This window comes from Microbacterium sp. NPDC076911, assembly GCF_040687125.1.
Classification (GTDB): domain Bacteria; phylum Actinomycetota; class Actinomycetes; order Actinomycetales; family Microbacteriaceae; genus Microbacterium.
This window is the reverse complement of the sequence record NZ_JBFBMP010000004.1, coordinates 233,382-291,052: the sequence shown is the minus strand read 5'-3', so window position 1 is coordinate 291,052 and position 57,671 is coordinate 233,382. Positions and strand designations below refer to the sequence as shown.

Annotated in this window: 45 protein-coding genes, 1 tRNA gene and 1 pseudogene (2 of these 47 cut by a window edge); 17 read left to right on the top strand and 30 right to left on the bottom strand. The window is 61.9% G+C overall.

The window, feature by feature from the left end; all coding sequences use genetic code 11:
* The 7 genes in view from pknB to AB0O81_RS08200 are tightly spaced (at most 18 nt apart) and all read right to left on the bottom strand, a layout consistent with a single transcriptional unit that may run on beyond the window.
* Positions 1 to 376: the 5' portion of a Stk1 family PASTA domain-containing Ser/Thr kinase gene (gene pknB, locus AB0O81_RS08230; RefSeq protein WP_363583109.1), read on the bottom strand. 1,322 nt of this gene lie to the left of the window's left edge; the window shows 376 of its 1,698 coding nt (coding positions 1-376); it begins with the start codon at positions 374 to 376; the stop codon falls past the left edge of the window.
* A complete protein-coding gene (locus AB0O81_RS08225) occupies positions 373 to 2,118 on the bottom strand; it encodes a serine/threonine-protein kinase (RefSeq protein WP_363583107.1) in 1,746 nt (581 codons plus the stop codon). Before AB0O81_RS08225 ends, pknB begins: the two co-directional genes overlap by 4 nt.
* Positions 2,115 to 3,572 (bottom strand): penicillin-binding transpeptidase domain-containing protein, encoded by a 1,458-nt coding sequence (locus AB0O81_RS08220; protein WP_363583105.1) that lies wholly within the window; start codon positions 3,570 to 3,572, stop codon positions 2,115 to 2,117. Before AB0O81_RS08220 ends, AB0O81_RS08225 begins: the two co-directional genes overlap by 4 nt.
* The gene (locus AB0O81_RS08215; RefSeq protein ID WP_363583103.1) at positions 3,573 to 4,970 is read right to left on the bottom strand and encodes an FtsW/RodA/SpoVE family cell cycle protein; all 1,398 of its coding nucleotides are present in this window, start codon (positions 4,968 to 4,970) and stop codon (positions 3,573 to 3,575) included. It abuts the gene before it with no gap.
* Positions 4,967 to 6,205, bottom strand: coding sequence for a PP2C family serine/threonine-protein phosphatase (locus AB0O81_RS08210; protein WP_363583101.1), 1,239 nt, complete (start codon positions 6,203 to 6,205; stop codon positions 4,967 to 4,969). Before AB0O81_RS08210 ends, AB0O81_RS08215 begins: the two co-directional genes overlap by 4 nt.
* Before the next feature lie 18 nt (positions 6,206 to 6,223).
* Positions 6,224 to 6,754 carry an FHA domain-containing protein gene (locus AB0O81_RS08205; protein WP_363583099.1) on the bottom strand — a complete coding sequence of 177 codons (531 nt, stop codon included), beginning with the start codon at positions 6,752 to 6,754 and terminating at the stop codon, positions 6,224 to 6,226.
* A complete protein-coding gene (locus AB0O81_RS08200; RefSeq protein WP_363583097.1) occupies positions 6,751 to 7,494 on the bottom strand; it encodes a DUF3662 and FHA domain-containing protein in 744 nt (247 codons plus the stop codon). The genes AB0O81_RS08205 and AB0O81_RS08200 overlap by 4 nt, the downstream gene beginning before the upstream one ends.
* 169 nt (positions 7,495 to 7,663) lie before the next feature.
* On the opposite strand from AB0O81_RS08200, the gene AB0O81_RS08195 reads away from it, so the two are divergent.
* A tRNA-Leu gene (locus AB0O81_RS08195) sits at positions 7,664 to 7,747 on the top strand.
* Positions 7,748 to 8,151: 404 nt separating this feature from the next.
* Complete coding sequence (locus AB0O81_RS08190) at positions 8,152 to 8,358, top strand: cold-shock protein (RefSeq protein WP_337336708.1); 207 nt, start codon at positions 8,152 to 8,154, stop codon at positions 8,356 to 8,358.
* A gap of 106 nt (positions 8,359 to 8,464) precedes the next feature.
* Here the strand turns inward: AB0O81_RS08190 and AB0O81_RS08185 are convergent, their stop codons facing one another.
* From AB0O81_RS08185 to AB0O81_RS08165, 5 genes are read right to left on the bottom strand one after another with little or no spacing between them, the layout of a single operon-like run.
* Entirely contained in the window at positions 8,465 to 10,561 is a 2,097-nt protein-coding gene (locus tag AB0O81_RS08185; RefSeq protein ID WP_363583095.1) for a DUF2156 domain-containing protein, read from the bottom strand.
* Entirely contained in the window at positions 10,558 to 11,835 is a 1,278-nt protein-coding gene (locus AB0O81_RS08180; protein WP_363583093.1) for a hypothetical protein, read from the bottom strand. Before AB0O81_RS08180 ends, AB0O81_RS08185 begins: the two co-directional genes overlap by 4 nt.
* A 15-nt stretch (positions 11,836 to 11,850) precedes the next feature.
* Positions 11,851 to 12,534, bottom strand: coding sequence for an HAD hydrolase-like protein (locus AB0O81_RS08175; protein ID WP_363583091.1), 684 nt, complete (start codon positions 12,532 to 12,534; stop codon positions 11,851 to 11,853).
* 25 nt (positions 12,535 to 12,559) lie between these two features.
* On the bottom strand, positions 12,560 to 13,255 hold the full coding sequence (nucS, locus tag AB0O81_RS08170) for an endonuclease NucS (protein WP_363583089.1): 696 nt from the start codon (positions 13,253 to 13,255) through the stop codon (positions 12,560 to 12,562).
* Positions 13,256 to 13,273: 18 nt separating this feature from the next.
* Positions 13,274 to 14,506, bottom strand: coding sequence for an MFS transporter (locus AB0O81_RS08165; protein ID WP_363583087.1), 1,233 nt, complete (start codon positions 14,504 to 14,506; stop codon positions 13,274 to 13,276).
* Positions 14,507 to 14,586: 80 nt separating this feature from the next.
* Between AB0O81_RS08165 and AB0O81_RS08160 the strand changes: the two genes are divergently transcribed.
* The 7 genes from AB0O81_RS08160 to mnhG all read left to right on the top strand — a co-directional run bounded on the left by AB0O81_RS08160 (position 14,587) and on the right by mnhG (position 21,999).
* Positions 14,587 to 15,660: a LacI family DNA-binding transcriptional regulator gene (locus tag AB0O81_RS08160; RefSeq protein ID WP_363583085.1), complete on the top strand. Its 1,074-nt coding sequence runs from the start codon at positions 14,587 to 14,589 to the stop codon at positions 15,658 to 15,660.
* A gap of 65 nt (positions 15,661 to 15,725) precedes the next feature.
* On the top strand, positions 15,726 to 18,665 hold the full coding sequence (locus tag AB0O81_RS08155) for a Na+/H+ antiporter subunit A (protein WP_363583083.1): 2,940 nt from the start codon (positions 15,726 to 15,728) through the stop codon (positions 18,663 to 18,665).
* Complete coding sequence (locus AB0O81_RS08150) at positions 18,662 to 19,207, top strand: Na(+)/H(+) antiporter subunit C (RefSeq protein WP_363583081.1); 546 nt, start codon at positions 18,662 to 18,664, stop codon at positions 19,205 to 19,207. Before AB0O81_RS08155 ends, AB0O81_RS08150 begins: the two co-directional genes overlap by 4 nt.
* Positions 19,204 to 20,814, top strand: coding sequence for a Na+/H+ antiporter subunit D (locus AB0O81_RS08145; protein ID WP_363583079.1), 1,611 nt, complete (start codon positions 19,204 to 19,206; stop codon positions 20,812 to 20,814). Before AB0O81_RS08150 ends, AB0O81_RS08145 begins: the two co-directional genes overlap by 4 nt.
* A complete protein-coding gene (locus AB0O81_RS08140; protein ID WP_363583077.1) occupies positions 20,811 to 21,380 on the top strand; it encodes a Na+/H+ antiporter subunit E in 570 nt (189 codons plus the stop codon). The genes AB0O81_RS08145 and AB0O81_RS08140 overlap by 4 nt, the downstream gene beginning before the upstream one ends.
* A complete protein-coding gene (locus tag AB0O81_RS08135; RefSeq protein WP_337336735.1) occupies positions 21,377 to 21,640 on the top strand; it encodes a monovalent cation/H+ antiporter complex subunit F in 264 nt (87 codons plus the stop codon). Before AB0O81_RS08140 ends, AB0O81_RS08135 begins: the two co-directional genes overlap by 4 nt.
* Positions 21,637 to 21,999, top strand: a complete 363-nt coding sequence (gene mnhG, locus AB0O81_RS08130; protein ID WP_363583075.1) for a monovalent cation/H(+) antiporter subunit G — start codon at positions 21,637 to 21,639, stop codon at positions 21,997 to 21,999. The genes AB0O81_RS08135 and mnhG overlap by 4 nt, the downstream gene beginning before the upstream one ends.
* Before the next feature lie 34 nt (positions 22,000 to 22,033).
* On the opposite strand, the gene AB0O81_RS08125 is transcribed toward mnhG, so the two are convergent.
* The 5 genes from AB0O81_RS08125 to argG form a co-directional block, all read right to left on the bottom strand.
* Entirely contained in the window at positions 22,034 to 24,718 is a 2,685-nt protein-coding gene (locus AB0O81_RS08125; RefSeq protein WP_363583073.1) for a penicillin acylase family protein, read from the bottom strand.
* A 75-nt stretch (positions 24,719 to 24,793) separates the two neighbouring features.
* Positions 24,794 to 26,605 (bottom strand): YhgE/Pip domain-containing protein, encoded by a 1,812-nt coding sequence (locus AB0O81_RS08120; RefSeq protein ID WP_363583071.1) that lies wholly within the window; start codon positions 26,603 to 26,605, stop codon positions 24,794 to 24,796.
* Positions 26,602 to 27,273, bottom strand: a complete 672-nt coding sequence (locus AB0O81_RS08115; RefSeq protein WP_363583069.1) for a hypothetical protein — start codon at positions 27,271 to 27,273, stop codon at positions 26,602 to 26,604. The genes AB0O81_RS08120 and AB0O81_RS08115 overlap by 4 nt, the downstream gene beginning before the upstream one ends.
* Positions 27,270 to 27,893: a TetR/AcrR family transcriptional regulator gene (locus AB0O81_RS08110; protein ID WP_363583067.1), complete on the bottom strand. Its 624-nt coding sequence runs from the start codon at positions 27,891 to 27,893 to the stop codon at positions 27,270 to 27,272. Before AB0O81_RS08110 ends, AB0O81_RS08115 begins: the two co-directional genes overlap by 4 nt.
* Before the next feature lie 46 nt (positions 27,894 to 27,939).
* On the bottom strand, positions 27,940 to 29,382 hold the full coding sequence (argG, locus tag AB0O81_RS08105) for an argininosuccinate synthase (protein WP_363583065.1): 1,443 nt from the start codon (positions 29,380 to 29,382) through the stop codon (positions 27,940 to 27,942).
* A 114-nt stretch (positions 29,383 to 29,496) separates the two neighbouring features.
* Here argG and AB0O81_RS08100 point away from each other — a divergent pair, with 114 nt between their 5' ends.
* Positions 29,497 to 30,783, top strand: a complete 1,287-nt coding sequence (locus AB0O81_RS08100) for an adenylosuccinate synthase (protein ID WP_363583063.1) — start codon at positions 29,497 to 29,499, stop codon at positions 30,781 to 30,783.
* Entirely contained in the window at positions 30,783 to 31,988 is a 1,206-nt protein-coding gene (locus tag AB0O81_RS08095) for a beta-propeller fold lactonase family protein (RefSeq protein WP_363583061.1), read from the top strand. Before AB0O81_RS08100 ends, AB0O81_RS08095 begins: the two co-directional genes overlap by 1 nt.
* 13 nt (positions 31,989 to 32,001) lie before the next feature.
* Here the strand turns inward: AB0O81_RS08095 and AB0O81_RS08090 are convergent, their stop codons facing one another.
* Complete coding sequence (locus AB0O81_RS08090) at positions 32,002 to 33,186, bottom strand: AI-2E family transporter (RefSeq protein WP_363583059.1); 1,185 nt, start codon at positions 33,184 to 33,186, stop codon at positions 32,002 to 32,004.
* Positions 33,187 to 33,251: 65 nt separating this feature from the next.
* Between AB0O81_RS08090 and AB0O81_RS08085 the strand changes: the two genes are divergently transcribed.
* The gene (locus tag AB0O81_RS08085) at positions 33,252 to 33,545 is read left to right on the top strand and encodes a chorismate mutase (RefSeq protein WP_363583057.1); all 294 of its coding nucleotides are present in this window, start codon (positions 33,252 to 33,254) and stop codon (positions 33,543 to 33,545) included.
* A gap of 37 nt (positions 33,546 to 33,582) precedes the next feature.
* Here the strand turns inward: AB0O81_RS08085 and AB0O81_RS08080 are convergent, their stop codons facing one another.
* The 3 genes from AB0O81_RS08080 to AB0O81_RS08070 are packed head-to-tail and all read right to left on the bottom strand — an operon-like array spanning position 33,583 to position 35,593.
* Positions 33,583 to 34,278 (bottom strand): hypothetical protein, encoded by a 696-nt coding sequence (locus AB0O81_RS08080; RefSeq protein WP_363583055.1) that lies wholly within the window; start codon positions 34,276 to 34,278, stop codon positions 33,583 to 33,585.
* The gene (locus AB0O81_RS08075; protein ID WP_363583053.1) at positions 34,275 to 35,192 is read right to left on the bottom strand and encodes an ABC transporter ATP-binding protein; all 918 of its coding nucleotides are present in this window, start codon (positions 35,190 to 35,192) and stop codon (positions 34,275 to 34,277) included. The genes AB0O81_RS08080 and AB0O81_RS08075 overlap by 4 nt, the downstream gene beginning before the upstream one ends.
* Positions 35,189 to 35,593 (bottom strand): GntR family transcriptional regulator, encoded by a 405-nt coding sequence (locus tag AB0O81_RS08070; protein WP_363583051.1) that lies wholly within the window; start codon positions 35,591 to 35,593, stop codon positions 35,189 to 35,191. Before AB0O81_RS08070 ends, AB0O81_RS08075 begins: the two co-directional genes overlap by 4 nt.
* Before the next feature lie 420 nt (positions 35,594 to 36,013).
* Between AB0O81_RS08070 and AB0O81_RS08065 the strand changes: the two genes are divergently transcribed.
* The 4 genes and pseudogenes from AB0O81_RS08065 (at position 36,014) to AB0O81_RS08050 (ending at position 48,325) form a co-directional block, all read left to right on the top strand.
* Positions 36,014 to 37,333, top strand: a complete 1,320-nt coding sequence (locus AB0O81_RS08065; protein WP_363583049.1) for a glycine betaine/L-proline ABC transporter ATP-binding protein — start codon at positions 36,014 to 36,016, stop codon at positions 37,331 to 37,333.
* A pseudogene (locus tag AB0O81_RS08060) lies at positions 37,330 to 38,259 on the top strand (proline/glycine betaine ABC transporter permease). The gene AB0O81_RS08065 and the pseudogene AB0O81_RS08060 overlap by 4 nt, the downstream one beginning before the upstream one ends.
* A 195-nt stretch (positions 38,260 to 38,454) precedes the next feature.
* Positions 38,455 to 39,312, top strand: coding sequence for a glycine betaine ABC transporter substrate-binding protein (locus AB0O81_RS08055; RefSeq protein WP_363583368.1), 858 nt, complete (start codon positions 38,455 to 38,457; stop codon positions 39,310 to 39,312).
* A gap of 235 nt (positions 39,313 to 39,547) precedes the next feature.
* The gene (locus AB0O81_RS08050; RefSeq protein WP_363583047.1) at positions 39,548 to 48,325 is read left to right on the top strand and encodes an isopeptide-forming domain-containing fimbrial protein; all 8,778 of its coding nucleotides are present in this window, start codon (positions 39,548 to 39,550) and stop codon (positions 48,323 to 48,325) included.
* On the opposite strand, the gene AB0O81_RS08045 is transcribed toward AB0O81_RS08050, so the two are convergent.
* From AB0O81_RS08045 to purL, 4 genes are read right to left on the bottom strand one after another with little or no spacing between them, the layout of a single operon-like run.
* A complete protein-coding gene (locus AB0O81_RS08045; RefSeq protein WP_363583045.1) occupies positions 48,326 to 49,063 on the bottom strand; it encodes a hypothetical protein in 738 nt (245 codons plus the stop codon).
* Between the two features lie 9 nt (positions 49,064 to 49,072).
* On the bottom strand, positions 49,073 to 49,783 hold the full coding sequence (locus tag AB0O81_RS08040) for a hypothetical protein (RefSeq protein WP_363583043.1): 711 nt from the start codon (positions 49,781 to 49,783) through the stop codon (positions 49,073 to 49,075).
* A 41-nt stretch (positions 49,784 to 49,824) separates the two neighbouring features.
* A complete protein-coding gene (locus AB0O81_RS08035) occupies positions 49,825 to 49,968 on the bottom strand; it encodes a hypothetical protein (RefSeq protein WP_337336752.1) in 144 nt (47 codons plus the stop codon).
* A gap of 20 nt (positions 49,969 to 49,988) precedes the next feature.
* A complete protein-coding gene (purL, locus tag AB0O81_RS08030) occupies positions 49,989 to 52,343 on the bottom strand; it encodes a phosphoribosylformylglycinamidine synthase subunit PurL (RefSeq protein ID WP_363583041.1) in 2,355 nt (784 codons plus the stop codon).
* A gap of 98 nt (positions 52,344 to 52,441) precedes the next feature.
* Here purL and AB0O81_RS08025 point away from each other — a divergent pair, with 98 nt between their 5' ends.
* Entirely contained in the window at positions 52,442 to 53,341 is a 900-nt protein-coding gene (locus AB0O81_RS08025; RefSeq protein ID WP_363583039.1) for a TerC family protein, read from the top strand.
* A gap of 21 nt (positions 53,342 to 53,362) precedes the next feature.
* Here AB0O81_RS08025 and sufU read toward each other — a convergent pair whose 3' ends face one another.
* The 5 genes from sufU to AB0O81_RS08000 form a co-directional block, all read right to left on the bottom strand.
* Positions 53,363 to 53,821 carry a Fe-S cluster assembly sulfur transfer protein SufU gene (gene sufU / locus AB0O81_RS08020; RefSeq protein WP_363583036.1) on the bottom strand — a complete coding sequence of 153 codons (459 nt, stop codon included), beginning with the start codon at positions 53,819 to 53,821 and terminating at the stop codon, positions 53,363 to 53,365.
* On the bottom strand, positions 53,818 to 55,116 hold the full coding sequence (locus AB0O81_RS08015; RefSeq protein ID WP_363583034.1) for a SufS family cysteine desulfurase: 1,299 nt from the start codon (positions 55,114 to 55,116) through the stop codon (positions 53,818 to 53,820). Before AB0O81_RS08015 ends, sufU begins: the two co-directional genes overlap by 4 nt.
* A 64-nt stretch (positions 55,117 to 55,180) precedes the next feature.
* Positions 55,181 to 56,398, bottom strand: a complete 1,218-nt coding sequence (locus AB0O81_RS08010; protein WP_363583032.1) for an amidohydrolase — start codon at positions 56,396 to 56,398, stop codon at positions 55,181 to 55,183.
* Positions 56,399 to 56,407: 9 nt separating this feature from the next.
* Complete coding sequence (locus AB0O81_RS08005) at positions 56,408 to 57,457, bottom strand: LacI family DNA-binding transcriptional regulator (protein ID WP_363583031.1); 1,050 nt, start codon at positions 57,455 to 57,457, stop codon at positions 56,408 to 56,410.
* Positions 57,458 to 57,493: 36 nt separating this feature from the next.
* On the bottom strand, positions 57,494 to 57,671 hold the 3' end of the coding sequence (locus AB0O81_RS08000) for a glycoside hydrolase family 13 protein (protein WP_363583029.1). It continues 1,505 nt past the right edge of the window; the window shows 178 of its 1,683 coding nt (coding positions 1,506-1,683); its start codon lies beyond the right edge, outside the window; the stop codon is at positions 57,494 to 57,496.

Here is a 57,671-nt window from a genome sequence, read left to right as displayed (position 1 = left end):
CATCGATGTAACGCACTGTGTCAGCGACGGGGACCGGTCCGGCCGCGATGATGTCCTTGAGCAACCTGCCCTTGACGAGTTCCATCACAATGTACGGAACCGGGCGGGTTACGCCGTCATCACCGACGGCAGCATCTTCACCCGCGTCATAGACACGCACGATGGTGGGGTGCGCCATGCGCGACGCAGCTTGCGCTTCCAGCCGAAAACGTGTGCGAAACGCATTGTCGCTCGCGAGGTCGCGGTCAAGTATTTTGATTGCGACCTCGCGGCCCAGGGTCAGGTCTTCGCCGCGGAACACCGTCGCCATGCCGCCGCGACCGATGACTTCATCGATGCGGTAGCGGCCCGACAGCACACGTGGTTCGGTGGTCACGGTGTAGGCGTGGGCGTTGGGTCTGGTGCTGGCGCGGTGATCGTAGCTTGAGCCTGGGTGGAAGCCTCAGAATTACGGCTCGTTCCGTTGCCGGTGCACGACACTGTGTAAGTGACGAAGAGTGATTGCCCGGCTTGATTGGCAACCACGAGATCAACTGGGCGATCGGTCGGAGAGAACGATGCTTCTGACCCACCGGTGGTCGAGAACGTGCCGTTCACGGCCTTGAGGTTGTAGGCGCTCACCGTGCCAGTGCCAGACGGGCAGGTGAACGCGCTCCAATTGACCTGCACGGTGGCGCCGGCCTCCACTGATCCAGCGGCTGAGCCGCCCACCTCGATGGTGGGCGCACCGGGCGCGCCGATAGCTGTCAGCGGGCCGTAATACGTCAGAACGAGTTCACGTTCCTTCGGAACATTGCCCTGGGGTTCGAAGGAGTAGACGGTGTCGACTTGATCTTCGGATGTCGCGGCATTGCCTTCGGTGCACGTCACGGTCTCGATACCAGCATCGAGTGCGGTGGTGCGGGCATCGTCGCAACTCATGCCGTTGAGCCCGAGAGCATTGACGTCGACCGTTTCGGAGGTGGGGGTCGGTGTCGCGGTCGGGGTTTGGCTCTGAGTGGGGGTCGGTGTCGCCGTCGTCGTGCTCGCTGACGGCGTTGGCTCAGCGTCGCCGCCACCAGCGACAAGTGCCCATACCGTGCCACCAAGCACCAGCAAGAGCAATACGATCAGCGCGATGAGCGGCCAGGTCCATGGGCTGCGCTTCTTCTTCTCTGCTTCGGCGTCAGCATCGACAGGAAGATCTGTTGCGGATAGCAGCTGTGTGGTAGCGGAGGTCTGGCCCGAGGCAGTCAAGAGCTTCGTCGAGTCGTCGAGGCCCCCCGCGATTGCGGGAATCGCGACGATGGCCGCTGCGACATCGCCACGTCTGAGTGCGGCCGCACCGTTGGCCACTGCGGCCGACGACGCAGGACGATCTTCGGGCTTCTTGGCGATCATCGCCATCACGAGGTTCTGCACGGGTTCCGCGACCGTGGCCGGAAGCGGTGGTGGCTGCTCGTTGATCTGCGCCATGGCTATGGCGACTTGCGATTCTCCCGTGAACGGGCGTCTGCCCGCAAGGATCTCGTACGCGACGATTCCCAGCGAATAGGTGTCGGTAGCTGGGGACGCGGGGTGTCCAGACGCCTGTTCAGGCGACAGGTACTGCACCGTTCCCATGACCTGTCCGGTAGCCGTCAACGGCACCTGGTCGGCAATTCGCGCAATGCCGAAGTCAGTGATCTTCACTCGGCCGTCTGGCGTGATCAGAAGGTTTCCGGGCTTGATATCACGGTGCACGAGACCTGCGGCGTGGGCAGCCTGCAGGGCCGCCGCCGTCTGCGCCACAATGTCGAGCGTCTTGTCAGTCGACAATGCGCCCTCACGCTCAAGAATGGTCGACAGCGCTTCGCCAGGAACGAGTTCCATGACCAAGAATGCGCTACCCGCTTCTTCGCCGTAGTCAAAGACACTGGCGATGCCTTCGTGGTTGACGAGCGCCGCGTGACGAGCCTCGGCGCGGAAGCGCTCAAGGAAGCCTGGGTCGCCCATGTACTCGTCTTTGAGGATCTTGATGGCGACAGTGCGCCCGATCACATGATCGGTTGCTTCCCAGACCTCGCCCATACCGCCAATCGCGATTCGGGAATCAAGCTCATAGCGGCCACCGAAGGTCACACCTTGCGTTGGTCTCATTTGCTTAGCACCGCCTCCATGACCTTCTTCGCGATGGGCGATGCGATGGAGTTACCGCTGCCCGTTTGTCCCTGCCCGCCACCATCTTCGATGACAACGGCCACGGCTACCTGCGGGTCGTCAGCCGGAGCAAATCCGGTGAACCACAGAGTGTACGGATCATCCGCACCATTCTCTGACGTTCCCGTCTTACCGCCCACCTCGACCCCGTCTATTCTTGCACCCGACGCAGCGCCATCATTGACATTCGCGACCATCATCGCGACCATTTCTTCTGCAACATCAGCTTCCAATGCTTGAGCGAACTCGGTGCTTTCGAATGTCTCTTGCGAGGTGAGATCGGGCCCGATGACGCGTGAGAGCATCCTGGGCGTCATCACGACACCTTCGTTCGCGATTCCTGCTGAGACCATGGCCATTTGAATCGGAGTCGCCGTCACCTGACCTTGACCGAATCCGGTGAGCGCTGTTTGAGCGTCGTCGAGTGCTCGCGGATACACCGACGGGGTAGAAACCAGCGGAATCTCGACCGAGGAGTTGAAGCCGTACTTCTCAGCCTCTTCGCGAATGACGTCATCGCCGAGTTCGACGGCGAGCTCAGCAAAGGGAATGTTGCAACTGAGGCGAAGGGCGTCTGCGATGGTCACTTCGTCGCCATCGCCGCAGGTGCCCCGACTTGCGTTGTAGACCACGCTGGTGGACTGCGGCAAGGTGTAGGTCGAAGGATTGGGCAATGTGGATTCGGGGGTGTAATCGCCCGATGACAGCGCAGCTGATGCGACCACGAGCTTGAAGGTGGACCCGGGAGGGTTGAGGTCGCCAGCGATTGCGCGGTTGTACAACGGATTGGACGGATCAGCGATGAGGGAGTCGTAGTACTCGTTCGTGGCATCTGCATCGTGCAGCGCCAGCAGGTTGGTGTCAAACGAGGGACTCGAGACCATTGCGATCACGGCGCCAGTCTCGGGGTTCAACGCGATCACGGCGCCTTCCAAGTCGCCCAGAGCTTCGTATGCAACCTGTTGCACAGTGGCATCCAGGGTGAGCACCACGTTGGAGCCGCGCGGCGGCTGACCGGTGAAGATGCGTTCGACTCGCGAAAAGAACTGAGATCCTGCCGTGCCGCTGAGTACCTGGTTCATCGACTGCTCGATGCCGGTGGCAGACCCCAGCACCGGGTTGATCCAGCCGGTGACACTCGCCCACATTTCTGCGTCTGGGTACACGCGCTGCCAGCTGTATACGTCGTCGGTGCTGACCGAAGAGGCGATCGCCGAGCCGCTCGCGATGATTGAACCTCGTTGCACCTCGTACGAGTCGTAGAGTGCGCGCTTGTTCTCGGGATTCTCGGCGAGAGAGTCGGCATCGATGACCTGAATCCAACTCGTCGAGGCGAAAAGGGCGATCACCATGGCAAGGAGTACCAAGCTCACCCGGCGCAGTTCTTTTGTCATCTAGCCGATCACCACCCGAGGTCGACTACGTACGGCATCTGAAATGCGCAGCAAGATGGCCACGATGATCCAGTTTGCAACCAGCGACGATCCGCCCGCCGCGAGGAAGGGCGTCGTCAGACCCGTCAACGGAATCACTCGTGTCACGCCGCCCACCATGATGAATACCTGCAAGCCGATCGTGAACGACAGCCCGGTCGCGAGGAGCTTGCCGAAGTCATCTTGTCCTGCGAGTCCGATGCGAATGCCTCGACTCGTGAAGATGATGTAGAGGCACAGGATCGCGAACGCGCCGATCAAACCAAGCTCCTCCCCGAGGCTGGGAAAGATGTAGTCGCTCTCGGCAACCGGTGTGAGGTACGGGCGCCCCTGGCCCAGACCTGTGCCGAGCAGTCCGCCGTTGGCCATGCCAAAGATCCCCTGCACCAGCTGATAGCTCCCGCCCGGTGCTTCGATCACGGCCGGATCGAACGCGTGAATCCAGTTCTCAAACCGACTGCGCACATAGGGCAGTAGCTGCGTTGCGACGAAGGCTGCTGCGGCGACGAGCACAAGGCCCATCAGCACCCAGCTGGTCTTGCCGGTCGCGACGTAAAGCATGGCAACGAACATGCCGAAGATGAGCACCCCGGTGCCGAGGTCGCGTTGCAGCACGATGATGCCGAGCGAAATCAACCAGACCACCATCAGAGGGCCGAGCTCGCGGGCCCGCGGCCACGTGAGTCCGAGGAACTTAGTTCCCACTGAGGTGAGGCTCTCGCGGGTCCGCACGAGATACCCGGCGAAGAAGATCGCTAACGCGATCTTCGCGAGCTCGCCTGGCTGAAATGAGAAGACACCGACCGATATCCACACATTTGCGTTGGCATTTGTGGTGAGGAAAGGGATGAACGGCAGTAGGAGCAACGCGATTCCCACGAAGCCGAAGATGTACGTATAGCGAAAGAGAACACGATAGTTGCGCAACGCAAAAGCCACGACGAGCGCGCAACCGAGCGCGATTCCCGCCCAAACGAGCTGACGGGTAGAGAACGAATCCCACCCGTGTCGGTCCCAATAGATGTCGAGGCGATAGATCTCAGCGATGCCGAGCCCCGTGAGCAATGTCGCAATTGGCACAACGAACGGATCCGCGTCGCGGGCGCGCAGGCGCAGCAGGATGTGCAGAGCCAACACGATCGCCGTGAGCGAGCCGCAGTAGATCAGGAAGGTCCAGTCGATGGCATCTGTGGCACCGAGTTGCACCAGAGCGACGGCGGCACCGTTGATCACGAAGACAAAGAGAAGCAGTCCTAGTTCGCGATTGCGTTGTGTCTGAGGTGCGCGGATGCTGCGAAGGGCGCGGATGACTGCCGTGTCAGTGGAGACGTCGCCAGCGGGTTTGGTGATGTTACTCATTCGCCGCCTCCCGCGATCTCGCTGATTGAAGTGACGATACGGCGTGCGTCTGTGAGAGAACTCGCTGAAATGGTCTGCTCAACAGTTGCCAATGCAAAGTCGGAGAGCGAATCCAACGGAATCTCCGTGTCTTCGTACGGGGTCGACAACGAAATCGGACCGATGTTTTGTTGCACCCCTTGGAAGATCACCACGGAATCTTCGTCTGCGCCCACGAAGTACCGAGTCTGGGTCCATTCGTAGCTGAACCAGAGGGCAGTGCCGATCATGCCGATCACGAGAATCACACCCACGATCCAGCCGATACGCCGCCGGCGATTACGGCGTTTGTCTTCCTCGATGAGTTCTTCGAGAAATTCGGGCGCGGGTTCGAAGTGAGTGGGTTCGTTGGCGGCCTGGCGATTCGGGTGGAACCAGCTGGTGCGACTTGGCCTGGCTGCGGGAACCTCGATGCCGGTCGGGTTCGAAGCGGATCCCACGATGGTGGGTGTGCCTGAGAACAGTGGATGCTGCCCGCCGACGTCGACGATTACGATCGTGACGTTGTCTGGAGCGCCGCCGTCGAGGGCCTGCTTGAGCAGATTATCGGCGGTGCGTCCGGGCGCGAGCCCCAGCGCGAGCGTCTTGCTCGTATGAGGATCGTCGACGACACCGGTGAGCCCGTCTGAACACAGCAACCATCGATCACCCGGCTGAGTCGGCATGATGAAGGTGTCGAGCTCGGGATTCGGATCCATGTCGCCAAGCACGCGCATGAGCACGGATCGGCGGGGGTGATAGCGCGCCTCTTCGGGAGTGATGCGTCCAGAGTCGACCAGCCGCTGCACGAAGGTGTGGTCCGTGGTGATCTGGGTGAGATTGCCGTCCCGAAACAAATAGATACGCGAGTCGCCGATGTGAGCGATGACTGCGTATTCGTCGACCATGAGCAGTGCGCTCACCGTCGTTCCCATGCCAGCCAGTTCGGGGCGCACGTGCACAGTGTCGATCAGATCGGTTGCTGATTCGGTAATTGCGTCTTGTAGCGCGCGTTCGGCGGCCGTCGTCGTCTCGAAGGGCTCGTCGAGCTGCTGAAGCCGCGACACGGCGAGGCTTGATGCCACATCGCCGCCTGCGTGACCGCCCATGCCGTCGGCAACCACGAACAGATTCGAGCCGGCATAGCCGGAGTCCTGGTTGTTCGAGCGCACCTTCCCGGTGTGCGAGATGGCGGTGCTAGAGCCTTGAAAGACCATATGGGTGGGCCCGCCCCGCTACTTTCTCAACTCGAAAGTAGTCGCGCCAACCTTGATCGGGGCCCCCACGATCACCGGCACGGGCGTCGTTACCCGAGTTCCGTTGTGCCACGACCCGTTCGTCGAATCGAGATCTTGCAGCATCCACTGTTCGCCCCACAGCACCAGACGGGCGTGATGGCTCGACGTGTAGTCATCGCGGATCACAAGGCCAGATTCGCTGGAGCGCCCAATGGTGAGAGGCTCACGACCTAGCGGCAACTCCAAACCCGCCTTGGGTCCGCTGGTGATGACGATGCGCTCTACGGATGTGGTCGTTGCCGGGCCAGCCTTTGAAGGCGGTGTAGCCGCTGGTGGTGCGACGGGAGCGGTTTTGTTGGAAGGAGCTGATTTTTGCGGATCCGGAGATGCGGCAGGTGCGGCGTCTGGCATCCGCCGCACCTTTACGCCGAACAAATCCGCGCGAAGCGAGTAGACGACCGCGAACACGAAAGCCCACAGCAACACCAGAAATCCGATGCGCAGCAGCAGCAGAGTGAGTTCACTCATGCGAGGGGACCACCATCTCGAAGGTTGTAGGCGCGAGTTGCGTCGTCGGCTGAGAGCTTTGGTTTCGGAGGGGAGGAGTGTGCCACCACGCGAAAGACGATCGCGGTACGACCGATTGTCACTGTGGAGTCAGGCGGCAACGCAGCATCTGTGATCTTACGGCCGTCGAGCATTGTGCCATTGGTCGAGTTGAGGTCGCGGACCATCGCGCGCTCCCCGTCCCAGAGAATTTCGACGTGCTTGCGGCTGGTTCCAGCGTCGGAGATCGTGATGTCTGCGTCGCTGCCTCGCCCGATCACGGTTCGGGCCTTGACCAGTGGATGCCGTTCGCCTTCAACATCGACCACGCCACGCCACGCCACTGCGCCACCTTGGGCAGTAGAAGAATCCACTCGCAGCGTGCCGGTTGCAACCTGCTCATCACCCGTCAGGGTGATACTGACGCCGCCTGCGAACGAATACCCCTGCGATGTCGCGTGCTTGTTCACCAGGGTGAGCAGTTCGTCGTTGAGGGCGTTGCCAAGTGACGCCATGTTCGCATCATCGGTGGGCGAGAGCCTCACGGTAAAAGCGTTCGGAGCCAGGATGCGGTCGCGAGAGACGACGGCAGCCTTCTTATCGAGCTCGCTGCGCAGTGCAGAGGCGATTTCGACGGGCTGAATGCCGCTGCGGAAGGTCTTCGCGAACGCGCTGTTTACGGCGCGCTCAAGACCTTTCTCGAAACTGTCAAGTAGTCCCACGGAGCTCCTCGGACGGGGGGTGCGGTTGTAACATGCTAGTTGCAGAGTCTGAGTCGGCGAAGAAGCCTCTTATGTGGCCGGGCGCATACCCCACCGGTTCGAGGCTAGTGCAGGAGGCGTGATATCCTCGGCAAGTTGAGTTCAAGGGTCTCTTAGGCCCCGTCAATATGCGCGGGTGGCGGAATAGGTAGACGCGCTGGCTTCAGGTGCCAGTGCCCGCAAGGGCGTGGGGGTTCAAGTCCCCCCTCGCGCACAGATCGTCCTGAGTTGCGACATCGTTTGAGAACGAGTCACCGCTCAGGACTTTTTTGTGCTCGTCGTGGGGTGGGCTGGCTGTGGATTTCGCGCCATGCCGCGATCCTTTGGCTTGTCGAGTTGCGGTCGATTTGGCCCCTGGTCACTGGTTTGGATGCCAATACCTCGGTACGATGTGGGTGTCACGCCTGGCGTGACCTATCCGGGGGGATCCGTCGACGTCCGGGCTTCGAGCTCGCTCAGCCCGGACGTCCGATGGTTAAGGCGTTTGATCGCACGCTAGTAGTACGGCTGTGCAACATTTGGGTCACAACGAGTAATTTCCTCGCGATCGCGGCGTCAGTTATATAGCGTGGAAGTGATTGGCGCACGGGGCGCTGACACACCAAAGAACGGCAAGTAATGAGCACGCAGGGTACCGTCAAGTGGTTCAACTCGGAGAAGGGCTTCGGCTTCATCGCTCCGGATGAAGGCGGCGCAGACGTCTTCGCCCACTACACAGCGATCACCGCGAGTGGATACCGCTCGCTCGAAGAGAACCAGCGCGTCGAGTTTGAAATCGCGCAGGGCCCGAAGGGCCTTCAGGCGGAAGACATCCGCCCCCTCTGATTCTCGCTGCGCGGACAATGTCCACGCACTCAACAAAGCCGCAGTGCCAACCCTTCGGGAAGACCTGCGGCTTTGTTGTTTCCCGCTGTCGCCAGCGGCTAGCTAGCTAGCTCTTGTCGCCTCGCACGAGATCGAGGCCGGCGCCAGCGAACTGCCGCAGCGTGGCGTCAGGCAAGAACGCACGGGTGAGGGCGCCGCCGACACGGGTGAGGTCGGCTTCGTCGCGGAAGAGCAGATACATCGTTTCGTAGCGGGGGTGGAACTTCTGCTTGAAGCGGTGCAACGATGCGAAGCCATAGACCGGTTCGAGAGCGTCGGCGAGCTTTTGGCTCAGCGCGGCAATCATCCCTGCATCTGCCGGGTAGTCATGGGCGAGCGGTGCTCCCGACAGCGACATGATCTGGGCCCCCTCTTCAGAGAAGAGCTTCGCGGAAGAGCCGATGAGAAACTCCATCACCGGGGCAAAACCACCTTCGCGCCGCCGCATCAGATCGAGTGTCCAGCCGTGCGCCTCACCATCGGGCCCGTACACCGGCAACCAAGAGAGGAATCCGTCAACATCTCCCTCGGGTGTCAGCGCGAGGGCTAGGCGCACCTCGGGGTCGGCTGCCTCGTCGAGTGTGCCGAGGGTGAAACCCATCTCAGGAAGGCCCTTGTCACCGACCCACATCTCAGATATCGCGCGTAATTGTTGACGAACGCCCCACGTCTCTTCGCTCAGGGTTGTCATTCGAAATGTCATATCCTCGCGCCCCGCGCGGTTGAGCGACGTGCGCACTGAACTCCACCGCTTTCCGGTGAAGGCGAGTCCTTCGAGATCGACGATGGTGTCATCGGCAACGACGATGTTGCGCCAGGTTGAGGGCACGGCGTTCTTGGTTTCCTCGTCTGAACTGAAGAAACACGGCACGAGGCCGGCCTGCTCGGCCATGCTGATGAAATCAGTCACTGCCTTGTTTCGAGACTCGGCCGGCCCGATCGGATCAGCGAGAACCAGGGCGACACCGTTGCGCCTTTGGTAGGTCAGGATGCTGTCGCCCACTCGCGCATATTCGTTGCCGTCCCACGTGCTCATCCACGAGAGCGTGCCGCCACCGTGCGCGTGAAGCGCCGCTTTCACCTCCGACAGCGCGGGCGCCGGTTGATCACCCAGCGGAGACTTGCGTCGTGAGCGGAATGCTCCGCCGACTCGTACGAGGTAGATGGCAAACGCCGTCCACAGCACCGAACTTGCCACAGCAAGTTCGGTTTCGCTGTCGAGAATTCCTTCGACGACCGACTCCGACACCAGCACGACGAAGATCACCACGACGATGCCCGAGAGCAGGTTGATGATCGCAAGGATGAGACTGACAACCCAAGCCCAGCGGCGTCCTCGCAGTAGTCCGCGAGCAATGAGGATGAGTACAACAAGGTCGATCGCAACATCGAAGAACCCACCGTCGGTGGGTTCTGTGGGTCCGAACATGCCATCGGTGGGCACCAACAGCGTGATGATCTCGAGTGCCACGAGAAAGGTGATTCCGACCACAGCGAGCAGACGCTGTTCGCGCACAGTGGTGCGACGAACTTGGAGCGACCGGTCGACCGAGAGCACGAGCACAACGGCAAGCAGATGCTCGATATCGGCAAGTTCTCCCCAGTACAGAACCGCAATTCCCACGAACACCAGCAGCACAAGCCACGCGCGCACTCGCCAGGGCTGTCTCAGCAACCCGATTGCGGCCGCCAAGCAGGCCATCGTTCCGCCGGAGGCCCCGACATCCAGGGCCGCCGCTTCGGTGATCGCCCAGTTCCATGGCAGTCGCGCGAGCACCAGGAAGAGCAGAGACGAGGCTAGTACCGCAAACAGCTGTCCGATGGTGAAGTATGCCAGCGCTACACGCCAGCCACGACGCCATTCGAGGTAAGCCATTCCCGCAAAGCTGAGGATCGTCGGAATGTACACCCAGGGCAGCACTACAAAGAAGGTTCCGGTGACCGGGGTCCACCAGCGGCCAGCCTCGAGGGCAGGGAGGCCATAGGCAACGATCTCGAACGTCGGGCTTTGCTCGAATGGCGAGAAAAGACCGCCCCAGACGACGCCGGCCACGAGGATTACGCCGATAAGCGAGATCGTTGCCGGAATGTGCGCGACGAACGCGACAAAGCCGGGCCGCTGACGCGGCGCCACCTCGTCGGGTACTGCCGTGGTACCTGTCATGGCATCTTCTTTCTTTGCTGATCGGAGTCGTATTCAGCTAGGGCGCTCGCGTCTTCGGCGTGCAACCGCGCTCGCCGTGCGGCATCGAGAGCGGCGACCGGATCGCTCACCTGACGCGCGTCAGCCAGCGCTGCTTGAGCCACAATCAAGCGAGACCGTGCGTCTGCGCTCGTAGACGAATGACCGAGGGATGTTTCAGCGTGCGCGATAGCAATGCGCGCGGCAGCCAGAGTGCCCGGCAGAGCGGTGCGCGCACCTCGAATGCGCTGCTGAGCAGTGTTGGCATCACCCACTGCCAAATCGAGGCGATCGCGTACTCGCGCGATCTGGTTCACCGCTTGGGTGGGGCGACGGGCAGCATCCACCTCGATCTTGTTCAGCTCGGCGTCGCACGCCCGAATCTCGCTGCCCAAGCGTTCGCCTGCTTCGGCACCGAGATGCTCACGCACCACGATCGCTTGGCGCACGGCGGTGCGCGCCGCGGCGAGTTCATCACTGAGTGCAGCTGACGCCTGTGCCGCGAGGCGGTGCGACTCTTCGAGTGCTCGGGCATCGACTTGAGCGCTGCGAAGGCTGCGTTCTGCGGCGGCAAGTTCTGGCAACGCAGTGCGTGAAGGGTCCGCTGCTAATTCGATCGCCGCGGTGAGGTGCCGCTCGGCTTCGGCGACGGCGGCAAGGGCTCCGCGGGCAGCGCGGGCCGCTGGCTTCCACTCGTCGTCGTCGTAGCGCGCGGCCATCGAAGATACGAGCGCGTCTGGGTCGCCCATCGATTCACGAAGCTCGCACAGCCGCTGCTCGGCGGCTTCGGTCTGGTCAGATGCCGACACGTTCGCTGCCATCCACTCGGCATGCTCAGCGCGGGCGCTTTCGATTGCGGCAAGTGCGGTTTCGGCCTGGGTCTCGATGCGGTTGGCTACTCGTCTGATTTCAGCGGGGTGAACGTACTTTGCGCTGACTGTTTCGAACTGAGCAAAGGCATCATCGCGAACGCGTTGGGCGTTCAGTCTCGTCCGCCGCAGCGATGTCGGGGCGTGGCCGCCATAGAGCGCACCTGAGAGAGCGACTTCAAGCTCGAGATCGTCGACGGCATCGTCTAGGCGCACCAATGCGATGCCGGCGCGTGCGCGCACTTGCTCGGCTCCGGCGCGAGCACGAGGCGAGCGACGCGCCCGCTTTATTGCCCAAATGGCCACGGCAATCACAATCGCGGTGGCGACGAAGACGACGACCGCAGGAACAACCCACTCGAGAATTGCGGGGGTGGTCTCATCCATTTGGCGCCCCGCCCCTTAGCTATCGGTGTCGTTGATCAACAGCAGCTCGCGCAGTTCGTCTACGGAATTGACCGCTGCGATCGCCCCGTCAGCCTCGTGGGGCCAGCTGAATCCCCATCGCACGAAGATAACGGGCACGCCGTGTTCAGCACCACCCTCGACATCGTGATGGCGGTCGCCGATGAGCACCGGTTGGTCGGTGTCGACCCCCGCAACGCGCAGTCGCCGAAGCGCTTCAGCGACGATGTCTGCCTTTGCGCTCAGCGTTTTTTCGTCGGGGCTGGCCCCCGCCATCGTCGTGAGCGAGGGTGATAGCCCGAAGTGCTCCATGAGGGCCACTACTTGAATTTCAGGCTTCGAGCTCGCCGTGGCCTGGGGAATCCCGGCAGCGGCAATCTCGTGGATCAGTTCCTCGATGCCCGGAAAGAGCTTTGCGCCCGTAGTGTAACCGTCGGCTTTGCCGTGCACTCGGTAGTACGCCACTGCTTCAGCAGCTTCGTCCGGAGTCATGCCAGCGCTCGCCTGGAAGGACTCGAACATTGGCGGTCCGATCCAGTGCACGAGCTCGGCGCGAGTCGGCGCTCGCTTTCCGAAATGCTCAAGCGTCACGGTAAGACGCCGAAGGATGCCGTCAGAGGCATCCACGATCGTTCCGTCGACGTCCCAGAGAATGCATGTCCAGCGAGAGCGAGTTGTCACGCGACAACGCTATCGTTCGAAAGCATCAGAACAGGCGCGGTGCCCCAGACTCGGTGCCTTTCATGCCGTCATAGTCGAGCGTGACGCAACGGATGCCGCGGTCTGTCGCGAGTATTTTCGCCTGCGGTTTGATCTCTTGAGCGGCAAAAACCCCGGCTACCGGTGCCAGATGGGGGTCGCGTCCGAGTAATTCGAGATAGCGGGTGAGTTGCTCGACACCGTCGATATCGCCGCGCCGCTTTACCTCCACGGCAATGGTGCCGCCCTCGGGATTGCGAAGCAGCAGGTCGACCGGACCAATTGCGGTAGGAAACTCGCGCCGAACCAGGGTCAGCCCATCGCCAATCACCTCCACCTGCTCAGCAAGCAGGCGTTGCAGATCAGCCTCAACCCCGTGTTTCTGCAGGCCAGGATCAACGCCGAGCTCGTGGTTGGAGTCATGGAGCACTTCATAGATGCGCACTAGCAGCGAGTCGCCGGTCTTGGCGTGAGTTACGCGCCAGTATTCGATGACTCCGACTGACGCAGACTCCTCATCGGGCTCCTCGACCTCGAGGCGGCATGGCGGGCTCATCCAGTTCAAAGGCTTGTAGCTCAGCGAGTCGCTGTGAACCAGCAGGCTCCCGTCGCTCTTATGAACGAGCAAGCGCGTGGCCAACGGCAGATGGGCCGTCAACCGTCCGGTGTAGTCGACAGAACAACGAGCAATAACGAGGCGCACTCGACGAGCCTAGTCGGGTCAGTGCTCGTGGCCCGCGCCAACCTTTGAGCCGGCAATGGGCTTCGCGGCAGACGAGGCCAGACCCGAGGCGATGGTCAATGCCACGAGGATGTACAGCGTGTTCAACAGGCCAACTTGCTCGCTGATGAAGCCGAGAATCGGTGGGCCGCACAGGAAAGCCACATAGCCAATCGTCGCCGCGGCGCTGACTCGAGCGGCGGCCCTGGCGGGATCGTCCGCGGCGGCCGACATGCCCAGCGGAAAACCGAGCGACGTGCCAGCGCCCCATAGGGCCGCTCCGACGAACACGAGTGGCAGAGTGGGGGCGAGGATGAACAACAGCAGACCGGCCGCTGCCAGGCCGCTCAGTACTCGCAATGTGGTGACGCGGCCGAACCGATCCACCAGTGGTCCACCGAATACGCGAACGACGGTCATGCTGACAGAGAAGACTGCCAACCCCAGCGCACCCAGCGCCGGGGTGGCGTTGTGTCCGTCGACCATTCCGAGAGCAAGCCAGTCGTTGGCGCCACCCTCGGCGAATGCCATGCCGAGGATGATGATGCCCAGCGCGTAGGTGCGTGGCTCACGCCACGCCTCCATTGCGGTGTGCACGCGTGCGCGCCAGTGAGGTTTGTCGTGCACGGCGGCAGTGTCACCCGTAATCTCACGCACCGGCACATTCGCGTAGGAGACCACTGCGATGAGGATGATGATCGTGGTCACGAAGAGGGTGTGCAGCAAGACGTTGACCTGCCACGCGGCGGCCAATGCCCCGATTCCTGCGCCGATTACCGTGCCAAAGCTGAAAAACCCGTGAAACAGCGGGAGGATCGTCTTGCCGGTGTGCTTTTCGATCGCGGCGCCTTCGACGTTCATCATCACGTCGACCGCTCCGTTACCGAGCCCGAATAGCGCCAAGCCTGCAATGACGACGATGTATGAACCGAGCAGATCGGTGCCAATGCCGATGACAGCAACGCCAGTGGCGAAGGTGATAATCGCGACCAACATTCCCTTGCGGGCCCCGAACCGTGCCAGCACAGGCGTCGCAAGCGAGAGGCCGATGATGGACGTGACGCCAGCCCCCAACAGCATCAAGCCGATCTGGGTGTTGTCGACGTCCAGGGTCGCCTTGATCGCGGGGACGCGAGACGCCCACGTGGCGATGCTGAGCCCACTTGCCAGAAAGATCGCAAAAATGGCGGTGCGCCAGCGCACGAGCTCGGAGCGGGTAAGGGCGAGTTCCATGGTCGCAACATTAGCGACTCGATTGTCCACATTCGAATCGATTCGACCCCGCGACTGGCTCCGTCTATGATCGAAGCGATATGAGCACGCGTCGGGCGACCATCTCTGACGTCGCGCGCGAGGCAGGCGTCTCGCCGTCGACGGCATCTGTGGTGTTCAGCGGCAAAGCACCGGTGTCTGAGTCCACCCGCGTGAGAGTGACTCAGGCGGCCGAGGCCCTGGGATATACCGGTCCAGACCCGCGCGCTGCTTCTTTGCGCAGTGGCCGCTCGGGAATCGTCGGTGTGGTGTTTGAAGAGCATCTTGGGGCAGTTTTTCTCGACCCGGTGCAGACGCTGATGATGGACGGGCTGGCTGACGGCGTTGCTGCGCTCGGGGCTGGCTTGCTCTTGCTTCGCGACGCTCCGCACGCAGACGCGCATCGCGCGGCTACTCTCACTACCGCGCCAGTGGATGCGGCCGTGTTGATTGGTTGCAGCGGCAATCTCCGTGAATCCCTGGATGTGGTGAAGGCCCGTGGCATTCCCGTGGTGGTCATCGAGGGCGATGCCGGTGCTGGCGTTCCTCGGATCGGGCTCGACAACCGAGAAGCGCAGCGCCAAGCAGCTAGCCATCTCAGATCACTCGGTCACCGACGAGTAGCCATCGCCGCGTTGCCGGTGCGTTCGGGATGGAAGGGAGCGTGGCTTGATGATGCGACTGAGATTCGCATCGATGTCACTCGGGACCGGCTGGTTGGCGCCCGCGATGTCTTCTCAGACGCACCGGTCTTCGCCGCCGCCGGAAGCTTCATCGACGAGGGATTGATCGCCGGTCGCGCCATCTTCTCGGGCGCGATACCCCGACCCACCGCCGTGATCGCGCAGAGCGATCTGCTTGCGGCCGGAGTTATTCGCGCAGCGCAGGAAGCTGGGCTGCGCGTGCCTGAGGACGTCAGCGTGACAGGCTTCGACGGCATCGTCGTCGACGGTCTCGCGCCATTCGAGTTGACCACGTTGGTGCAGCCAGCCACGGAAAAGGGCCGGGCTGCAGGGCGTGCTGTCACCGCCATGCTCGAGGGCGACCCCGCCGCGAGTGTCAACTTCACCTGCGAATTCCGCGAGGGGAATACAACGGCTGCGGCACCGGACTTGCTTGCCGCACGGGTAGACTGATTCTGACACCCTGATCGCCAGCACCGAGGCTTCGCCGCGGTCGACGACCACGAGGAGGAAGCTTCATGCTCCTCCTGCTTGGCGCGTTTGCTGTCATGCCGATGCTGCTGCCATGGTTGGCGGCTCGCCTCGGTTCACGTGCGTTCCTGGTAGCGGCAGTGCTTCCGCTCATCGCTTTCGCGCAAGCACTGATGATGACTCCGACAGTCGTCGCCGGCGGCGTGCCGTTCGAGTCCTACGCGTGGATACCCAGCCTCGATATCGCGCTGTCCATGCGCATGGACACCCTGTCGTGGCTGATGACCCTCGTCGTCACCGGTGTTGGCGCGCTCGTAATGATCTATTGCCGCTGGTACTTCGATGACAACGCCGAGGGGCTGGGACAGTTCTCGGCGGTGTTGCTTGCTTTTGCAGGCGCGATGTACGGGCTTGTGCTGACCGACGACCTCGTTGTGCTGGTGATGTTCTGGGAGATCACTAGCGTGTTGTCGTACCTACTCATCGGCTATTACCACCGCAGAGCGGCAAGCAGACGAGCGGCCCTTCAAGCGTTGCTCGTCACCACCCTTGGCGGGCTTGTCATGCTCATCGGCGTGGTGTTGATGGTGGTCGAGTCAGGTACCTCGAGCATCTCGCTGATTCTTGCGGAGGCGCCGACGGGAGCGGTTGTCAACACCGCGCTTGTGCTCCTACTCGTGGGAGCGTTGAGCAAGTCGGCAATCTTCCCGTTCCACTTCTGGCTTCCCGGCGCAATGGCGGCGCCGACACCCGTCAGCGCGTACTTGCATGCCGCCGCCATGGTGAAGGCCGGCATCTATCTGATCGCTCTTCTGGCGCCCGTGTTCGCCTTCACCCCCGTGTGGCGACCCATCGTGATCACGCTTGGCGTCTTCACGATGCTGCTGGGCGGCTTTCAAGCACTGCGCGAAAGTGACCTCAAAAGAATCCTCGCCTTCGGCACGGTCAGCCAGCTCGGCATGCTTGCCGTTGCGCTTGGCTATGGCACGCGTGACGCCGCGCTCGCGGGGATCACTTTGCTGCTGGGCCACGCACTGTTCAAATCTGCGCTGTTCCTCATCGTTGGTGTGATCGATCGACAGGTCGGAACCCGAGATATCGGTGAACTGTCGGGTATCGGACGACAAGCTCCTCTGCTCGCGACCGCGGCCTTCGTCTCAATCGCTTCGATGGCCGGAGTCATTCCCACAATCGGTTTCGTGGCGAAAGAAGCAACGCTTACTGCCCTGCTCGACGAAGCCGTGCAGGGCGAGGTGTGGGGGATCATCGCCCTCGTGGGAATTGCCGCCGGTGCAGTGCTGACCGCGGGATACGGCATCAGGTTTCTGTGGGGCGCATTCTGGACCAAACCAGGTGTCGACGGCGATCCGGCTCCAGCCACCACTTGGCCTAAGACGTCAATCGGCTTCGTGAGCGCGCCGCTGATTCTGTCGACGCTCACTATCCTGGGGGGTCTGTTCGCTGCGGCTCTTGACGCACCGCTGGCAGGCTACGCTGACCAGTCTCCGTTGTCGTCGCCCGGCATCGCGGCCCCGGAGGAGGTCGCTCACCTGGCGCTGTGGCACGGGTTTGAGGCGGCGTTATGGATTTCGCTTGGCACTCTCGTTCTGGGCGGCCTAGCATTCTGGATCACGGCGAAGCGTGATCTCACCACACGTGTGCTCCCCTTCACCGCGAGCGACGTGTACAACCTCACGCTGCGCGGCATTGCGCGCTTGTCAGTCGTGACCACCAGCCTTACCCAGCGCGGTTCGCTGCCGGTGTACGTCGGCACCATCTTCGTGGTGCTCGTCGCTGCTGAAGGAACAGCGCTACTGGCGGGCTCGGACTGGCAGTCAGAGCTTGATCTGTACCAGACACCGATGCAACTGCTCGTTGCGCCGATCATGATCATCGCTGGCATCATCGCGGTGCGAGCCCGCAAGCGCTACACGGGTGTGGTGCTGGTCTCGGTGACCGGACTCGGAATGGTGCTGCTGTTCGCAAGCAGCGGAGCACCCGACCTCGCACTCACTCAGATTCTGGTCGAGACCGTCACGCTCGTGGCATTCGCACTGGTGCTCAGGCGCATTCCCTCGCGACTCGGTGATCACAACCAGTCTGTCGCGCCGCTGTTTCGTGCGCTGCTTGGTGCCGCCGTGGGCATCACAATGGCGATTGTGGCCATCGTCGCCACCGCGGCACGAAATACGCCGCCGATCTCTGAGCAGTTTCCTGAACTCGCCTACACGCTCGGGCACGGCAAGAATGTGGTGAATGTCGCACTGGTCGACATTCGTGGTTGGGACACGATGGGCGAGCTGTCGGTGCTCATTCTCGCTGCAACCGGTGTCGCATCCCTGGTCTTCGTGACGCACCGCTCCGACACTCTTTCGCAGGTGCAGTCGATTCCCGACAGATTCGGGCGCAGCCGCACACCGCTCGTCGAGACACCCGATGGAATGCAGCCGCGCACCGCTGGGGGCGGCAGCACACGCACCGCGTGGTTGGTTGGCGGGCAGAAGATCCGGCCTGAGAACCGGTCGATTCTGCTCGAAGTCATTGTCCGGGTGCTGTTTCACACGATCATCCTGGTGTCGCTGTACCTCTTGTTCGCCGGGCACAACCTTCCTGGCGGCGGCTTTGCGGGTGGGTTGGTCGCTGGCATGGCCCTCGTGATGCGGTACGTGGCGGGTGGCCGCTATGAGCTCGGCGCGGCGGCGCCCACCGATGCGGGGCGTCTGCTGGGTGTTGGAATGAGCATTGCCGTCGCCTGTGCGATCGTTCCGCTTTTCTGGGGCGCGGCCCCGTTGACGAGCGCGGTGTTCGAGGCCGAGATCCCCGTGCTCGGACACATCGAATTCGTCACCTCCACCATTTTTGACATCGGCGTCTATCTCGTCGTCATTGGTCTGGTACTCGACGTCTTGCGCAGCTTGGGCGCCGAGGTTGATCGCCAATCGATGGATGCTGCTGGCACGACGACGCGCGAGGTGAACATCCGATGAGCGTGTCACTCGTATTGATCATCATCATGGCGGTGCTCTTTGCTTGCGGCGTCTACGCCATGCTTGAACGCAGCCTTACGCGCGTGCTGATCGGTTTCTTGCTGTTGGGCAATGCAGCGAACCTCCTGCTCCTCATCGTGATGGGCCAGCCGGGTGAAGCTGCCTTTTACGGATCCGCCGAAGTCGAAGACATGTCGGATCCGCTCCCCCAGGCGCTGACATTGACTGCCATCGTGATCACGTTTGCCATTTCCGCTTTCCTGCTCGCCCTGATCTACCGCTCGTGGCAGCTAGGTCAGGCAGACACCGTCACCGACGATGAAGCAGATATTGCCGTGCGCCGCGGCACCAGCGATGTCGATGAAGCGATTGATGTCGAGACCGAGATCGAAGACGACGACGAGGGAGCTCGCTCCGACTTTGTCGGGCTAGACACCTCCCCGATCAGGGTGCTCGGCACCAAGGACTACTCGCGACTCAACGACGACGCCGGTGTCGACCGACCGCGCGACGACGAGTCTGCTTCGGGTGGTGAGCGATGAACCAGTTCTTTTTGACGATTTCGCCGCAACTCGTGCCGCTACTGGTCACCTTGCCATTGCTGGGCGCGGCACTGGCTCTGATCGCCGGCCGACACCGCCGCGCGCAGATCGTCGTTTCGGTCACGACGTTGACCTTTGTCACGGCCATTGCCGCGGTGCTGCTGGCGACAGTGGATTCGAGCAACAACGCCATCGCTGTATCGGTTGGCGGCTGGCCGATTCCTTTCGGCATCGTGCTCTACGTCGACCGTCTTGCGGCGCTGCTGGTCATGGTGTCGAGCATCGTATTGCTCGCGGTGTTGCTGTTCTCGGTAGGTCAAGGCGCAGCAGACAACGACGATGACACTCCAGTGTCGATCTTCCACCCGTCGTATCTGATTCTCGCCGCTGGTATCTTCACCGCCTTCATCGCAGGCGACCTGTTCAACCTCTACGTCGGCTTCGAAATCCTCCTTGTGGCGTCTTACGTGTTGATCACTCTCGGCTCAACCGAGTCGCGCATCCGTACCGGCGTCGTATACATCGTTGTTTCGCTGGTGTCGTCGATCCTCTTCCTGGCAGCGATAGCCATGATCTACGGAGCGCTGGGCACCGTGAACATGGTGCAGATCTCTGAACGCATGGGGGCGCTACCGGAGCAGACGCAGTATGTGCTGCACGTCATGCTTCTGCTCGCCTTTGCGATCAAGGCCGCCGTGTTCCCGCTGTCTTTTTGGTTGCCTGACTCGTATCCCACCGCACCGGCACCGGTCACCGCCGTGTTCGCGGGATTGCTCACGAAGGTCGGCGTGTACGCCATCATCCGTACCGAAACCGAGATGTTTCTCGACAATGACATCAACGACGTGTTGCTCTGGGTCGCGTTGGCGACCATGGTCGTCGGGGTCTTGGGCGCAGTCGCCCAGGCGGAGCTGAAGCGAATTCTCTCGTTCACTCTCGTAAGTCACGTCGGCTACATGATCTTTGGGCTTGCGATTGCGACGCCTGCGGCAATCGGCGCCACGATCTACTACATGGTTCACCACATTGTGGTGCAGACCACGCTCTTCTTGGCGGTAGGTCTTGTGGAACGGCGCGCGGGAGGCACATCGATTCTGCGGGTGAAAGGCCTGATGAAGGCCGCTCCGGTGATTGCAGTCTTGTATTTCATCCCCGCCATCAACCTGGGTGGATTGCCGCCGTTCTCAGGGTTCATCGGCAAGTACGCTCTCTTCGACGCGGCCGCCGAAGAAGGCACCTGGTTGATGATGGTGCTCATTGTCGGTGGCATCGTCACCAGCTTGCTCACCCTCTATGCGCTGATGCGCGCGTGGAACCTCGCCTTTTGGCGTGAAGACGACGACTCCGCCGAAACCGAAGCACGCATCTCATATCTTGGTGCGTCTCCCTCCGGCGTTGACACCGAACGCCGCGCGATCCCGAAGATCATGACCGCAGCAACCGCGGGAATGGTGGCGGTGACCGTTGCGTTGACGATCTTCGCTGGGCCGCTCTACGCGATCTGCACTCGTATTGGCGATGCGCTGCTACAGCCGGTGACACTCGTGCAGCTTGAAGTAGAGAATGAGATCAGCACGGGAGACCAAGAGAAGGAGCCAGAGGAATGAGCCCGCAACCGCTCGCCGTACAGCTCTGGCGCCAGCTGCCCTTCTTTGCCTGGTTGGTCGCGGTGTGGATGCTGCTGTGGGGCCAGTTCACATGGCTCGCGTTCCTTACCGGTGTGATCATGGCGCTGCTTGTGACCCGCGTGTTCCGACTCCCGCCGGTTGAACTGTCAGGACGGCTCAACTTTTGGTACGGCTTCATCTTCGTGGGCGAGTTTCTTGCCTCGCTTGTTGCTGGTTCGCTCACTGTCGCGTGGCAGGCGCTTGATTTTCGCAGGCAGCCGGGGGCGGCGATCATCGCGGTACAGCTCTTGACCGATGACGACCTGATCATGACCCACGTCGGCGTGACCGTATCGCTGATCCCTGGTTCGCTTGTCTTAGAGGCCGATCGTGAGCGACGCATTCTTTACTTGCATGTGATCGGCGTGCGTAGCGCTGCTGATGTCGAGAAGCATCGCCGCAGCACTCAGCGTTGGGAACGCCGCATTGTGCGTGCCGTCGGGTCGCGTCACCAGGTTGATCAAGTACGTGCCGGTGTTCAGCGAGCAAGGGAGGGTGCCGCATGAACGTCATGTTGATGGTGATCTACGCCGTGTTCACGGTTGCGGCGTTGCTCACCCTGTGGCGCATCATCATCGGACCGTCGATTCTCGATAGAGCGGTCGCCTCCGATGTGTTGCTCACCGAGATCATGTGCGTGATGGGCGCCGAGATGGCGATCAACCACCACACCCGCTCGCTTCCTGTGATGTTGATCATCGCGGCGGTCGGGGTGTTCGGCTCTATCTCGATCGCACGTTTCGTGGCACGGAGGGACAACGCATGAGTCTGGATGTCGTTCTCGACGCTACCTCGATGGTGTTGATTCTCGCTGGCGCTTTACTGTGCCTGGTCGCTGCTATCGGTCTGCTACGGTTTCGCGACGTACCGTCGCGACTGCACGCTGCTACCAAGCCACAGGTGCTGGGCTTGATTCTCATCTGCCTCGCGATTGCCCTGTCCCTTCGGTCATGGCCAGTGGTGGCGTTTCTCGTTCCGATTGTGTTGATTCAGCTCGCGACCGCTCCGCTTTCAGCGCACATGATCGGGCGACAGGCCTATCGCAACGGCACGATCGACCGCAGCCACCTCTATGCTGACGAGCTCGACGATTCACAGCGCACCCCGCCTGCCGCTGGCGGCTAGGCACACGCAGTTCTGCTTGCGTCCGTCGCGTCGGCTACTCGTCGGGCGTGAGCGTCAGGGTGTGGGTTGTGGTGTCGTCAATTGCTTGGCGCGTGAACGGCCAGGTGGTGAGCTCCGCGTTCTGCCATGACTCGGTTTGGTCGACATAATTCGGGTGATACGTGTGGCCACTCGCGCCGGTCAGGTTGTTCCACCCTGACGCATCCAGGTCTGACAAATCCACGACCATGCGCATCGAGGGAACGGTGATCGTCTCGAAGCTGTTGCCGACGACCCAGCCTGTGGCGTTGACCACCGAGCTGCCGCCGCCTACCGGGTACGGACCGCGGTTGAAGAGGTACTCGATCGGCGCGATCCCTGACGTGCCGAACGAGTCGTTCGTCAGCGTCAACGCGTGCAGGTTTCCCCAGCGCCATGCCGTTGGATTGCTTCCCGCGAGATCGACGAGGGTGTCGTAGGCGTTCTGGGCGCTCAGCTCGAGCATCTCTTGCTGGTTCGACACGTCGAGTTCGTCGTTCGTCCACCAAGGTGAAGCGGGGTCTGCGAGAAGCTCATCGGCGACCAGGAACATGCGCGCCTGATCTGACAGGGGCGCGGGGTTCTCGCGTCCTCGGATGAACAGGTTCTGTGCGAGTTCATCCCACAAGACGTTCGCGTAGGCAGCTGCTGGCGAGTCGGCCGCATTTTGTGCGTCCCACTGCTCCAACAGGGCGAGCGCAGCATCCGGACCCTCTTCACCGACTGAGACATCAAGGTAGGCAGCGATCAGACGTTTTCCGATCCAGAGCTCGTTGTCAGCCATGATCGCGCGCATGCTTTCGGCGGTGAGTGGCCCTTCGGCGATCTTGCGATCAAGCAGGTCGGTGATGCGTGCTGCACGCCAGCCGTAGTCCCAGTCGCTGGTGAGGAAGTACTCGTAGTCTTCGCCAACGATCGCGTTGTTTGCGGTCACGATGTAGCCCTCGTCAGGGTTGTACGACACTGGCAGTTCTTCGAACGGGATATAGCCCTGCCAGTCAAAGGCAGAGTCCCAACCGGGCTGCGGCATCGAACCGTCGGCGGCACCGCGAATCGGAAGCCGACCGGGAGTCTGGTAGCCGATGTTGCCGTCGACGTCTGCATAGATCAAGTTCTGCGCGGGCACGTCGAACTGCTCGGCGGCGGCGCGGAAGTCTTCGAAATTCTGGGCCAGGTTGAGCGAGAAGATTGCTGCTGCGGTCGTGCCGGGCTCGAGCGCCGTCCAGCGCAGACTGACTGCGTAATCGCCTGCGGGTGCATCAATCGGCTCGGTGATCGTGCCATCAGTGCCCACATAGGGAGCGGCTGCGATCACCGTGAAGTCGTCGGTGAGTCCCGAGACGATCGGGCCGTTGTCTGTGGTCTGGATGTTCAACTGCACATCGTCGCCACCGGCAACCTTGATCGTTTCGGTGCGTGTGTCAAGCGGCACGAGCTCGTCATCTCGCCAGTACGAGTCGTCTTCGATCTTTTGAAGGTAAAGGTCGGTGACATCGGTGGTCAGGTTCGTGAAGCCCCAAGCGACGCGATCGTTGTGTCCGATGACCACGCCTGGCAGGCCCGAGAAGCTGAAACCCGACACGTTGAACGGACAGGCCTCGCTGACCGTCGTGCACTTGAGGCCGACCTGATACCAGACGCTGGGGAGCGCGGCACCGAGGTGGGGGTCATTCGACAGCAGCGGCAGACCAGACTCGGTGGTTGTGCCCGACACTACCCAGGAGTTCGAGCCGATGCCCTCACCAGCATCGCCAATGAGGGCAGAGACGGCTTCGATCACGCCGTCGACCTCAGTCCACTCGACGGATGCTGCGCTGCTGACGTCGCTGCCCGCAGAGACCGCAGTCGATGCGGCGGCGGTTGCGGGAGCGTCAGAGATCTGCGGAACGATCACCGGGTTCTCGTCGAACGGATACCCGGGGTAGAGCTCGTCGATCTCGTCAGACGAGAGCGTCGACGCGAGAAGGGCTCGTTCCGTTTCGTCGCCGATGTTTGTGCGAAGATCCCAGGCCATCGCCTTCAGCCAGGCGACGGAGTCGGTTGCCGTCCAGGGCTCAATCTCGTAGTCAGCATTCTGCAACGCCAACACGGCGTATTCGAATGAGGCATCGGCACCGTCGTTCTCAGCGAGGTACGCGTTGACGCCCATCGCGTAGGCCTCGTAGTACGAGCGGGTCGTCTCATCGAGAGCAGCCACTTCTTGCTCCGCGATGTCATGCCAACCGAGGGTGCGCAAGAACTTGTCGGTACTGAGTTGCGACTCTCCGAAGAGTTCCGACAAGCGACCGCTCGTCACGTGGCGACGAAAGTCCATCTCCCAGAAACGGTCCTGTGCATGCACATAGCCTTCGGCGTAGAAGAGGTCATCCGTCGTCGGTGCGGTGATCGTGGGGACGCCGAGCACATCCCGTTGCACGGTGACGTCACTTTCCAGGCCTTGCAGCTCGATGGTGCCCTCAAGTTGCGGGAACGATCGTTGCACGTTGTAAACGAGCACGCTCGCTGCGATCAACGCAATCACGGTGACGGTGGCCACAACGCTGAATAGGGTGATGCCGATCGTGCGGCCCACCGAACGGCGCGGCGTGTTTTCGTCGACTATCTCGGAGTCTGTCGGCATCGACATGGAAGAGCTTTCGTTGTGGTGCATGGGCTGCGCGGCGACGTCGTGCGCGCCAGGGTGTCGACGGGCTGGATCCATCGACAAGATTCGAATCTAGTCGCGCACTCGCCCAGAATCGAATCTGGTGTGGGAGTTCCACTGCGCCGCCGAGGATCAGCCGATCAGGCTGGGCTGAAGATCTCGCAACGTGCGGAAGTGTGTCATCCGTGTCACGCCGATCGCCGCAAGCAACACGCCCCCGACCATCCACAGGGCGAGCACCATCAGATCGACTCCGACACGCTCCATGTTCCCGCCGTACATCACTTGTCTCATGGCATCGACCACGTAACCCATCGGCAGCACATGGTGCAGGGCGGCGAGAGGGGCAGGCAGGGTCTGCCACGGAAAGGTTCCGCCAGCGGTTACGAGCTGCAGCACCATCAGCACAAGTCCAAGAAACTGCCCGACCGAACCAAGCCAGACGTTGAGAGCAAGCACGATGGCAGCGTAGGTGGCGCTGGCGAACACGAGAATGCCGAGCGTGCCGAGCGGATTCGCGAATTGGAACCCCAGCGTGATCGCTAGTACTCCGAAGAGACCGATCATCTGCAGCCCACCGAGCAGTGCGGGAGTCGCCCACCCTGCGAGCGTGATCCGAATCGGTGAGTGCAACGCCGTAATCGCGCGCTTGGAGATTGGCTTGACGATCAGAAAGAGCGCATAGATGCCGATCCAGCCGGCAAGGGCAGCAAAGAAGGGGGCGAGGCCCGCACCATAGTTCTGGGCTTGGGTGAGAGAGGTCTGTTCCGTGCTCACCGGGGAGCTGAGCGCGTCAGCTTGACCTTCGCGTGTGGCCTCGTCAGAGTCGGGAATTTCGTCCACTCCCGCGGCAAGACCATCACTCAGAGTGAGCGCGCCGTCGGCGAGCTGGGCGATTCCGTCTTGCAACGCGCTGGCACCACCGACAAGCTCATCGGATCCCTCGGCAGCGGATGCCATACCCGTTGCCAGAGCCGAGGCGCCCGTGGCAACCGCGTGTGCTCCTTCGTCGAGCTCATCGATCTCAGCCACAACAGCTTGTATGTGCGTGTTGACTTCTTCGGCGCGCTCGCCAACGGGGTCCAGTTCGCTGAGTACCTCATCAATCTGCGTTTGGTTCAGTCCCGCGTCAGTCAGCGCCGCGGTGATGGCGTCGCGAGCCTGCGGCAGGGCGTCTATGACAGCGAAGGATGCTGCACCCACCTGGTCAGCGACGTCATCGATCTCGCGGGTGCCGTCGGCAACTTGTGAAGCACCCTCGGCCACTGTGGTGGCGCCCGCTTCGAGTTGCGTAATGCCGTCGGCAAGAGTTTCGACACCTGAGTGCAGTTGCAGCGCGCCATCATCGGCGCTCCCCAGGCCATCGACCAGCTCACCGGCACCGGCGGCAGCATCCACCAAGCCCACACGAATCTCGTGCATTCCGTCGAGCAAGGTAAGTCCGGCTTCGCTGACGATCTTCTCTGTGACCGTCTGCTGAATCTGCGCAACCGCCTGTGCGCCAATGGTCGAGGCGAGATAGTTGTTCGCATCGTTGGTGTGTAGCAGGATCTCAGCTTGGTAAGGGGCGTCGCTCGTGAGCGATGCGACAGCCGCAGAGAAGTCCGCCGGGATCTCTACCGCGAAGTCGAAGGATCCATCATCGAGGCCCGCGTCGGCACCCGCGAGCGACACGAGGTGCCACTCAAAGGTGCCGTCTGCGATCAGTTCGTCGGCGACTTCATCACCGAGCTTGCGCTGGGTGTCATCGATGAGAGCACCTTCGTCGGCCACGACGAGTGCCACAGGCACCTGAGAGAGCTGTGCATACGGGTCGCGATTGGCCCATAGGTACAAGCCCGCGTACACGATCGGCACGACCAGAAGCGCTACGAGAGCAATCAGGGCCATCCGAGTGGAGATCAACCGACGCAGTTCGGCAGTGATCATCTGTGGAATCTTCATCGGGTTTTCCCCCCGATCATGCGGCGTAGCCGCATCCCACTGGGCGAGGGTGCGCGTGATGCGTAGCGGCGCGAGCTGGGCGATTCGTCGATCACCGCGTGAGATGCGCGGCCTGCGATGACGAGCACGCCAAGGCCGCGGGCTGCGAGCTCTTGAGCAAGGTTCCACCACACCGCCGGTTCGCCTCCGTGGCGATCGGGTGAGACGAGCACGATGGCGTCCGTGCCCCTGCGAAGGAGTGCGAGCTCGCAGAGCATGCGAAGTCGCTCACGGGGTGCAACGTTGCTGATGGGGAGTGCAACCAGCGACTCAAGTCCATGCTGGGCGAGCCACGTGCGAACTGCGAAGGGGTCAGAGCGTCGACCCGCAAACATGAGTTCTTCGGCGACCACGCCGCCCACCTGCACGTTGGCTTCGGGTTCTGACACCCCGGGGGCGTCAACGAGAGCCACCAGGCGCCGCATTGCGCGGGGGTTCTTGCGGGAATCGAGTGTGACGGTGCCGGTGTCGGGCTTCATTCGACCTGTGGCGATCAGACCCAGAACCGTCGGGCGCTGTTCGGTCTCTGCGCACATCAGGGTAGCGCGACCCGATTCGTACGATCCTGAGATCTCGGGCAACGCACGTTGCTTGCGGCCTTTGCTGACGCCGTTCAAACAGACTTTCATGATTGCGTCGCCACCAGGTCGGGGTGAGCGGCGAGCAACGCTTGTGCTTCACGCCATGACAGCCCTGAGATGCTGAGCACAGCGCGCACCGCAAGGCTGAGTGCATCGGGAGAAGCAGCATCCATGCGGGTGATGACGGTTCGTGCTGTCTCTTCAATCAAGCGAGCGAGCGTAACTGCGGGCACGTCGTTGCGCAGCGATCCAGCTGCCTGGCCCTCGCGGACGAGATCGACCACCCGTCGGCGTAACGGCGCCAAGGCCTCTGCTGTGGACGAGACGTGCTGCTCGTCGAGGGCGATCGAAGCGGCTACCTGAACGTGGGCAGCCTCGTTCCACAGCATGGCGGTGAGACGGCCGAGTGCAACCCGCGGATCAGTGTCGTCAATGCGCAGCGCGATGTCATTGAAGCGTGAGGCTCCGTTGGCGATCAGTTCACGCACAAGGGTGTCGCGGTCTTCGAAGTGTCCGTAGAGCGCGCGGCGCGACAGCCCGGCACCACGCGCGATCGTGTCGATCGAAGCGTGCGGATCAACTGAAAGTGCGGTCGTCGCAGCAGACAGAATGCTTTCGCGGTTCGCTCGGGCATCACGGCGCGGCGCTCTCACTGGGGGTGTTGTCACTTCCCCAGTGTAAAAACTTGCACAGTTATGTGCAAGTTAATGACGGTCAATCGGTGCCGAAGTCAAAAGCCGAACCCTCGGATGCTTCGTCAACAGCATCTGCGAGTTCTTCGCGCTCAGCGCTCAGTGGTGTTGCGTGCTCGGTGATTTCGCTCGCCGCACCCGCGGTCACACGGCCAACGAGCTCACCTGTGGGCCCACCGATAAGTCCGGCCGCGGCGTAGTACTCGAGTCGTGCCCGTGAGTCAGCAATGTCGAGGTTGCGCATCGTCAGCTGCCCGATCCGGTCGGTCGGTCCGAAGGCCGCGTCGCCCACGCGCTCCATCGAGAGCTTCTCGGGGGAGTACGACATTCCGGCAGCCACGGTGTCGAGAATTGTGTAGTCCTCGGCGCGGCGCAGGCGTAGCGTGACCGTGCCGCTGATCGTCGAGCCCACCCACTTCTGGATCGACTCGCGAAGCATGAGTGACTGCGGCTCGAGCCAGCGTCCCTCGTACATCAGTCGGCCGAGGCGTCGACCCTGCTCGTGATAGGTGGCAAGAGTGTCTTCGTTCAGGATGCTGTTGACTAGACGTTCGTACGCGATGAAGAGCAGAGCCATTCCCGGCGCCTCATAGATGCCACGTGACTTGGCCTCGATGATGCGGTTCTCGATCTGGTCGCTCATGCCGAGCCCGTGGCGTCCGCCAATGCGGTTCGCTTCGAAGACCAGGGCAACCGGGTCGGTGAACTCCTGACCGTTGAGCGCCACAGGGCGTCCGCTGTCGAACGTGATGCTGACGTCTTCGGTCTTGATCTCGACGCTCGGGTCCCAGAACTTCACGCCCATGATCGGCTCCACGGTCTCAAGCGAGACGTTGAGGTGTTCAAGAGTCTTGGCCTCGTGGGTGGCGCCCCAGATATTGGCGTCGGTCGAATAGGCCTTTTCAGCTGAGTCGCGGTAGGGGAAGCCGCGCTCAACAAGCCATTCGCTCATTTCTTGGCGGCCACCGAGCTCGGTGACGAAGTCGGCGTCGAGCCAGGGCTTGTAAATGCGAAGCGCGGGGTTTGCCAGTAGGCCGTAGCGGTAGAACCGCTCGATGTCGTTGCCCTTGTAAGTGGAGCCGTCGCCCCAGATGTCGACACCATCATCCTTCATGGCACGAACCAGCAGAGTGCCGGTCACCGCGCGACCGAGCGGGGTGGTGTTGAAGTAGGTGCGGCCACCCGAGCGAATGTGGAAGGCGCCGCACGCGAGTGCGCCGAAGCCCTCTTCGACAAGGGCTGTCTTGCAGTCGACAAGGCGTGAGATCTCGGCGCCGTATTCAAGCGCGCGGTCAGGGATCGCCGCGATGTCGTCTTCGTCTGGCTGGCCGAGGTCGCCGGTATAGGTGCAGGGGACGGCGCCCTTTTCGCGCATCCACGCGACCGCTACGGAGGTGTCGAGACCTCCAGAGAAGGCGATGCCGACGCGTTCGCCGACGGGCAGGGACTGAAGGACCTTGGACATGCGGTTAAGACTATCTGTCATAGCGTCGAGTGCTTGCTGGGCTAGCAGACCGCGGTATCTGGCACACCCTGGATAGGATGGGGTGTAACCGTTTCGACTACGGGGGGAAGACCTATGCCAGGCATTGTGATCGTCGGTGTGCAGTGGGGTGACGAGGGCAAGGGCAAGGCCACTGATCTTCTCGGTGACCGAACCGATTGGGTCGTCAAGTTCAACGGCGGCAATAACGCCGGCCACACGGTTGTGATCGGCGACAAGAAGTATGCGCTGCACCTGTTGCCGAGCGGTATTCTCTCGCCGGGAGTGAACGCGGTGATCGGCAACGGCGTGGTTGTTGACCCCGAAGTGCTCTTCGCCGAACTCGATGCGCTGAACGCTCGTGGCCTCGACACTTCGCGCCTGCGGGTGAGTGCAAACGCTCACCTCATCACGCAGTATCACCGCACCCTTGACCGCGTGACAGAGCGCTTCTTGGGAAAACGTCAGATCGGAACCACCGGTCGGGGCATCGGCCCGGCCTACGCCGACAAGATCAACCGCGTCGGCATTCGAGTGCAAGACATCTTCGACGAGAACATTCTTCGTCAGAAGGTCGAGGGCGCGCTCGATCAGAAGAACCACCTCTTGGTGAAGCTGTTCAACCGCCGCGCCATCACGGCCGACGAGGTCGTTGACGAGCTGTTGTCGTACGCGCCACGGCTGAAGCCGATGGTTGCTGACACTGGCTTGATGCTCGATAACGCGCTCTCAAACGGCGACGTTGTCGTTTTCGAGGGTGGTCAGGCCACGATGCTCGACGTTGACCACGGCACGTACCCGTTTGTCACCTCATCGTCTGCGACGGCCGGCGGAGCATCCACTGGCTCTGGCGTTGGCCCCAACCGCCTCGACCGCATCGTCGGCATCGTGAAGGCGTACACAACTCGCGTCGGATCAGGCCCATTCCCGACCGAACTCTTCGATGAGAACGGTGAGTTTCTTCGCTCGCGCGGATTCGAGTTCGGCACTACGACCGGCCGTCCTCGCCGGGTGGGTTGGTACGACGCCCCGATCACTCGGTACGCGACCCGTATCAATGGCATCACCGACCTGGTGCTCACCAAGCTAGACATTCTGAGCGGGCTTGAGCAGATTCCGGTGTGCGTCGCGTATGACGTCGATGGTCAGCGCTTCGATGAGGTGCCGGTGAATCAATCAGACTTCCACCACGCGACTCCGATTCTTGAGTACCACCCGGGCTGGCAGGGAGATATCTCGGGCGCACGCACGTTTGAGGATCTGCCGATCGAAGCTCAGAACTATGTGCTCGCACTTGAGGCTATGAGCGGCACGCGAATTTCGGTTATCGGCGTTGGTCCGGCACGCGATGCAGTCATCGTGCGCCACGATCTCGTCGACTGATGGCGCGGTTCTGGCTCGGCGGCTACGCGGCTGGCGCGGGAGGTATCGCGGCTGGAATCAGCACACTGGTCGCGGGTGACGTCGACTCCGAGTCGGCCGGTGGGCCGCTCTCGTTTGGCGGTGACGTCGCGGCCGCGCCGGGATCGCCGTCATGGATCAGCGCGCACCCGACACTCGAGGTTGTTTATGCCGCGCTCGAGGGTGCAGGCACCGTGCAGGCGTTTCGTCGCACCGGCGAGACCTCGTTCGCGCCCCTGGGCCCTGCAGTTGAGGCGGGCGAGAGCGTGTGCCACGTCGCCGTCGCGCCGAACGGCTCGTCGCTGATCGCCAGCTGCTGGAGCGATGGCCGGGTCGTTCGTATGAATGTGGATGCTGCGGGTCGCCCGTCGACGCCGACCTTGGGCGCATCGGCCGTAGACCCTTACGCTCCCGCAGCTTCGGGGGAACCGCAAGCCGATGCTGGTATCGACCTTGCGCAGGCCACCCGTGCACTGCGCGAGGCGGCCGGAGCTGAATTCGCCCACCTCATTCCCGACCACGATGAGCACATCGATGAGTCGGCTGCTTTGCAGACGGTCTCTACCGACGCTCAAGAGGTAGCGGCATCCCGACCCTCGCGCACCCACCAGGCCGCGTTTGTGCGTGATGGCCTGATCGCGACCACAGACATGGGGCTTGACCTCGTGAGATTCTGGCGCATGGTCGATTCGCGACTGCAGTTCGTGCAGCAGGTACTGCTGCCTCTGGGCAGCGGCCCGAGACACATGGTGTGGCACCCCAGTGGCCACCTCTACGTGGTCGCAGAGCTCAGCTGCGAAGTTTTCGCGCTTGCTCCCGACATCACGGGCAAGTGGCGACTGGTCGCTGGCACCCCGCTCGGTGCGGGAACGCTGCCCGGCGATACCGCCGCTGAACTTGCGCCCTCGCGTGACGGCGAGTTTCTCTACGCCGGGGTGCGCGGCAGCAACACCCTCGCGACGATCCGCGTGCGCGGTGCGGGCGATGCGCTAGCCCCAGTCGCTGTGGTTGACGCGGGTGTCAACTGGCCGCGACACCACGTGGTCGCACGTGACACGCTGCTTGTCGCTGGTCAGTTCTCGAATGACGTTGCTTCGCTCACCCTCGACACACGCACTGGCGTGCCCTCTCGGATACAACAGCGGGTCGAAGCGCCTTCGCCGACCTGCGTTCTCGCGGCGCGGTAGCGCTAGCAGGCCGCTAGACCTTCGCGTCTTGACGCGGAATCAGCACCTGCTTGATAATCAGCAGAATCGATGCCGTGACCGGAACAGCCACGAGCGCTCCGAGAAGGCCGAGCAGCGTTCCGCCGATCAACGCACCGATGACGACGAGTGCTCCGGGAATCTCGATCGCCTTGCTCATGACCTTTGGCGTGATGACGTAGGCCTCGATCTGGATGTAGACGAGGTAGCAGATCGCGAAGATCAACGCCGCGATCGGGCTGGTGAACACCGCGAGCACCGACGCGGTGATCCAGTAGAGCACCGGTCCGACGAGCGGGATGATCGTGATGCAGAATGCGAGCACGCCCATCAGCAACGGGAAGGGCAAGCCCAGCACCAGGTGCAGCGTGAACGCGACCAGCGAGTTGAAGAAGGCAAGTACCACCATGCCCATGAGGTAGTCGCCGACCGAGTCGGTGATCTCATTGGTCATTGCAGTGACCTTGGGACGGTTGCGCGCGGGAGCGAACCGGGCGAGTGCTTCTTTCATCGGCTCGAGTGAGACAACGAAGTACAGCGTCAATACGACCACAATGAGCAGACCCGAAATGCCGGTTGCGATGCTGACACCCACCTGCAGCGCCCCACCACCAATCTTTGCGATGTTCGACGGGTTGGTGAGGAAGGTCTCGGCTTCAGTGAGGAGCCCAGACAGACCAGTGCCGAAAATCCCTTCAAGCCAGTGGAAGAAGTCGGAGTTCTGGAAATTCGCGAGCGTGGTGGGAAAGTCGGTCACAAATTGAGTGATCTGCTGCACCAGCGTGGGGATGATGAGCCACAAGATGCCCACGAAGGCGACGGTGAAAGTGAGGAACACGATCGTCACTCCCCAGCCTCGGGCGACGTTGTGGCGCTCAAGGCGCTTCAGGATCGGGTCGATGCCCAGTGCGGCGAACAGCGCGAACGCGATGTAGATGATGATCGTGACGAGGTTTGAGATTGCGAGGCCCAACACCACGGCGGCAAGCCCACCGAGGGTGAGCAAGAAGCCGACACCAAAGGGGCCGTCTAGCCTCGCCCAGAATCGGGCAGTCGGTGCTTCCGGGTAGGTCGACAGGGCGTGTGAGCCCGCGTCGGCACCCGCGCTTGCGGTCGCGCTTCCTGTCCCCGCGGCGGCAGTCGCAGCGAGAGGGGTCGACTCAGGGGTGCCATCACTCATGGTTTTACCTTAGTGGGCACTCGGCTTACGCTCAGGTATCCTCGACACTCGAGGAGAATCAATTGATGAATGAAGACCCGACGCTCACGCTGAAGCGCCTTCGCGGCAGCATCGACAATGTTGACGCCGCGTTGATGTATCTCCTCGCCGAGCGCTTCAAAGCGACCAAGCAGGTGGGGGTCTTGAAGGCTGAGCACGGGATGCCGCCATCTGACCCTGCTCGCGAAGAGCAACAGCTTGCCCGCCTGCGGCAACTCGCTCTCGATGCCGAGCTAGATCCCGAGTTCGCCGAGAAGTGGTTCAACTTCGTGGTGGCCGAGGTAATTCGTCACCACACCGAAGCGGCCGACGGCCTCTGAGTGTGCTCAAAGGCCGCCGGCGCAGTGCTGTTCCCCGCTAGGGGGTCGCTCGCCGCAGTGTCACAAAGGCGAGCAGCGAAGTAACCGCGAGCAGCAACACTCCCCACAGCGATAGCCCCACCGCGCCCAACTCGGCGACCCACGCGAATACCGCCGCCCAGGCATCGAGCTGTCCAATCAGGAACATGGCGAACACGATGACGACCGCCACACCTACGAGGGCCACGGTCAAGCCGAGTGCGCGGAAGCGTCGATACACGGTGGCAAACCACAGTCCGGTGACGAAGAACAGCATTGCGGCGACGAAGTAGACGAATGCCGCGCCCAGCGGACCGCTCTCCCACACCCAGTCGAGATAGAAGAACCAGCCGTTGAGACCCCAGCCGTCGGTGGCGAGCTCGATGAGTCCACCGACGACGAACACCGCAGCGAGGGCGAGGGAGGCGATCATGGCGGCGAGCAGTGTGCCGACCAAGAACTCGCGCCTGGTCACACTCATCGCCTGCGAGAAGGGAAAGCTCATCGTAAGAGCTTGAATGCCCACCGCAAAGAAGTACCACAGGGGCGCCTGCGCGCCACCGCCGATCTTCGGGCCATCGACTCCCGCAGCGATGAGGATGCCATAGATTGCGAAGGTAATGGCAAAAGCGCTCGCAAGAATGATCAGTGGGATCCAGACGTAAGTCTGTTTGTTGATGAACTGCATTCGAACGACGTTCACGGTGCGGTTCATCGCATTGCTCCTTCGTCGCGGGCGGTCTGTTCACCGGTGTTGTCGCTGGCGTGCTGGGTCATCCGAACGATCAGCTGCTGCAGCGAAACGGGCGCTACATCGAGGCCTGTCGTTGCAATACGCGAACGATCTTCGCTGGTCAGAGCGCCCAGCACTGTCACCGAAGCAACGCGGCCAAGGCTCTCGCGGTGGATCACCTCGCGTTCGCCGATGAAGGCATCGACCGCGACGGCATCGCCGACGATGTTTGCCGCCCGGTCACGCGTATCATCCGTGCTCTCGTCCATGATGATCTTGCCCTTGTCGATGACGAGTACGCGCTCGATCAGGTGCGACACTTCGTCGATCAGGTGACTCGACAGAATCACGGTTCGTGGATGTTCGGCGTAGTCCTCGAGGAGGCGATCGTAGAAGATCTGACGAGCGACAGCATCCAGGCCCAGGTAGGGCTCGTCGAAGAAAGTGATCTCTGCGCGCGACGCGAGTCCGATGATCACGCCGACCGCCGACAGCTGTCCGCGCGAGAGCTTCTTGATGCGCGTCTTCTTTGGGAGTTGGAAGTCTTCGACCAGCCGGTCGGCTAGCTCTTGGTTCCAATGCGGAAAGAACAGTGCTGCCATGCGGAATGCATGAGAGGGAAGCGCATCGTCTGGGTACTTCTGGCTTTCGCGAACGAAGCACATCCGCTTGAGCACTTCAGCGTTCTCGTAGGGCTCCTCGCCAAAGACCTTGACGCTGCCCGACGTGCGAAAGTTCTGTGCGGTGAGGATCGACATCACCGTTGTCTTTCCGGCGCCGTTTCGGCCGAGGAGGCCGTAGATCGTGTCTTTCTCGAGGGTGAAGCTGACATTGTCAACCGCGGTGACTTCGCGGTATCGCTTGGTGAGGTCGGTGACCTCGATGACTGCGGTCATCGTGCGGGTCCTTCCTGGGTTGAGTCGGATATCGGTGTGGCTGCAGTGGCTGCACGGGACTGAATGAGTGCGGCAAGGTCGTCGCCGCTCAGGCCGAGCTTGCGCGCTTCGCCGATGAGCGGGTCGATGAAGCGCAGCGCGAAGCGCGCTCGGCGCTCGTCGAGAAGCAGGGGGCGTGCGTTCGCCGCGACGAACATTCCGATTCCTCGACGCTTGTAGAGAATGCCCTTGTCAACGAGCAGCGCAATGCCCTTTGCCGCCGTCGCGGGGTTGATTCGGTGAAAGGCGGCGAGTTCGTTCGTCGACGGAGCCTGTGCTTCTGGGGCAAGGCTCCCGTCGATGATCGAGTCTTCGACGCTCTCTGCGATCTGCACAAAGAGTGCACGGCCATCTTCGATCACAGCGCCTCCGTTTGTTGGTTACTTACTTGACTAACTAACCGTGTAACACAGACTTGCCCGCTGTCAACCCTGAAGGGCGAACTCGGCTCGGTATGGATCGATAGAAGCGACGTATAACGGCAGCGGAATACGCGAGACAACGAGCGGCGCTCGTGTTTCACTTTGACGCGCAGGGTCGCGCGGGTTAGCGGTGGGGAGGCTTTTGGCCTCTGACGACCAGTCCGCGGTTGTCGCATCAGAGGGACCCTGGGGGTTCATGTGCGACGAGCGTATGGTCGGCGGTCTTAGCGATGAACCCGATGTTGCATCGCCAGATGCGCTGCCACGTCATCCGTGAGGTGACGTGTGTGTGGCGCCAATGATCGTCACCCGGGCGTAACTGAGAGTGACCGCGCTTTGCGCGGCACCCAGGTGAAGCAATTGACCGTCGAAAACGCCCTCGAGGCACGCAATTTATACAAAGTATTTGGCCGCAATCCTAAAGATGCAGTAAAACGACTGAAGGCTGGCGCTACCCGCGCTGACGTCGCGAACTCCGGAACAGCTGCTGTCATCGACGCCAGCTTTACGGTGAAGCCAGGTGAGATTTTCGTCATCATGGGCCTCTCGGGCTCCGGAAAATCCACGGTCATCCGCATGCTCAACGGGCTGCTTGAGCCCACGTCAGGTGACGTGCTGGTGCAGGGTCGCAGCGTCGGCACCGCGTCAGCGAAAGACCTGCGCGACACTCGCCGATCGTCGATCTCCATGGTGTTTCAGCACTTCGCGCTCCTTCCACACCGCACGGTGTTGGAAAATGCCGCATACGCCCTCGAAATCCAGGGAGTCGCCGCAGACGAGCGCAATGCGCGTGCTCGCGAGATCCTCGAAAAGGTGAGCCTCGGCGACCGCGCGGACGCAATGCCGAGCGAGCTGTCGGGCGGAATGCAACAGCGCGTGGGCCTTGCCCGTGCGCTGACCGCTGGCACCGACATCCTGCTGATGGACGAAGCCTTCTCGGCACTCGACCCCCTCATCCGTCGTGAGATGCAGGAACAGCTGATCGAGCTGCAGCAAGAGCTCGGCAAGACGATCATCTTCATCACCCACGACTTGAACGAAGCGATGTTCCTCGGAGATCGCATTGCCGTGATGCGCGATGGCCGCATCGTGCAACAGGGCACAGCAGAGGAGATCCTCACCGATCCCGCAGATGACTACGTCGCACAGTTTGTCGCTGACGTCGACCGTGCTCGGGTGCTGTCAGCATCCAATGTGATGGACAAAGCTCGCGCCGTCATGAGCGCAAGCGCAGGCCCCCGCGCAGCGCTCGCTCTGATGCGCGATATGCAGACCTCGCTTGTCTATGTCGTCGGAGGCGGCCGCAGGCTGCTCGGTGTGGTTCACGATCGTGATGTCATGCGCCTCGTCAAGAAGGGCATCACCACGCTGGACTCGGTCATCCGCACCGACTACCCGGTGGTGGCACCCGATCAGGTGCTCAGCGACCTGTTCGAGAGCGCAGTCGAGTCTGACCTGCCGCTCGCGGTGGTTGATGACCAGCAGCGTCTGCTCGGTGTGGTTCCGCGTGTCACTCTGCTCGCGGCACTCGGCAACATCACCAGCGACACCGGAGAGATGCCCGTTGTTGAGCTTCCCCCCACCACGATCACGATGGACATGTTCGACGAGACCTTGCACGAGACTGTGGATGACGCCGCGACGCCTGCCGTTGCACCGACCGAGGAGGTCGCACGATGAATGACTTCCGTCTCCCGATCGGCAACTGGGTTGAAGCGTTCATCGACGTTCTCACCGAGGTGCTTAGCGGTTTCTTCGCTGTTGTACGCGCAGTGTTCCTCGGCTTCTATGACGCCGTTGACTTCGTTCTTTCGACCCCTGCCTACTGGATCATCATTCCCCTGATCGCTTTGCTCGCATGGTGGGTCAAGGGGTGGAAGCTTGCCCTTGGCAGTGTCATCGGGTTGCTCTTGATCGTCAGCGTCGGCCAGTGGGAGAACGCGATGGACACCCTCGCGCTCGTGCTGGTCGCCAGCACGATCGCGGTCGTCATTTCGGTGCCCGTCGGCATCCTCGGCGCCCGCAATGACCTCGCATCGCGCATCATCCGCCCGATCCTCGACTTCATGTAGACGATGCCCGCCTTCGTCTACCTGATCCCGGCGCTGATTCTGTTCCGCGTTGGCGTCGTGCCCGGAATCGTCGCCACGATCGTCTTCGCCATGGCCCCCGGCGTGCGCTTGACCGAACTCGGCATTCGCGGAGTAGACAAAGAAGTGGTTGAAGCTGGTCAGGCATTCGGCGCGTCACCGGGCCGCATCCTGCGACAGATTCAGTTGCCTTTCGCAATGCCCTCGATCATGGCTGGTGTCAACCAGGTGATCATGCTCTCGCTTTCGATGGTCGTTATCGCCGGAATGGTCGGCGCGGGCGGGCTCGGTGGCGAGGTTGTCGCCGCACTGAACCGAATCAACGTCGGGCTCGGTTTTGAAGCAGGCCTTGCCGTGGTGATTCTCGCGATCATTCTTGACCGCATCACAGGTGCGTTTGCCGCCGGTCGGACGAAGCGTTCTTTCATCAGTGCCGATAAGGCGTCTGACAAGACCGCTCAGCAGAAGCTTGAGGGCAACGCGCCGTCGCGTGTAAGCAACGTGACGGCAGCCTGATTTACAAACTTCGACTGGAGACCTCCAGTCGACGAGACCGGGTAGACGCCGCCTGCAACGGCATTCGTCCACCCACCTGATCGTGCAGATAGCGCGAGCCTCCCCACACCCGTGCCACAGCACACGGGAGGAAAGGAAACAGCAATAAAGAAGCGCAACATCACCGGAGCCCTCGCACTGGGCGCAGCAGCGACCATGGTTCTCGCAGGTTGCTCGGCAAGCTCTGACGACACGTCGGCAGAAGGCGGCCTTGACAACGGAGACCAGCAGGATCTCACCATCGCCGTGTTCAACGGCTGGGATGAAGGCATGGCAGCGAGCGAGCTGTGGAAGGCCATTCTCGAAGAGAAGGGCTACAGCGTCGAGCTCGAATACGCCGACGTCGCACCCGTCTACCAGGGCCTGAGCGACGACGACTACGACGTCGTGCTCGACACCTGGCTGCCGATCACCCACGCTGACTACATCGCCGAGTACGGCGACGAGATGGTTGACCTCGGCGCATGGAACGAAGAAGCCAAGCTCACCATCGCCGTGAACGAAGACGCTCCGATCGACTCGCTCGATGAGCTCGCTGACAACGCTGACCTGTTCGACAACCGCCTTGTCGGCATCGAGCCTGGCTCGGGCCTGAACCGCGTCACCGAAGAGGTCGTCATTCCTGGTTACGGCCTGGAAGACATGGACTACCTGACCTCGTCGACTCCCGCCATGCTCGCAGAGCTGACCGCGGCTACCGAGGCCGGCGAGAACATCGCTGTGACCCTGTGGAGCCCGCACTGGGCGTACGACGCGTTCCCCATCAAGAACCTTGAAGACCCCGAAGGCGCACTGGGCGACGTCGAGGGCATCCACTCGTTCGGCGGCAAGAGCTTCGAGAGCAACTTCCCGACGCTCGCCGGTTGGTTGATGAACTTCGAGATGGACAGCGAACTGCTGTACTCGCTTGAGAACGTCATGTTCAACGCAGACGAAGACATCGAAGACTACTCGCCGATCGTCGAGCAGTGGATCTCAGAGAACCAGGAGTGGGTCGACTCACTCACCTCCTGATCTTGATCAGCAACGAAGGGCGTCGGCTTCGGTCGGCGCCCTTCGTCGATTGTCACCTAGACGTGATTGGACAGTGCTTTGGTCAAGCGATAATTTAGATACGGGGAGGTTGCGAAAAGCGATCCCCGTGCGGGTGCGAGCGACAGGCTTGTGCCCTGACCTTGTCCGTCGTCGATCGACCCGATCGCGCGCAACGAATCAGGCGTTGCGCTTCCCCCATACCCAAGGGGAGACGATGACCGAAGCTTCGACCGCCGCCAGAACTGCCCGCACCCCGGTAGCTTCGCGACGCAACAGGGCTAAGGCTCGGCGCTCTTCGGCGCTTCGAATGCGAATTGTCGCGTTCGCGCTTTCGTCGGCCCTCATCCTCGGGGGGGCCGCATGGTTCGCCCCAGCTGCGACTGCCGCCGCTATCCCAGCCCCTACGGCTTCGTTGTCGCTTCAACCTACCGGCGGCACGTACGGTGACGCCGATGAGAAGGCGTTCATCTTGGCTGGCGAAGATGCCACCTTCGATGTGTCCCTGCAGAACTCGTCTAGTACGCCCGGCTTTAACACCTCGTTCACCGCACTTGTTCCGGTAGGAATCGACTTCGTATCGTCGGGCGGTATGGGGCAACCTGTGGTCTTCAACAGCGGCGATGAGCTGCCGAACAGCGCGAAAATCGAGACCGGAAGCGCGCTGAGCACCGTGCCCGCCGGCTACCAGCTGTGGGTCTTTCAGGACGTTTCTGATCTGCCCGCCACCGCTGAGTTCGCATCGACCATCACTGTGCGCCCCGACGCAACCGTCTTTCCTGTAGGGGCATCGCCTGACATCGTGCTTCAGGGCTACGTATCGAGCAGCCCGGGCACCGTTCCCGTGTTCGACGGATCCACCGGCGCCGGCGGAGTAACTGCTGCAGAGAACACTTCGAGCGATGACGCTTCGGCTTCGGCTCCGGTGCAAGCGCTGCGCCTCACCAAGCACGAGCCGAGCCCAGAGATCGAGCTGTTGCGGGGTGTACACGATCACCAAACGGTCTACACGTTGACGGTTGAGAACACTCCCCAGGGTGAGACCTCGGGCGTGACGGTAGTGGACTATCTGCCTGCAGGCCTCGAATTCTTGGGCTGTGCGCAGGTAGACAACACGCAACCCTCTGAGCTCCTCTTCGACACCTCTGGTGCACCGGGCGGAACTCTTGAGTATCCCGGAGCGAGCTCTATCGTCGGCGCGGGTCCGGGTTCAGACTGCATCACGCCGACTTCGGTCGAGACCGTGGATTCGGGAACTCCGGCTTCCCTCGGCGCTGGCGTCTACACCAAGGTCACCTGGGATCTTCCGGCGTTGACGACGGGCACAGCCCAGAGCGCTGATCTCACGACCGCAGGCACTCCGGGCACATACGTCATCACGTATTCCGCCGCGGTGCCGCTCTTTGAGAACACCATGAATTTTGAGACGTCAGCCGGGGACGCAACGCCTGGCGCTGCGACGCTTGGCCAAGCGTCGAATCTCAACAACAACAACGGTGCCTCGACCCGTCAGGGCCAGGGCGAAGGTTTCGGCGACGGAATTCTCTACGAGAACCTGGCGACGGTGGCAGGTACCTACGCCGGCCAGATTGTGTCGGGCACTGCCACTACCGTGACGGACACAGACGCCGAGCAGATTCAAGCGATGGACCTTCGCATTCTCAAGAGCGTCACGACCGACGATGGCGGGAAACTCGTCACTGGGGCCCTTGCCACCTACACTCTCGACATCGCAACGAGCGAGTACACGAGCGCGGATCAGATTGAAATCACCGACACTCTGAGCAACGGGCTCTGCCCCGCGTTGCCGGAGCCAGCGGCAGGCACACCCGACCCGATCATTACTGGAACGCCTTTTCCCGCTGATTGCTCTGAGTACTCCACTCAAGCCGGAACGATGCTTACCGGCGCAACAGTTTCTGCGATCGACTACGCGGCAGATACGGGATCTTTCACCGTCACGTACGTGCTAGACCCGAGCGCGATGGCAGCAAATGACAGCCACGAGATCGTATACACCGCAAGGATGCGCGCTACCTATGACGATGACGATCCTCTGGGAGGTGAGATCAGTTCGGGCGACGAACTCGACAACACTGTGGACATGTCGGGTTGGACCTCGTCGGTCGATGCTCTCGATGGCGTCACCAACGGCAATGGTGTTGCGGCCTACGGTGAAGAAGACGTCTCGGATGACTCGAGCGCGGTGCTGCTGTCCAACTACTCGGCAATTTCAAAGCGGGTATTGCCGCGTAGTGATGTCGTGCCAGGCGATATCACGGCAGCGGATTCATGTGCAGTGGCACCAGCGGGCGGCTGGAGCCAGAATCAGATCGAAGACAGCGACGAGCCGTTTCACGCGGGTGACGTTGTTTGCTACGAGCTGACGGTCAACTTTGCCCAAGGCGTAGATGTACGAAACCCCGTCGTCTCTGACTTTCTCCCGGTCGGTGTTTCTTACCTCGACTGGTCGCTATACAGCGGCACAGGCATCGACGTTGCGACACCCACCGTTGACGGGCAGCGGCTCGAATGGTTGGTCGGCACCCAAAGCGGCGAAGACCGCTTTGTGACCGGGGGAAGCACCCTAATTCTTCACGTCCTCGCCGAGGTCACGTCGAATTCTGCCGCGGATGCAGAAGCGTTGTACAAGCCGCAGAACCTTATGAAATACCAGCAGGAAGACGTGCTCGGCAACGTGTTCTTCCTTCGAGACGCTTCTGAAATCCTTCAAGGCACGGGCCCAACTCTGCTCAAAGGAGTAGAGGACGTGGATGGCGACTCGACGCGAGCGGCTGCGTCGCAGAATGACCCTGACGGCACCGTCTTCAACTCAGACCGCGACGGAATTTCAGTGGCCGCTGGTGATGTCGTAACCTACCGAATCGATCTTTCGGGAGGGGACTTTGCCACTGAGAATCTTGTGGTGTGGGACGCGCTTCCAGAGGGAATCGTCGCCAGCGACGTGACGCCCGAGAGTGAGTTCACCGCGTACGATCCAGAGGACGCCGGATATCCGGCCGATCTTGAGAGCGCGTACTCCGGGCGTTCTGTAATCGTGTGGGACGGTGTCAGCGTGGGCATCACCCCTGCAACGAAGACCCTCACCTACGACGTGCTGGTACCGGCGAGTGTTCTTGCCGCGACGGCATTTGAAAACACCGCGTCAATCACCCAGTTTCAGGTCACCTCCAACACCGGGGAAGCTCTGACGCAATTTCCTGATGACTCGCTCGATGCGAGCGACCGGCCCGAGGGCAGCGTGGTCGATGGTGCTCTCATGCGCGATGACTCGGAGGTGTTCACACCCGAACCTGAGATAACGAAGTCTCTCGTCGAGACTGAAATTGCGCCCAGCGGAACTGAAGTCACCGACGCGAACAATGCCATAAACGAGGCGGTTGAAGGCGAGATCATCACCTGGGAGTACAAGGTGGTCGTGCCAGCAAACACCAGTGTTGCAAACGGTGTGCTCGCTGACCGTGGCGATCTGCGCCCCGGGCGGGTGGAATACACGATCTATGAGGAGCCATCGTGGGAAGCCTCGGCTCTGACCGGAGCAACGGCCGATGATTTCACTCTCTCGGCCGATGGTGAACTTGAGTTTCCGGAGCTCTACACGAATGCCTCGGACGATGATCAGACATTCACGGTCACGTTAAAGGTCTACCTTGGCGATGTCGGCGACCACGACACCCGCTTGACCAACCGTGCCACATTCGCGAGCGACTCCTGGAGCGGTGGAAACAACGCCGCAGTGTTCTACATCGAACCGAACCCAACGATCACAAAGTCCGCGGACCCAAGTACAGACGTAGCCATCGACGAAGAGATCACCTATTCGCTGACAGTGTCGAACGGGCCGGATCTACCCATTTCTTATGACAACACCGTCGTAGACACCGTTCCGGACGGCATCCTTGTCGATGAAAGCACGATCTCGCATTCCGGAACTCTGGCGGGAGCTGATCCCAATACGGGCGGTGGCACGATCACCTGGGTGGTGTCGGAGTTGCCCGAAACCGTCGAGCTGACGTACAAGGCGAAGATCGAACCTGGTTCTGGGGCACGCGAGGAGTATGTCAACACGGCAGTTGTCACCGGGTACACGCTGCCCGAAGATGTCGACCCAGACCACGATCGTGCGGGTGAGCACGATGATGATGCGGCCGCAACTGTTACGACTGTCGACGCAGCCATCGCCAAAGGCGTGCGCGATGCCGATACTGACGGCGAATTCACCGATGACGTCACGGCGCCCGTGGGTGACACCGTTGAATACCAGGTTGTGGTCACACTCGAGCCCGGCATCAACTATTTTGACCCGGTGATCACCGATGCTCTGCCTGACGGTGCCGTTGTCCAACAGGACAGCATCGTGGGGCCCACTGCGGTTCCTGCCACGGGCGTCTCTGGCGGGTGGGACTACGAGCCCGCGTCGGCCAATAGCGCTGCAACGTGGACCTACCTTGATGGGGCGTCGAACGACATTCCATCGGCAGATGTGGAGCGAGTGCTCACTCTGACGTACCAGGTTTTGCTTGACGGGGCAGATATTGCGTCCACGACGTCGGACCTCAAGAACACCGCTGCCTTTGCGTGGAACGTGGACGACGGCGACCCCGCGTCTGGCCTCACCATAGATGATTCTGCAACCGTCACGCTGCTCGATCCCGCGCTGTCTATTGAGAAGTCGGTCTCGAATGCCGTCCCCAACCCCGGCGATGTGTTCACGTACACACTGTCGGTGACAAACACAGGCGACAGCGCTGCATACAACATGCTCGTTACCGACGCCGTTCCAGAGGGCGTAGTAGTCGACGAAAGCTCAATCTCTCAGGACGGCATGCTCAGCGGGTCAACGATTACCTGGGATGCTGCAGACCTCCCCGGACCGCTCGCCCCGGCCGACTCGATTGAACTCACGTATGAGGCAACACTCGCCTCAAGCGCGACGATCGGCGACGGCCAGAGTTTTGTCAACATCGCGTCCGTCGATCATTTCGAATCGTTCCCCGACAACGGGCGCGAATTTGACCCGACCGATATTGACGACACAGCGACAGTCAGCCCACCGTTTCCGTTCGTCGAGCTGTCGAAGGGTGTCAGCGGAACCGACATCGCGTATGCGGGTACACCGCTGAGCTGGACGCTGACGGCGACGAATACCGGAGACGGGCCAGCGCAGACCGTCACTTTGACCGACGTTTTGCCCGAGAACTGGACCTACACTGCCGTAGAAAGTGTCACCGTCGCTGGATCAGCGTGGTCAGGTGACACCACCCCAACGCTCAGTGGCAGCGGAACGACCGGCGACCCCCAGACGCTGCAATGGACGTTCGGCACGGATGCGCCGGATGCGCCTGTGTTGGCGCCCGACCAGAGCATTGTGATCAAGTTCAGCGCGACGCCAAGCGCGGTCGCACTTGAAGACGCGGGTGCAACCGAAGCGGACGGCACGCGTGTTCCTCATGTGAATGAACTCGCTGCGGTGACCACCGACACCTCGGGTGCCGACGGGAACGCAGATGGCGCGTACACGGGTTCGGACTCGTTTGCCAGTGCCTACATTGAGCGCGCTGACTTGAAGCTTGTCAAGGCCGCAATCGGCGGTGACAAGATGACGGTCGATTGGATTCCCGGTCACACGATCGGCGATGGCTATGAACAGCCGCAGTGGCAAATCACCGTGACCAACCAGGGTCCAGACGCTGCGAAGGGTGAGTTCACGTTCATCGACACTGTCACACAGCCCGATGGTGTGACGATGGGGGCGTTCACCGCCCGCTACTTTGCTGACGGTGACTCAACGGGTGTTGAGCTGAGCGTCGCGGGTGCCGGTACTGCAGAGAACCCACTCGTCGTCGGCGATCCGACAACCTCGCTCGCCCCCGATGGCAGTGATCGGATCGTGCTTGTGGCTGATGTGATGATTTCTGCTTCGGCGACTGGACTCGTGGAGAATCAGGCCAGTGTGCTCGGCCGCACTTGGGAGACACCCGACGACGTCGAGAAAGATAACGAAGACTCGGACGAGCAAAGCCTGACTCCTCTAGCCGATCTGGAGATTGAGAAGGAAGCGACCACGGCTGAGCCGAACGCGGGTGAGCCACTCACCTGGCAACTGGCCGTCACCAACAACGGCCCGTCAGCGTCGGTTAGCTCGGAAGAGTCGCCCATCACGGTGAGCGACACGGTTCCGACGGGTATTTCGCAGGTAGCGGACCCCTCGAACGATCAGTGGCAGGCAGCAACGACTGGCGGTTTTCCGGCAACCGCAGGTGATGAAATCACGTGGACCTACATCGGGTCGACCTTCGCTGTAGGACCGTCCACACTGATTGAGGTCACAGGAACCGTCGATTCGTCTTGGGAGGCCGGCGCGGAGATCGAAAACACCGCGACCGTTGCTCCCGGTGTCACGATTGATCCTGACCCCGACAACAACGACGACTCGGTATCGGTAGCTCCGGGTGCCGACACCATGCTGGCGATCGACAAGACGCGCCAGGTATGGGATGGCAGCGAATGGAAGGCCGCGACATCTTCGGACCTTGCCGTTCCCGGTACGACAGTCACCTACCTCATTGAGGTGGCAAACACCGGAACTGCGGATGCGCGCAATGTTGTGGTGCGCGACAGCGTCGAGAGCTACTTCACATATGACTCCTACGAGTCCGTTGATGGAAGCTGGGCGCGCACATCAACAACGGCAGCGCCGGGCGACGATCAGGAGTTCACGCTGGACGGCACGCTTGCCGCTGGCGATAGTGCCGCTCTGCGCGTGACGCTGCTTCTCGACGCGGCATTTGAGTCGGGGGACCCCGTCGACAACACCGTCACGGCCAGCGCAGACAACGCAACCAACGAGCCGGTTGACACTGACACGACCGGATCGGAACGTTCGGCTGATCTCACGATCGATAAGACCCACGCCGAGGAGGCGACCGCAGGATCAACGGTGGCGTACTCGCTTGTCGCCACCAACTTGGGTCCTTCGTTCTCTTCGGGGCCGATCGAGATCGTCGACACTTTGCCTGTTGGCTTCTCATACGCCGTTTCTACGGCCACGCTTGCGATCGCGGGCGGCTCGCCTGTCGCGGTTGAGCCCGAGATAGACGGACAGAAGTTGACATGGACGGTCGGTGACGCAACGTTCAGCTTGGCGAAGGACGCAACAATTGCTGTGTCGTTTACCGCGATGCTCGATGCGCAACTTCTCGCAGGTTCGTACACCAACGAAGCAGATGTCGCGGGCCCTGACGATGAGAACCCGCTGAACAATCATGACGAGGACCCGACGTCCGTCGCGACTTTGACAAATCTGTCGATTGAAAAAGACGTGGCTGATGGGCCGTACCTTGCGGGAGCGAGCACCGAGTACACGATTACCGTGAACAACGAGGGCCCGTCGGTCGCACGGGATGTCGTTGTCACCGACACCGCCCCTTCTGGGATGACGATCACGGCGATATCGGGCGATGGTTGGGACTGTGTCGTGGAGACTTTCAGTTGCGAGAGTGACGTGCTTGCTCTGGGTACCTCAACCATCACGGTTCAGACCGAGATTGATTCCTCGATTGCCGATGGTGCGGACCTGACCAACACCGCGTCAGTGGCTACAGCAACGCCGGAAACGACGACCAGCGACAACGAGTCAGACGAGACGATCACGGTCACTGCTCAAGCTGATCTCGGCATCACAAAGACAGCTGTGGACGAGGCTGGCACTGAGATCGCGCAGGTTGACGCGGGCGCCGAGGTGCGGTTCCTCCTCGAGGTTCACAACTATGGACCCTCCGATGCGGTCGGCCCGTTGACAGTCACCGATGTTCTACCAGACGGCTTGTCGTTTGTTGCACTCGAGCCAGCCTCGAGCGAATGGACCTGCGTGACCGATGTGGATGACAGCCAAGTTGTTGTGTGCGAGACTGCATCCGGCCTGGTAGCGGACACTGACGCGAGCGCGCTCGTGCTCATCGTGGCGATCGATCCAGCTGCGCCGGAGGGCTCGGTGACGAACACCGCGACGGTCCAGTCGCCAACGACGGAGCCATCCCCTGATCCTCACGCCAATACTGACGACGCTACTCTCGCAATTGTGCGCGCCGTCGATGTATCGATTGTGAAGTCACATGCCGCTGAGGACGTGCGCATCGGCGACGAACTCACCTTCGATCTGGCCGTGCGCAACGAAGGCCCCTCGACGGCAACAGAGGTTACGGTCATTGATACGATTCCGGCCGGGTTGACATTTGTCGACGCCGCGCTGAGCGCTGCAGGCTGGACCGTGACGGTACAACCCGCCGACGGTGAAGAAGACGCCATCGTGACCGCGGTGCTCACGGGGTCACTGGCACCGGATACAGCTGCGCCACGCTTGGCCTTGACGGTCGAGGTTGCTGCGGAGGCGTATGAGACAGTGACGAACATTGCCACCGTGTCGAGTGTCGAACCTGACACAAATCCTGGTGACAACGTAAGCGAAGACACCGTGATCGTGCCGCCGCAATCCTCGCTCGTGGTTACCAAGGAACTTGTGACTAGCCTGCAGGTGGGGTCCCAAGCGTCTTATGTCATCACTGTGACGAACCTCGGTCCTACTGAGGACCCGGGCGAGATCTCAGTAACTGACGCGTTGCCTGCCGGGCTCTCGTATGTCTCAGCGACCGGTGACGGTGTCTCGTGCGAAGCGAGCGGAGAGACAGTCACTTGCCTTCTCGTCGGCGCGCTAGGCGTCGGTGAGTCTGCGAAGATCACGCTCACTGTGGATGTCGGTACGGCGGCCTATCCTGAGGTGACCAATATCGCGACCGTGACTACGCCGACTGAACAGGTTTCCGGCGGTGAGATCACAGCGACCGCGACGGACGCGGTGGCGCAAGATCCGCTCGCCGCGACCGGTAGTTCGATGACCGCGGGACTGTTGCTGGCTGCGCTGCTGGTGCTGATCGTCGGCGGTGGTCTCGTCGCTATTCGACGCCGGGTGTCGTGACTAGTGAGGAGTGGGAGGGGGCAGTTGCAGTGCGACTTTTTTCTGCAGCCCCTCGATCGCATCGTCTGATAGCGAAAGCAGGCCATCAAGCTCTTCACGCACCCGACGATAGGCGAGCTGACGCTCAGCAGGCGTCGCAGCTTGGTCGATGGCAACTCCGAGCAGCTGCTTTGCCGTCGCCAGGCGCTTGCGTTCTAGCTCGGTGAAGTTTGAGTCTTTGATGCGCCGAGCGTCTCTCTCAGCGACGTCAAAGGCAACCTCGAAGTCGGTGACGGCACTGCGATAGTCAGCCAACTGCTCTTTGGTAACGCGTGCCTTCGTTGACGCGGGCCGCAGGCCGTCAGCGACGCGCTTTGCACGAAGAAAAGCGGCGGTCAGGGGCTGGCGGCCATCACTCATCGCCGGAAAGGCGATGACCTTGGAGACGTCAAGTTCATAGTCAAGCCAGCGCGCGGAAACCTCATCGTGCTCGGCGAACAAGCGTTCAAGTTGCCCGGCGATGGTCCCCTCATGCGCGGACTTCTCCGGCACGGCCTGATTGACGCCCGTGTCGGCTGGCTGCGCCGCTGCGCCGTGCGAGGCTGCCTTCAACGATGCCTTCGCTTGAAGAACTTCTAGGCGTCGCTTGTGACGGCGGCGAGCATTCCTTTCCCAGGCACTACCCACTGAGGCCAGCACCCCGAACAGCGGAAATGCGAGCCACCAGTAGCTTGAGAGGAACGTAAAGAACTCACCCACCCCAACATGCTAGCTGGGTGGGGTGGTGCCCGTTCGGGGGATCTCCGCCCGCGCTGCACGACCGGCGTCTCGTTCGGCCGCCAACAGGGTGGATTCGGCTTCACGCACCGCGATGCGGTATGCCGCATATTGCTCTGGGGTTACTCGATCTCGTGAGGCGACATCGGGCCGCTGCGCATTCGCTCGTTGGTGAGCGCGGAGAAAGGCAAGGGTGACGGGATGCTGCGCGTTCAGCATCTGCGGAAACGTGAGCGCAAGTGAGGGATCGGTCTCATATGAAAGCCAGCGTGCGGTGACTGCATCATGGCGAGCGAGCAACGTTTCGATCGGCAACGCAGACCCGGCGGGCGTGGTGCTGTACTGAGTCATTGCGGCTTTGACGCGAGCGCGTTGAGCCCGTAGCTGTAGCGACGACGCGCGCTCTTGTTGTTTCGCGGACTGCAGTAGCCGCTTGGCGTCGTACAACGAGGGAGCTCCCGCGGCGGGGGCGCCGCGGCGCGCCTTTGCGGCCAGCACATCGGCGTGCGCTGCGCGGGTGTTGGCCCGAGAGGTCTGCAGCGCCCGGTAGGCGAGCGCTTCTTCGTGGCGAGCGGCGTCGAGTTCAAGCCGTCGCGCGCGGCGAGGCCGCGTGGTCAGGGCACCATAGGCCATCGCACCGGCGCCCGCGACTACCGGAGCGATCCACCACCAGGTGCCCGCAAAAAGGAGGAATGGCTCCACCCGTACATGCTAACCGCGCCTGCGGTCAGTCCGGCAGGGAGCTACGCAAACAGCAGGGCGAAGACCGTGGCGCCACCGGCAACAAGAATCAGCGCGACAATCGTCACCCACGCGACGATCTTCATGCGCCGCTGCCTACCGTCGTTGAAGCCGGCGTACTCGTCGTCGTCCACGGCGTTTCCCATAGTTCGTCTCCTCGCGGTTCTCAGACTGCGGTTTCAGTGATTGTCGCCCCGAACGCATCGGGCAGCGTCGCGGTCGACAGGTCGCGCAGCTCAACGAGGGGCAGTGTGAACAGCCCCTGTACTTCAAGCGCCGGGTCGTCACCGTCGGCGGCAGAGTCAGTGACTCCAATACGCAACACCGGGTAACCGCGGCCTTCGCAGAGCCCGCGGAACTTGACGTCGTCTTCGCGGGGCACGGTCACGAGTACGCGACCGGTGGACTCCGAGAACAGCGCGGTGGCAGCATCCACACCATCACGGTCCATAATTTCGTTCAGCCAAACCCGCGCACCGACGCCGAAGCGCATGACCGACTCAGCGAGTGACTGGGCGAGTCCGCCCGATGAGAGATCGTGCGCTGAAGAGATCAGCGACTGCAGAGAGCCAGCGTGAATCAGCTCGGCGAGCTTGCGCTCTTGGCCAAGGTCGACAGCCGGAGGGCGCCCGCCGAGGTGACCGTGAATGGTGCCCGCCCACTGTGAGCCAGAGAGCTCATTCGAGGTGACGCCGAGCAGATAGATATTCTCGCCGGCGTCTTGCCATCCCGAAGGAATACGCCGCGCCACGTCATCGATGATGCCGAGCACGCCGACTACCGGGGTTGGGAAGATCGGCTGGTCACCGGTCTGGTTGTAGAACGACACGTTTCCGCCGGTGACGGGAATGCCAAGCTCGAGGCACCCGTCGCTCAGACCGTCGACGGCCTGCGAGAACTGCCACATCACTTCTGGGTTCTCGGGGCTGCCGAAGTTGAGGCAGTCGGTCACTGCGGTGGGAATCGCACCGGTGACGGCGACATTGCGATACGCCTCGGCGAGAGCCAGCTTGGCGCCCTGATACGGGTCGAGCTGACAGTAACGACCGTTGCAGTCCGTGGCAATGGCGAACCCAAGCCCCGACTGCTCGTCAACGCGAATCATGCCGGCGTCATCGGGAAAGCTCAGGGCGGTGTTGCCACCGACGTAGTAGTCGTACTGGTTCGTCACCCAGGCGGTGTCGGCCAGGTTGGGGCTCGCGACGAGCTGCGTGAACTGCGCGCGCAGAGTATCTGCGTCAACCGAACGGGGCAGAGCCGCGGCTGAATCGTCACGCAGGGCATCGATCCAGGTCGGGTACGCCACGGGACGCTCATAAACGGGTCCATCGACCGCCACTGTTGACGGGTCGACGTTCACGATCTCTTCGCCGTGCCAGAAGATCTGCAGTCGGCCGTCGCCAGTCACTTCTCCGAGCACGCTCGTCTCGACATCCCACTTGCCAACGACTTCGAGAAAACGCTCAAGCTTCTCAGGAGCCACGATAGCCATCATGCGCTCCTGGCTCTCGCTCATCAGGATCTCTTCGGGGGTAAGGGTGGGGTCGCGCAACAACACGTTCTCGAGGTCGACGCGCATTCCCGAACCGCCGTTAGCTGCGAGCTCACTGGTTGCACACGAGATGCCTGCGGCACCCAGGTCTTGGATCGCCTCTACGAGGTTGTCTTTGTAGAGCTCGAGGCAGCACTCGATGAGCACCTTCTCGGCGAAGGGGTCACCTACCTGCACTGCGGGGCGCTTGGTCGGGCCGGTCGAATCGAACGAGTCAGAGGCGAGAATGGATGCTCCACCGATGCCGTCGCCGCCCGTGCGTGCGCCAAAAAGCACGACCTGATTGCCCGCGCCGGTGGCGTTGGCAAGCTTGATGTCTTCATGGCGCATCACGCCGACGGCCAGTGCGTTCACGAGCGGGTTGCCCTGATAGACCGAATCGAACACGGTCTCGCCGCCGATGTTGGGCAGGCCCAGGCAGTTGCCGTAGAACGAGATGCCGCTCACAACGCCATGCACCACGCGAGCGGTGTCAGGGTCATCGATTGCGCCGAAGCGCAGTTGGTCCATGATCGCGACCGGGCGCGCGCCCATCGAGATGATGTCGCGCACGATGCCGCCGACGCCGGTGGCTGCGCCCTGGAAAGGCTCGATGTAGCTGGGGTGATTGTGCGACTCGACTTTGAAGGTGACCGCCCAGCCTTCGCCGATGTCGACGACGCCAGCGTTCTGGCCCATGCCGACCATCAGGCGCTCGCGCATCTCGTCAGAGACCTTGTCGCCGAACTTGCGCAGGTAGATCTTGCTCGATTTGTAAGAGCAGTGCTCCGACCACATCACCGAGTACATCGCGAGCTCGCCCGAGGTGGGGCGGCGACCGAGAATCTCGCGAATCGAAGCGTACTCATCGCTCTTCAGCCCGAGTGCGCCATAAGGCTGATCTTTCTCGGGGGTAGCGATGGCGTTCTCGACGGTGTCGGCCACCGGGCGTGATGCTGCGGCGGAAGGCGTCAGGGAAGGGGTAGTCACGCGGCTGAACTCCTGGATCGAGGGATGCCGGACTCGTCCATTCTAGTTGGGGAACGCCGTCGCTATCTCGCAGCACTCATCGTCCGTACGATGGGGCCGTGGACTTCTCTCTTGCCTTCACCCCTGACCTGATCGCGGTGTTCGTCACGCTGTTCGTGCTTGAGATCGTGCTCGGCGTTGACAACGTCATTTTCATCTCGATTCTTGCGTCGAAATTGCCCAAAGAGCAGCAAGCCAAAGCCCGCAACCTCGGGTTGACCTTGGCGATGCTGATGCGCGTGATTCTGGTGTTATTCGCGGGCTGGATTATCACTCTGAAAGATGACATCTTCACCATCTGGGGGATGGGGTTCTCCTGGAAAGACATCATCCTGATTGCCGGTGGGCTGTTCCTGGTCTACAAAGCGGTGACCGAAATCCACCACAAGCTCGAGGGCTTGGAAGAAGATGGCCACGCTGGCGGCAAAGTGGCTACGGCGACCTTCGGTTCGGTGATTGCACAGATTCTGCTTCTCGACCTAGTCTTCTCGCTTGACTCGGTGATCACCGCGGTGGGCATGACCGAGAATCTGGTCATCATCATCACTGTCGTGGTGCTGTCGTTCGGCATCATGCTGTTCGCTTCGCGCTTCATCTTCACGTTCGTGAACAAGCACCCGACGGTGAAGATGCTCGCGCTGTCGTTCCTCCTGCTGATCGGTGTGTTCCTGATTGCAGAGGGCTTCGGAGCCTACATCGACAAGGCCTTCATTTATGGACCGATGGCCTTCGCGATTCTGGTTGAAGCGCTCAACCTGACTTACGCCGCCCGAAAGGCGAAGCGCGAACAGAAGAAGGCCATCCCGGTGCAGCTGCGCGCGCAATATGCCGACGTTGATGAATCTGTGGCGGTCGACGCCGCGCTGTCAGGAGCTCCAGGCTCGGGATCCGTAGGTCTTTCAAGCAAGCCTGTTACAGGTGACCGCTTGGGAACCGACGAACGCGCCGGCCTCGGCTAGCGCCGGGCCCAGCGAAAGAGGCTACGCGCGGCTGAGGTCGTCTTCGAGGGCGACCCAGGCCAGCATGGCGCACTTCACGCGGGCGGAGAACTTCGAGACTCCCGAGAGGGCAGCCGCGTCAGAGAACACCTCTTCATCGAGAGGGATCTTTCCGCGGGAGCGCAGCGCCTCGCGAAAACCGTCGATCAGTGCGGTGGCCTGCTCTTTCGGCAGGCCATCTTCGTCGCTGTCTTCGTCAATAAGCGACACGAGCATTGACGCCGACGCCTGCGAGATCGAGCAGCCAACACCGTCCCAGGTAACCTCACGAACCGCCGAGCCGTCGTCGGTGAGGTGTACGCGCAAGGTGATTTCATCGCCGCAGACCGGATTGCGCTGATGCGACGTCGCCGTGCGCCCTTCTTCGCTGCCCAGGCCCTTGCCGTGCGGGCGCTTGGAGTGTTCCAGGATCAATTCTTGGTAAAGGGATTCGAGGCTCATGAGCTCACTCCAAAGAAGGAACGGATGCCGCCAACGCCTTCGAGGAAAGCGTCGATGTCGGCGTCAGTGTTGTAGAGGGCGGCGCTGGCACGCACCGAAGCGGTCATGCCGAAACGGCGGTGCAGTGGCTGGGCGCAGTGGTGTCCGACGCGCACCGCGATGCCGCGCGAATCGAGAAACTGCCCGGCGTCATGGGCGTGCACGCCCTCGACGTCGAACGCCGCTATTCCCACGCGAGAGCCCAGATCGGTGTCGCCGAGCATTCTCACTCCGTCGATCGAGCGCAGTCCATCGCGCATCCGCTGCTCGAGGCGCTCTTCGTGCGCGTGGATCGCCGGCATTCCGACACCGTCGAGGTAACGCACGGCCGCCGCAAGGCCAATAGCCTGCGAGACCGGCTGGGTGCCCGCCTCGAACCGCTGTGGCGGCGGAAGGTAGTCAGCCTCTTCGAGCGTCACTGTCGTGATCATCGAGCCACCCGTAAGAAACGGCGGTAGCGCCTCAAGCACTTCGGCCCGACCGTACAGCCCGCCGATGGCATAAGGACCCATCATCTTGTGGCCAGAGAAGACGGCCAGATCGACTCCGAGTGCGGGGAGGTCAAGCGGCATATGCGGTGCCGACTGGCACGCATCCATCACGGTGAGTGCTCCGACAGCTTTGGCCATCGCGACAATCTCATCGACGGGGTTGATGATTCCGAGCACGTTCGAGACGTGGGTGAAAGCGACCACACGGGTGCGCTCGGTGATGAGGGCTGCCGCAGCATCCATATCGAGAGTGCCGTCATCGTGCACCGGAATGTGCTTCAGCACAGCGCCCGTGCGCGCGGCGAGCTCTTGCCACGGAATCAGATTCGCGTGGTGCTCGGTTTCGGTGAGAACGATCTCGTCGCCGCTTCGCAGTGCAAAAGGTGCGCTGGCAGGAGCGCCGCGACCGATCGAGGCGTTGCTTAGTGAGTAAGCGACCAGGTTGAGTCCGGCTGTTGCCCCACTGGTCCAGACCAGCTGTTCGGGTTGCGCGCCGACGAAGGCTGCGACGGTTTCGCGGGCGTCTTCAAAAAGATCGGTGGCGTCAGCGGCCATGGTGTGGGCGCCACGGTGAACGGCCGCATTGGTCGTGGTGAGAAACTCCACCTCGGCGTCGATGACGGCTTGCGGCTTCTGGCTCGTCGCGCCCGAGTCAAGGTAGATCAGCGGGTTGTCATCGCCACGAGCGGCCAACAGCGGAAAGTCGGCGCGAAGCGCGGCGGCATCGAGTGCCTCGTGGGCAGGAGCAGGCGCGGCGGAATTCACTCTTCTAGGCTACGCCGCGCGCCTGTGCAGTGGGTCGGTGTGACCGCGCCGGACGATCTCGCGCCTACGAGCCGAGAAACTCTCGCGCAGCGACGACGAGGTTTGCGACGCCGTTCGACAGTGTCGGCTGCAGCATCGGTGCGAAGTAGGGCGAATGATTGGTGGGAATATCGCGTTCGACTGTGCCCGCCGCTGAGGCCTCAGCGAACTTCTGCGCGTCAATTCCGCCCCAGAACCAGTAGACGAGCGGCACGCCAGCTTCGCGCGCAAACCATGACACGTCTTCACTGCCCGTGAACATGCCGGGGTCGACGACCGTGCCCGCTCCGAATGCCGCGTCAAAGGCGGTGCGCAGTCGTGCGGTCGCGCCGGCGTCGTTGATCGTGGGAGGAAGAGTGTGATCGATCGTGATCGTGGGGGCTTGTTCGGCTCCGGATGCTGCCGCTTCGGCATTGATGATGCGCTCGACCTTGGTCATGACGCGCTCGCGCGCCTCATCGTCGGGATAGCGCAGGCTGAGCTCCAGCGTGGCATCGGGCGGAATGATGTTGTTTTTCAGTCCCGAGTGGATCGAGCCCACTGTGACGACCGCCACATCACGCGGGTCTACTTCGCGCGACACGATCGTCTGCAACCGCATGATCGTCGCGGCTGCCATCACCACCGGGTCGATCGTCGAATGCGGCCGCGAGCCATGCCCGCCTCGCCCATGCAATACAACGCGCAGACCGTCAGATGCAGCCATCTGCGTGCCGCTGCGCACGCCGATGGTGCCCGCGGGCAACGGGGTGACGTGTTGACCCAGCACGATGTCTGGCTTCGGGAAACGTTCGAGCACGCCGTCGGCGATCATTGCCTGCGCGCCCGCGCCGTACTCTTCGGCGGGTTGGAAGACGACCACGAGGGTGCCCGACCATTCGTCTTTCGTTTGCAAGAGCTGCTCGAGCGCACCGATCATGGCCGAGATGTGCATATCGTGCCCGCACGCGTGCATCACTGGCACATCGGTTCCGGCCGGATCTACCCCGCGCACCGTGCTGGCGTACTCAAGCCCGGTGGCTTCTTCTACGGGAAGGCCGTCGGTGTCAGCCCGCAGCCACACGACCGGACCATCGCCGTTGCGAATCGCCGCAGCGATACCGGTTTTGCCGATTCCCTCTTCGTACTCGATACCCAGTTCGTCGAGCTTCTGCGTGATGACGCCGGCCGTTCTCGTCTCTTGGAACGAGAGCTCAGGGTGGCGGTGCAGGTCGATGTAGAGCGCGTCGAGATCGATAGCCATGACCCGAGCCTACGACGAGCGAGCCTTCGACGTGGGTGACGTCTCGTTGAATCGGGCCGTTGACCCTCTCACGATGAGTTCATATGGAAGGCTCGTCGGCTCTTGCAACGGCGTCTCGCACGCCGAGGGTTCAAGCTCGCTCAGTAGCGCCTCGGCGGCGCGCTCCCCCTGACCGAGCGGAAATTGGTCGACCGTGGTGAGGTTGAAGAACTCGCCCAGATCGTGCCCGTCGATGCCTACTACCGAAAGGTCGTCGGGCACTCGATAGCCGAGCTCGCGCGCGGCGAGCAGCGCTCCGATCGCCATCTCGTCGGAGGCGGCGAAAATGGCGGATGGGCTGACGCCGGGCTTTCCCAGCAGCTGTTTGGCCGCACGAAAACCGCCCTCGATTGTGAAGTCAGCGGGTTCGTAGAGGGCTGCCTCCGCGGCGATACCGGCGTCGGCAAGCGCGTGTTCGAACCCCAAGCGGCGTTTGGTGGGCACGTGAAAGTCGATGTCGAACTCGGGGTTCGCGCCGATATGAGCGATCTCTCGGTGCCCCAGCGTCAACAGATGTTCGGTCGCAAGGCGCGCTACCGCGACGTCGTCCACAGTGAGCGTCGTGAGCTGTGGGTTGGGCCCGCCGATCGCGATAACCGGAAGGTTCAGCTGCCGCAATAACTCTGTCTCGGTCGCATCCAACTCGATTGAGATCGCCACAATGGCGTCGACCCGCTGGCGGCGCAGGAACGTCTGGAACACGTCACGCCGCTCGGCGCGATCCGCGGTGAGGTTGTACAGCGTGATGTCATAGCCACGGCGCATGAGCGCGGTGGCTATGCCGCTCAGCACGGTGGAGAAGAACCAGCGGTCAATGTAGGGAACCAGCACGCCGATGTTGCGCATGCGTCCTGACGCGAGACTAGACGCAGAGGCAGACACCACGTATCCCAGCTGCGATGCCGCCGTTTCGACTCGCTCGCGTGTGGGCGCGGAGACATTCCCGCGTCCACTGAGCGCGCGTGAGACCGTGGCGGTTGAGACACCGGCGCGCCGGGCAACCTCGTCAATGCTCACCATCTTGTACGTCCCCCGTCGCTGCGCCCGCCGTTTTCGCTAGGAGCCGACGAGCCAGACCGTTGTGTCGCCCGGAATCTCTCCGGAGACAACTGGCCCGCTGCTCGCGATGATGGTGCCGTGAGGCAGCTTGATGGCAGAGGAGCCGGTGTTGCCGATCACTGTGATGTCACCGTTGCGAAAGGCCACCGTGTTCTCGCCGAAGCCATCGAGCCAC

Bases quoted from the DNA above. Each gene is read 5' to 3' on its own strand.
- AB0O81_RS08225 (WP_363583107.1), bottom strand. From the start codon at position 2,118: ATGAGACCAACGCAAGGTGTGACCTTCGGTGGCCGCTATGAGCTTGAT.
- AB0O81_RS08220 (WP_363583105.1), bottom strand. From the start codon at position 3,572: ATGACAAAAGAACTGCGCCGGGTGAGCTTGGTACTCCTTGCCATGGTG.
- AB0O81_RS08215 (WP_363583103.1), bottom strand. From the start codon at position 4,970: ATGAGTAACATCACCAAACCCGCTGGCGACGTCTCCACTGACACGGCA.
- AB0O81_RS08210 (WP_363583101.1), bottom strand. From the start codon at position 6,205: ATGGTCTTTCAAGGCTCTAGCACCGCCATCTCGCACACCGGGAAGGTG.
- AB0O81_RS08205 (WP_363583099.1), bottom strand. From the start codon at position 6,754: ATGAGTGAACTCACTCTGCTGCTGCTGCGCATCGGATTTCTGGTGTTG.
- AB0O81_RS08190 (WP_337336708.1), top strand. From the start codon at position 8,152: ATGAGCACGCAGGGTACCGTCAAGTGGTTCAACTCGGAGAAGGGCTTC.
- AB0O81_RS08185 (WP_363583095.1), bottom strand. From the start codon at position 10,561: ATGACAGGTACCACGGCAGTACCCGACGAGGTGGCGCCGCGTCAGCGG.
- AB0O81_RS08180 (WP_363583093.1), bottom strand. From the start codon at position 11,835: ATGGATGAGACCACCCCCGCAATTCTCGAGTGGGTTGTTCCTGCGGTC.
- AB0O81_RS08165 (WP_363583087.1), bottom strand. From the start codon at position 14,506: ATGGAACTCGCCCTTACCCGCTCCGAGCTCGTGCGCTGGCGCACCGCC.
- AB0O81_RS08160 (WP_363583085.1), top strand. From the start codon at position 14,587: ATGAGCACGCGTCGGGCGACCATCTCTGACGTCGCGCGCGAGGCAGGC.
- AB0O81_RS08155 (WP_363583083.1), top strand. From the start codon at position 15,726: ATGCTCCTCCTGCTTGGCGCGTTTGCTGTCATGCCGATGCTGCTGCCA.
- AB0O81_RS08150 (WP_363583081.1), top strand. From the start codon at position 18,662: ATGAGCGTGTCACTCGTATTGATCATCATCATGGCGGTGCTCTTTGCT.
- AB0O81_RS08145 (WP_363583079.1), top strand. From the start codon at position 19,204: ATGAACCAGTTCTTTTTGACGATTTCGCCGCAACTCGTGCCGCTACTG.
- AB0O81_RS08140 (WP_363583077.1), top strand. From the start codon at position 20,811: ATGAGCCCGCAACCGCTCGCCGTACAGCTCTGGCGCCAGCTGCCCTTC.
- AB0O81_RS08135 (WP_337336735.1), top strand. From the start codon at position 21,377: ATGAACGTCATGTTGATGGTGATCTACGCCGTGTTCACGGTTGCGGCG.
- mnhG (WP_363583075.1), top strand. From the start codon at position 21,637: ATGAGTCTGGATGTCGTTCTCGACGCTACCTCGATGGTGTTGATTCTC.
- AB0O81_RS08125 (WP_363583073.1), bottom strand. From the start codon at position 24,718: ATGGATCCAGCCCGTCGACACCCTGGCGCGCACGACGTCGCCGCGCAG.
- AB0O81_RS08120 (WP_363583071.1), bottom strand. From the start codon at position 26,605: ATGAAGATTCCACAGATGATCACTGCCGAACTGCGTCGGTTGATCTCC.
- AB0O81_RS08115 (WP_363583069.1), bottom strand. From the start codon at position 27,273: ATGAAAGTCTGTTTGAACGGCGTCAGCAAAGGCCGCAAGCAACGTGCG.
- argG (WP_363583065.1), bottom strand. From the start codon at position 29,382: ATGTCCAAGGTCCTTCAGTCCCTGCCCGTCGGCGAACGCGTCGGCATC.
- AB0O81_RS08100 (WP_363583063.1), top strand. From the start codon at position 29,497: ATGCCAGGCATTGTGATCGTCGGTGTGCAGTGGGGTGACGAGGGCAAG.
- AB0O81_RS08095 (WP_363583061.1), top strand. From the start codon at position 30,783: ATGGCGCGGTTCTGGCTCGGCGGCTACGCGGCTGGCGCGGGAGGTATC.
- AB0O81_RS08090 (WP_363583059.1), bottom strand. From the start codon at position 33,186: ATGAGTGATGGCACCCCTGAGTCGACCCCTCTCGCTGCGACTGCCGCC.
- AB0O81_RS08085 (WP_363583057.1), top strand. From the start codon at position 33,252: ATGAATGAAGACCCGACGCTCACGCTGAAGCGCCTTCGCGGCAGCATC.
- AB0O81_RS08080 (WP_363583055.1), bottom strand. From the start codon at position 34,278: ATGAACCGCACCGTGAACGTCGTTCGAATGCAGTTCATCAACAAACAG.
- AB0O81_RS08075 (WP_363583053.1), bottom strand. From the start codon at position 35,192: ATGACCGCAGTCATCGAGGTCACCGACCTCACCAAGCGATACCGCGAA.
- AB0O81_RS08055 (WP_363583368.1), top strand. From the start codon at position 38,455: ATGGTTCTCGCAGGTTGCTCGGCAAGCTCTGACGACACGTCGGCAGAA.
- AB0O81_RS08050 (WP_363583047.1), top strand. From the start codon at position 39,548: ATGACCGAAGCTTCGACCGCCGCCAGAACTGCCCGCACCCCGGTAGCT.
- AB0O81_RS08035 (WP_337336752.1), bottom strand. From the start codon at position 49,968: ATGGGAAACGCCGTGGACGACGACGAGTACGCCGGCTTCAACGACGGT.
- sufU (WP_363583036.1), bottom strand. From the start codon at position 53,821: ATGAGCCTCGAATCCCTTTACCAAGAATTGATCCTGGAACACTCCAAG.
- AB0O81_RS08010 (WP_363583032.1), bottom strand. From the start codon at position 56,398: ATGGCTATCGATCTCGACGCGCTCTACATCGACCTGCACCGCCACCCT.
- AB0O81_RS08005 (WP_363583031.1), bottom strand. From the start codon at position 57,457: ATGGTGAGCATTGACGAGGTTGCCCGGCGCGCCGGTGTCTCAACCGCC.